The sequence below is a fragment of the Streptomyces sp. Z26 genome, assembly GCF_003665095.1.
Classification (GTDB): Bacteria; Actinomycetota; Actinomycetes; order Streptomycetales; family Streptomycetaceae; genus Streptomyces; species Streptomyces phytohabitans.
Map to the genome: position 1 here is coordinate 2,850,001 of NZ_RCHV01000002.1, position 57,671 is coordinate 2,907,671.

The 57,671-nt window shown below is 75.0% G+C and carries 46 protein-coding genes, 1 pseudogene and 1 riboswitch (2 of these 48 only partly in view); of the genes and pseudogenes, 25 read left to right on the forward strand and 22 right to left on the reverse strand.

The genetic code is table 11. The features are described from left to right. A protein-coding gene (locus tag D7M15_RS12620; RefSeq protein WP_121517605.1) for a MarR family transcriptional regulator crosses the window boundary here: on the reverse strand, positions 1–326 show its 5' portion. 211 nt of this gene lie to the left of the window's left edge; 326 of the gene's 537 nt are visible here — the first part of the coding sequence; the start codon lies at positions 324–326; the stop codon falls past the left edge of the window. A gap of 156 nt (positions 327–482) precedes the next feature. On the opposite strand from D7M15_RS12620, the gene D7M15_RS12625 reads away from it, so the two are divergent. Then, positions 483–1,799, forward strand: coding sequence for an MFS transporter (locus D7M15_RS12625; RefSeq protein WP_121517606.1), 1,317 nt, complete (start codon positions 483–485; stop codon positions 1,797–1,799). Between the two features lie 98 nt (positions 1,800–1,897). On the opposite strand, the gene D7M15_RS12630 is transcribed toward D7M15_RS12625, so the two are convergent. Further along, positions 1,898–3,751, reverse strand: coding sequence for an ATP-binding SpoIIE family protein phosphatase (locus tag D7M15_RS12630; RefSeq protein WP_206337358.1), 1,854 nt, complete (start codon positions 3,749–3,751; stop codon positions 1,898–1,900). Positions 3,752–4,012: 261 nt separating this feature from the next. After that, positions 4,013–5,329, reverse strand: a complete 1,317-nt coding sequence (locus tag D7M15_RS12635) for an NAD(P)/FAD-dependent oxidoreductase (RefSeq protein ID WP_240649631.1) — start codon at positions 5,327–5,329, stop codon at positions 4,013–4,015. Positions 5,330–5,717: 388 nt separating this feature from the next. Between D7M15_RS12635 and D7M15_RS12640 the strand changes: the two genes are divergently transcribed. Continuing rightward, positions 5,718–6,650: a helix-turn-helix domain-containing protein gene (locus D7M15_RS12640; protein ID WP_121517608.1), complete on the forward strand. Its 933-nt coding sequence runs from the start codon at positions 5,718–5,720 to the stop codon at positions 6,648–6,650. Between the two features lie 159 nt (positions 6,651–6,809). Further along, positions 6,810–8,903, forward strand: a complete 2,094-nt coding sequence (locus tag D7M15_RS12645; RefSeq protein ID WP_240649284.1) for a sigma-70 family RNA polymerase sigma factor — start codon at positions 6,810–6,812, stop codon at positions 8,901–8,903. On the opposite strand, the gene D7M15_RS12650 is transcribed toward D7M15_RS12645, so the two are convergent. Then, the gene (locus tag D7M15_RS12650; protein ID WP_121517609.1) at positions 8,890–9,762 is read right to left on the reverse strand and encodes a methyltransferase domain-containing protein; all 873 of its coding nucleotides are present in this window, start codon (positions 9,760–9,762) and stop codon (positions 8,890–8,892) included. The genes D7M15_RS12645 and D7M15_RS12650 overlap by 14 nt on opposite strands. A gap of 170 nt (positions 9,763–9,932) precedes the next feature. On the opposite strand from D7M15_RS12650, the gene D7M15_RS12655 reads away from it, so the two are divergent. Beyond that, the gene (locus D7M15_RS12655; RefSeq protein ID WP_121517610.1) at positions 9,933–10,529 is read left to right on the forward strand and encodes a GNAT family N-acetyltransferase; all 597 of its coding nucleotides are present in this window, start codon (positions 9,933–9,935) and stop codon (positions 10,527–10,529) included. Between the two features lie 291 nt (positions 10,530–10,820). On the opposite strand, the pseudogene D7M15_RS12660 reads toward D7M15_RS12655, so the two are convergent. Next, positions 10,821–13,201 (reverse strand): annotated as a pseudogene (locus D7M15_RS12660) (asparagine synthase-related protein). Positions 13,202–13,875: 674 nt separating this feature from the next. Between D7M15_RS12660 and D7M15_RS12665 the strand changes: the two are divergent. The 4 genes from D7M15_RS12665 (at position 13,876) to D7M15_RS12680 (ending at position 19,186) form a co-directional block, all read left to right on the forward strand. Continuing rightward, on the forward strand, positions 13,876–15,351 hold the full coding sequence (locus tag D7M15_RS12665) for an MFS transporter (protein ID WP_121520686.1): 1,476 nt from the start codon (positions 13,876–13,878) through the stop codon (positions 15,349–15,351). A gap of 115 nt (positions 15,352–15,466) precedes the next feature. After that, positions 15,467–16,738, forward strand: coding sequence for an L-2-hydroxyglutarate oxidase (gene lhgO / locus D7M15_RS12670; protein ID WP_240649285.1), 1,272 nt, complete (start codon positions 15,467–15,469; stop codon positions 16,736–16,738). A 19-nt stretch (positions 16,739–16,757) separates the two neighbouring features. Next, positions 16,758–17,594: a tRNA (guanosine(46)-N7)-methyltransferase TrmB gene (gene trmB / locus D7M15_RS12675; protein WP_206337359.1), complete on the forward strand. Its 837-nt coding sequence runs from the start codon at positions 16,758–16,760 to the stop codon at positions 17,592–17,594. Between the two features lie 86 nt (positions 17,595–17,680). Then, entirely contained in the window at positions 17,681–19,186 is a 1,506-nt protein-coding gene (locus tag D7M15_RS12680; RefSeq protein ID WP_346428799.1) for a PrsW family intramembrane metalloprotease, read from the forward strand. A gap of 37 nt (positions 19,187–19,223) precedes the next feature. On the opposite strand, the gene D7M15_RS12685 is transcribed toward D7M15_RS12680, so the two are convergent. From D7M15_RS12685 to D7M15_RS12730, 9 genes are all read right to left on the reverse strand, one after another. Beyond that, positions 19,224–20,168 carry a zinc-binding dehydrogenase gene (locus D7M15_RS12685; RefSeq protein ID WP_121520692.1) on the reverse strand — a complete coding sequence of 315 codons (945 nt, stop codon included), beginning with the start codon at positions 20,166–20,168 and terminating at the stop codon, positions 19,224–19,226. 112 nt (positions 20,169–20,280) lie between these two features. Further along, a complete protein-coding gene (locus tag D7M15_RS12690) occupies positions 20,281–20,829 on the reverse strand; it encodes a flavoprotein (protein WP_121517612.1) in 549 nt (182 codons plus the stop codon). A gap of 92 nt (positions 20,830–20,921) precedes the next feature. Then, positions 20,922–21,617 carry an alpha/beta fold hydrolase gene (locus D7M15_RS12695; protein WP_121517613.1) on the reverse strand — a complete coding sequence of 232 codons (696 nt, stop codon included), beginning with the start codon at positions 21,615–21,617 and terminating at the stop codon, positions 20,922–20,924. Continuing rightward, positions 21,614–22,891, reverse strand: coding sequence for a hypothetical protein (locus D7M15_RS28225; protein ID WP_127201743.1), 1,278 nt, complete (start codon positions 22,889–22,891; stop codon positions 21,614–21,616). The genes D7M15_RS12695 and D7M15_RS28225 overlap by 4 nt, the downstream gene beginning before the upstream one ends. After that, positions 22,888–23,235, reverse strand: a complete 348-nt coding sequence (locus D7M15_RS12710) for a PadR family transcriptional regulator (RefSeq protein WP_121517616.1) — start codon at positions 23,233–23,235, stop codon at positions 22,888–22,890. The genes D7M15_RS28225 and D7M15_RS12710 overlap by 4 nt, the downstream gene beginning before the upstream one ends. A gap of 264 nt (positions 23,236–23,499) precedes the next feature. Then, positions 23,500–26,841 carry a GH92 family glycosyl hydrolase gene (locus D7M15_RS12715; protein WP_240649632.1) on the reverse strand — a complete coding sequence of 1,114 codons (3,342 nt, stop codon included), beginning with the start codon at positions 26,839–26,841 and terminating at the stop codon, positions 23,500–23,502. A 383-nt stretch (positions 26,842–27,224) separates the two neighbouring features. Next, positions 27,225–27,611 (reverse strand): (deoxy)nucleoside triphosphate pyrophosphohydrolase, encoded by a 387-nt coding sequence (locus tag D7M15_RS12720; RefSeq protein WP_121520696.1) that lies wholly within the window; start codon positions 27,609–27,611, stop codon positions 27,225–27,227. 78 nt (positions 27,612–27,689) lie between these two features. Next, complete coding sequence (locus tag D7M15_RS12725; RefSeq protein ID WP_165906245.1) at positions 27,690–28,193, reverse strand: ATP-binding protein; 504 nt, start codon at positions 28,191–28,193, stop codon at positions 27,690–27,692. 181 nt (positions 28,194–28,374) lie between these two features. Then, positions 28,375–28,755, reverse strand: a complete 381-nt coding sequence (locus D7M15_RS12730) for a VOC family protein (RefSeq protein ID WP_121517618.1) — start codon at positions 28,753–28,755, stop codon at positions 28,375–28,377. 260 nt (positions 28,756–29,015) lie between these two features. On the opposite strand from D7M15_RS12730, the gene D7M15_RS12735 reads away from it, so the two are divergent. From D7M15_RS12735 to D7M15_RS12745, 3 genes are all read left to right on the forward strand, one after another. Then, a complete protein-coding gene (locus D7M15_RS12735; RefSeq protein WP_127201744.1) occupies positions 29,016–29,987 on the forward strand; it encodes a hypothetical protein in 972 nt (323 codons plus the stop codon). A gap of 4 nt (positions 29,988–29,991) precedes the next feature. Then, a complete protein-coding gene (locus D7M15_RS12740) occupies positions 29,992–30,822 on the forward strand; it encodes an MOSC N-terminal beta barrel domain-containing protein (RefSeq protein ID WP_121517620.1) in 831 nt (276 codons plus the stop codon). 148 nt (positions 30,823–30,970) lie between these two features. Further along, positions 30,971–31,438, forward strand: coding sequence for a PPOX class F420-dependent oxidoreductase (locus D7M15_RS12745; RefSeq protein ID WP_121520698.1), 468 nt, complete (start codon positions 30,971–30,973; stop codon positions 31,436–31,438). Positions 31,439–31,959: 521 nt separating this feature from the next. Here the strand turns inward: D7M15_RS12745 and D7M15_RS12750 are convergent. The 3 genes from D7M15_RS12750 to D7M15_RS12760 form a co-directional block, all read right to left on the reverse strand. Further along, entirely contained in the window at positions 31,960–33,204 is a 1,245-nt protein-coding gene (locus tag D7M15_RS12750) for a M23 family metallopeptidase (RefSeq protein ID WP_240649286.1), read from the reverse strand. A 12-nt stretch (positions 33,205–33,216) separates the two neighbouring features. Further along, a riboswitch (cyclic di-AMP (ydaO/yuaA leader) is annotated at positions 33,217–33,407 on the reverse strand. Between the two features lie 189 nt (positions 33,408–33,596). Continuing rightward, on the reverse strand, positions 33,597–34,790 hold the full coding sequence (locus D7M15_RS12755) for a PP2C family protein-serine/threonine phosphatase (protein ID WP_240649633.1): 1,194 nt from the start codon (positions 34,788–34,790) through the stop codon (positions 33,597–33,599). A 166-nt stretch (positions 34,791–34,956) separates the two neighbouring features. Continuing rightward, positions 34,957–35,622 carry a hypothetical protein gene (locus tag D7M15_RS12760; protein WP_165906169.1) on the reverse strand — a complete coding sequence of 222 codons (666 nt, stop codon included), beginning with the start codon at positions 35,620–35,622 and terminating at the stop codon, positions 34,957–34,959. Between the two features lie 413 nt (positions 35,623–36,035). Here D7M15_RS12760 and D7M15_RS12765 point away from each other — a divergent pair, with 413 nt between their 5' ends. Then, positions 36,036–36,851 (forward strand): glycoside hydrolase family 16 protein, encoded by an 816-nt coding sequence (locus D7M15_RS12765; RefSeq protein WP_121520702.1) that lies wholly within the window; start codon positions 36,036–36,038, stop codon positions 36,849–36,851. Positions 36,852–37,107: 256 nt separating this feature from the next. Here the strand turns inward: D7M15_RS12765 and D7M15_RS12770 are convergent, their stop codons facing one another. The 3 genes from D7M15_RS12770 to D7M15_RS12780 all read right to left on the reverse strand — a co-directional run bounded on the left by D7M15_RS12770 (position 37,108) and on the right by D7M15_RS12780 (position 40,554). Then, positions 37,108–38,511, reverse strand: coding sequence for an FAD-binding oxidoreductase (locus D7M15_RS12770; RefSeq protein ID WP_121517623.1), 1,404 nt, complete (start codon positions 38,509–38,511; stop codon positions 37,108–37,110). Between the two features lie 112 nt (positions 38,512–38,623). Next, the gene (locus D7M15_RS12775) at positions 38,624–39,325 is read right to left on the reverse strand and encodes a response regulator transcription factor (protein WP_121517624.1); all 702 of its coding nucleotides are present in this window, start codon (positions 39,323–39,325) and stop codon (positions 38,624–38,626) included. Positions 39,326–39,522: 197 nt separating this feature from the next. Continuing rightward, positions 39,523–40,554, reverse strand: coding sequence for a medium chain dehydrogenase/reductase family protein (locus tag D7M15_RS12780; RefSeq protein WP_121517625.1), 1,032 nt, complete (start codon positions 40,552–40,554; stop codon positions 39,523–39,525). Between the two features lie 256 nt (positions 40,555–40,810). Between D7M15_RS12780 and D7M15_RS12785 the strand changes: the two genes are divergently transcribed. The 9 genes from D7M15_RS12785 (at position 40,811) to D7M15_RS12825 (ending at position 50,649) form a co-directional block, all read left to right on the forward strand. Then, positions 40,811–41,416 carry a TetR/AcrR family transcriptional regulator gene (locus D7M15_RS12785; RefSeq protein ID WP_240649287.1) on the forward strand — a complete coding sequence of 202 codons (606 nt, stop codon included), beginning with the start codon at positions 40,811–40,813 and terminating at the stop codon, positions 41,414–41,416. A 126-nt stretch (positions 41,417–41,542) separates the two neighbouring features. Next, on the forward strand, positions 41,543–42,658 hold the full coding sequence (locus D7M15_RS12790) for a hypothetical protein (protein ID WP_121517626.1): 1,116 nt from the start codon (positions 41,543–41,545) through the stop codon (positions 42,656–42,658). Beyond that, positions 42,655–43,482 (forward strand): response regulator transcription factor, encoded by an 828-nt coding sequence (locus D7M15_RS12795; RefSeq protein WP_121517627.1) that lies wholly within the window; start codon positions 42,655–42,657, stop codon positions 43,480–43,482. The genes D7M15_RS12790 and D7M15_RS12795 overlap by 4 nt, the downstream gene beginning before the upstream one ends. 3 nt (positions 43,483–43,485) lie before the next feature. Continuing rightward, positions 43,486–44,865 carry a HAMP domain-containing sensor histidine kinase gene (locus D7M15_RS12800; RefSeq protein ID WP_121517628.1) on the forward strand — a complete coding sequence of 460 codons (1,380 nt, stop codon included), beginning with the start codon at positions 43,486–43,488 and terminating at the stop codon, positions 44,863–44,865. A gap of 192 nt (positions 44,866–45,057) precedes the next feature. After that, positions 45,058–46,959 (forward strand): transglycosylase domain-containing protein, encoded by a 1,902-nt coding sequence (locus tag D7M15_RS12805; RefSeq protein ID WP_240649288.1) that lies wholly within the window; start codon positions 45,058–45,060, stop codon positions 46,957–46,959. A gap of 136 nt (positions 46,960–47,095) precedes the next feature. Then, positions 47,096–48,085 carry a TetR/AcrR family transcriptional regulator gene (locus D7M15_RS12810; protein ID WP_121517629.1) on the forward strand — a complete coding sequence of 330 codons (990 nt, stop codon included), beginning with the start codon at positions 47,096–47,098 and terminating at the stop codon, positions 48,083–48,085. Positions 48,086–48,200: 115 nt separating this feature from the next. Next, complete coding sequence (locus tag D7M15_RS12815; RefSeq protein ID WP_206337360.1) at positions 48,201–49,091, forward strand: 3-keto-5-aminohexanoate cleavage protein; 891 nt, start codon at positions 48,201–48,203, stop codon at positions 49,089–49,091. 74 nt (positions 49,092–49,165) lie between these two features. Beyond that, positions 49,166–50,134: a 3-hydroxyacyl-CoA dehydrogenase NAD-binding domain-containing protein gene (locus D7M15_RS12820; RefSeq protein ID WP_121517630.1), complete on the forward strand. Its 969-nt coding sequence runs from the start codon at positions 49,166–49,168 to the stop codon at positions 50,132–50,134. Continuing rightward, positions 50,131–50,649, forward strand: a complete 519-nt coding sequence (locus tag D7M15_RS12825; RefSeq protein ID WP_121517631.1) for a thioesterase family protein — start codon at positions 50,131–50,133, stop codon at positions 50,647–50,649. The genes D7M15_RS12820 and D7M15_RS12825 overlap by 4 nt, the downstream gene beginning before the upstream one ends. Before the next feature lie 100 nt (positions 50,650–50,749). On the opposite strand, the gene D7M15_RS12830 is transcribed toward D7M15_RS12825, so the two are convergent. Beyond that, a complete protein-coding gene (locus D7M15_RS12830; RefSeq protein WP_121517632.1) occupies positions 50,750–51,670 on the reverse strand; it encodes an oxidoreductase in 921 nt (306 codons plus the stop codon). A 54-nt stretch (positions 51,671–51,724) separates the two neighbouring features. Beyond that, positions 51,725–52,645, reverse strand: a complete 921-nt coding sequence (locus D7M15_RS12835) for an oxidoreductase (RefSeq protein WP_121517633.1) — start codon at positions 52,643–52,645, stop codon at positions 51,725–51,727. Positions 52,646–52,783: 138 nt separating this feature from the next. Between D7M15_RS12835 and D7M15_RS12840 the strand changes: the two genes are divergently transcribed. From D7M15_RS12840 to tyrS, 4 genes are all read left to right on the forward strand, one after another. Further along, complete coding sequence (locus D7M15_RS12840; RefSeq protein WP_121517634.1) at positions 52,784–53,698, forward strand: helix-turn-helix transcriptional regulator; 915 nt, start codon at positions 52,784–52,786, stop codon at positions 53,696–53,698. A gap of 170 nt (positions 53,699–53,868) precedes the next feature. Then, positions 53,869–55,395: an SDR family oxidoreductase gene (locus D7M15_RS12845; RefSeq protein WP_121517635.1), complete on the forward strand. Its 1,527-nt coding sequence runs from the start codon at positions 53,869–53,871 to the stop codon at positions 55,393–55,395. A 186-nt stretch (positions 55,396–55,581) separates the two neighbouring features. Further along, positions 55,582–56,955, forward strand: coding sequence for a deoxyribodipyrimidine photo-lyase (locus D7M15_RS12850; RefSeq protein WP_121517636.1), 1,374 nt, complete (start codon positions 55,582–55,584; stop codon positions 56,953–56,955). Between the two features lie 230 nt (positions 56,956–57,185). After that, on the forward strand, positions 57,186–57,671 hold the beginning of the coding sequence (gene tyrS / locus D7M15_RS12855) for a tyrosine--tRNA ligase (RefSeq protein WP_121517637.1). Its footprint extends 783 nt past the window's final position; only the first 486 of its 1,269 coding nucleotides appear in the window; the start codon lies at positions 57,186–57,188; the stop codon falls past the right edge of the window.

Consider the following 57,671-nt stretch of genomic DNA (forward strand, 5'->3'; position numbering starts at 1 on the left):
TCGGGGTCACGCTCCCGGGTGACCAGCCCCTCCGCGAGCATCCGGTCGATGCGGTGCGTCATGGCCGCCGGGGTGAGGCCGAGGCGGCGGGCGAGGGTGCCCGGCCAGAGCTGGTACGGCTCGCCCGCCATGACGAGTTCGCGCAGCACCTCCCACTCCGAGCTGTTCAGTTCGAGCGTGGCGAGCTGGCGCCGGTACGCGACGGCCAGGCGGCGGTCGAGGCGGCTGATCGCGTTGACGACCTTCTCCACCTGGGGGTCCAGGTCGCGGAACTCGCGCTGGTAGATCGCGATCTGCTCGTCGATGGACGGGGGGAGGTCCGGCATGGCCGGAGTATGCCACGGAACCGATTAGCCTCTAAGGCTTGCCGTATGTACTCTTTAGCTTCGAACTTTAGGTTCGAACTCTCGTGACGACCTCAGGGTCCCCGGGGCGGCCGACGCGACCGCCCCGGGGCCCCTCGACGACCTGGGAAGGTGAGTGTGACCACCGCGATGGGCGCGACCCTGCGCCGGATTCAGCTCGGGAACGCACTGGCGGCGTTCGGCAGCGGCTTCACCGTTCCGTACCTCTTCCTCTACGTGGCGGAGGTACGGCATCTGGGCGCGGGCACGGCGGGTGTCGTGCTCGCCGTGTTCGCCGCCGCCGCGTTGTTCGTACTGCCGCTCGTCGGCCGCGTCATCGACCGACGCGGGCCGATGCCCGTCGCGATGGGCGGCGTGGTCGCGGCGTCCGGCGGCGCCCTGGGGCTGGGGCTGGCGAGCAGCGGGCCGTCCGTACTGGCGAGTGCCGCGCTGATGGGCGCGGGCGTGGCCGTGCTCCAGCCGGCGCTGGCCACGATGATCGTGTGGTGCTCGACGACGGCGACGCGGTCGCGCGCGTTCGCCACGCAGTTCTTCCTCAACAACCTGGGGATGGGCGTCGGCGGGCTGCTCGGCGGTCAGATCGTGGACGAGCACCGGCCGGGCACGTTCACGACGCTGTTCTGCGTCGAGGCCGTGATGTTCCTCGTGCTGGCGGCGGTGCTGCTGACCGTGCGGTTGCCGGAGGCCGTGAGCATGGACGCGTCCGTGCCCGGTGACGACGGTGCCGCGGGGGGCGGCTGGCGGCAGTTGGTCGCGCACCGGGCGATGCTGCTGCTGTGCGTCATGGGGTTCGTGCTGTTCTTCACCTGCTACGGGCAGTTCGAGTCCGGGCTGCCCGCGTACGGCGTCGAGGTCACCGGGATCTCCACGGCCACGCTGGGTGTCGCGCTGTTCGCCAACACCGCGGTGATCGCGCTCGCGCAGTTCGTGGTGCTGCGGCTGGTCGAGGGCAGGCGGCGCAGCCGGGTCGTGGCGCTCGTCGGGCTGGTCTGGACGGTGGCGTGGCTGGCGGCCGGGTTCTCCGGGCTGGTGCCGCACGTGCAGGGGGTGGCGACGGCGCTGCTGATCTCCACGTACATGCTGTTCGGGCTCGGTGAGTCGATGCTGTCGCCGACGGTCGCGCCGCTCGTCGCGGACCTGGCGCCGCGTCGGATGGTCGGGCAGTACAACTCGGCGTTCGCCCTGGTGAAGCAGTTGGGTGTGGCGGTCGGTCCGGCCGTGGGCGGTCTGTTGGCGGCGCACGGCGCGTACACCGTGTACATCGGGCTGCTGGTCCTCTGCTCGCTCGGCGTCACCGTGCTCGCGCTGCGGCTGGGGCGCCACCTCACGCTGGAGCAGGACGACCCGTCGCGCGCGGTGCGTACGGACGTACGCGCCGGGGCGCCCACGGGCGCGGGCGCGGTGGAGCCGCGCGTCGCCGCGTCCGTCGGCTGACGGAGGGTCCGGACCGGGCACCGGGGAAGGGCGGTCGCGTCACACGACGTGGCCGCCCTTCCCGTACGTCCACGGCCCGTACGTCCACGGCGCGCGCCTCACTCCTCCGGCAGCGCGAACTCGCACCACACCGCCTTGCCCCCGCCGGGCGTACGGCGCGTGCCCCACGTCGAGGCGATCGTGGCGACGATGGAGATGCCGCGCCCCGCCTCGTCCGCCGGCTCCGCGCGGCGGCGGCGCGGCAAGTGGTCGTCGCCGTCGGTGACCTCGACGGTCAGCCGCCGGTCCGTACGGCGCAGCCGCAGGCGCATGGGCGGGGTGCCGTGCTGGAGGGAGTTGGCGACCAGTTCGCTGGCCGCGAGGACACCGAGGTCGTGCAGCTCGGTCGGGAACCGCCACGACGCGAGGACACCGGACGCGAACGCCCGCGCGCGCGGCGCCGCCTCGGTGCCGCCGAGCAGGTCCAGCGAGGCGCCGCGGAACAGCTCCGCCTCGTGCCCCGTACGGGCCGGGTGCTGGAGGACGAGGACGGCCACGTCGTCGTCGTGCTCGGCGGTGATGCGCATCGCGCGGAGCATCCGGTCGCAGATGACCTGCGGGCTGCCGGACGCGCCCGCGAACGCCCGTTCCAGCGCGGCGATCCCGTCGTCGATGTCGGCGTCGCGGCGCTCGACGAGCCCGTCGGTGTAGAGGACGGCGGTGGCGCCCTCCTCCAGCGGGACGGAGCCGGAGCTGTGCATCCAGCCGCCGGTGCCCAGGGGTGGGCCGGTGGGCTCGGCGGTGGCGTGGACGGTGCCGTCGGCGTCCCGTACGAGGATCGGGAGGTGGCCCGCGGAGGCGTAGTTGAGGCGTCCCTCGTGCGGGTCGTGGACGGCGTAGACGCAGGTCGCGATCTGGCTGGCGTCGATCTCGGCGGCGAGCCCGTCGAGGAGTTGGAGCACCTCGTGCGGCGGGAGGTCGAGGCGGGCGTACGCGCGGACCGCTGTACGCAGCTGGCCCATGACGGCGGCGGCGCGCACGCCGCGGCCCATGACGTCGCCGATGACCAGGGCCGTACGCCCGGCGCCGAGGGTGATCACGTCGTACCAGTCGCCGCCGACGGCCGCGTCGGTGCCGCCCGGTTGGTACGTGGCGGCGACGCGCAGCTCGTCGGGCTGCTCCAACTCCTGCGGGAGCAGGCTGCGTTGCAGGGTGACGGCGGCCTCGCGCTGGCGGCGTTCGCTGGACCGCAGCCGCTCGGCGGACTCCACCTGGTCGGTGACGTCCGCGGCGAAGATGAGGACGCCCGCGGCCTCGCTGGTGGTGATGGGGGTGCAGGTGAACGTGTAGTACCCGGTGCGGTCGCGGCCCTGCACGCGGCGGGACTTGACGGTGCGCGGGCGGCCGCTGCGCAGCACCTGGTCCATGAGGGGCAGCAGGCCCAGCTCCTCCAGCTCGGGGAGCGCGGTGCGGGCCGGGCCGCCGGGGGTGCGGGGGCCGAACACCTGGGCGTACGCGTCGTTGACGTACGCGATGCGGTGGTCGGCGCCGTACACGACGGCGGCGAGGGCGGGCACCTCACCGAGGAGGTCGTGGACGGAGAGGGCGTCGAGGCTGCGGGCGACGCCCTCGGGCGCGCGGTCCGTGCCCTCCGGCGGGGGCGGCGCGTCCGCCGCCGGACCGGGCGCGCGGGTGCCGTCGTCGGTGCCGCGGGCGGCGGGGACGGTGCCGGTGAGTCCACCGGCGTCGGCGTCGGCGGGCTCCGGGTCGGGGTCGGACGCGGGGCCGGGGGCGGCCGGCTGCCGCGTCTTCTCCGGCTTCACCGACTTCGCCGTCCTGGCTCCCCGCACCAGCTTGGCCGATCTCGTCGGCTTCGCCGCCTTCGCCGCCTTCGCCGCCTTGGTCGCCGCCTGGTCGGCGGCGCCGCGCCGCTGTGTGCCGGGCAGCCGGGGGCTCCAGCGCGTGAAGTTCACGTCGTCCGATTCCTCGCGTTCGTCCTGTGCGTCGCGTCGTGCGCGGGCGCCGCGATGTCCGCGTCGCCCGCTCCGGTCCTGTCCGGGGGGCCGGTCCCGTGCGGGGGCCGGTCCCGTACGGACCACCGGCCCGTGCGGGGGTGCCTGCGTCGCCGTTCGCGGCTATCACTCTTCGCAGGTACGGCCCCACCCATGGTCACATGCCCAGTGTGGCCCACGGCACTGACACCCGTCAGACGCCGCCGTACCGCCGGGAGTTCGTCAGCTCGCCTCGGGGTGCCTGCCGGTGCCCGCGGCCAGCTCGAACTCGGCACGCGGATGCTCCAGCGACCCCAGCGAGACGATCTCCCGCTTGAAGAGACCCGCCAACGTCCACTCGGCCAGCACCCGCGCCTTGCGGTTGAACGTGGGCACGCGGCTCAGGTGGTACGCCCGGTGCATGAACCAGGCCGGATAGCCCTTGAGTTTACGCCCGTACACGTGCGCCACGCCCTTGTGCAGCCCGAGTGAGGCGACGGAACCGGCGTACGAGTGGCGGTAGTCGGCCGGTTCGCCGCCCTTGAGCACGGCCGCGATGTTGTCCGCGAGGCGGCGCGCCTGCCGTACGGCGTGCTGGGCGTTGGGCGCACAGTACGCGTCCGGGTCGCCCTTCGCGCGCGCGGCCACGTCCGGGACGGCCGCGCAGTCGCCCGCGGACCAGGCGTGCTCGGTGCCCTCGACGCGCAGCCGCGCCGTACAGCGCAGCCTGCCGCGCTCGTTGAGCGGGAGACCGGTCGCGGCGAGGATCGGGTGCGGCTTGACGCCAGCGGTCCACACGAGGGTGCGGGTGGGGTGCCGGGAGCCGTCACTGAGGACGGCGACGCGGCCCTCGCAGGAGTCGAGGCGGGTGTCGAGGCGTACGTCGATGTTCCGGCCGCGCAGCTCGCGCAGGGCGTACGCCCCCATCTCCGCGCCGACTTCGGGGAGGATGCGGTCGCTCGCCTCGACGAGCAGGAAGCGTACGTCGTCGGGCTGGAGGTTGTGGTAGTAGCGGCAGGCGTACCGGGCCATGTCCTCCAGCTCGGCGAGTGCCTCGACGCCCGCGTAGCCGCCGCCGACGAAGACGAAGGTGAGGGCGGCGTCGCGGACCTCGGGGTTGCGGGTGGAGGACGCGATGTCGAGCTGTTCGAGGACGTGGTTGCGCAGCCCGATGGCCTCCTCGACGGTCTTGAAGCCGATGCCGTGCTCCGCGAGACCGGGGACGGGGAGGGTGCGCGAGACGGAGCCCGGGGCGAGGACCAGCTCGTCGTAGCGCAGCTCGACGGGGTCCGCGCCCTCCTCGGCGGCGGCCAGCGTCTCGATGCCGGCGACCCGTCGGGCGTGGTCGACGGTTCTCACCTCTCCGGTGACCACCTTGCAGGCGGACAGCGTGCGCCGCAGCGGCACGACGACGTGACGTGGGGAGATCGAGCCCGCGGCGGCCTCGGGCAGGAACGGCTGATACGTCATGTACGGGTCGGGATTGACCACGACGATCTCTGTCTCGCCACGGGCGAGCTGCTGCTTGAGCGAACGCTGGAGGCTGAGCGCGGTATACATGCCCACGTAGCCGCCGCCGGCCACCAGAATGCGTACGGGTTCCTTCGTCACCTGTCCATGACGCACCCGACGCCCGGTGTTTGTCCACAGGTCCGGCGAATTGCGTGCCGAGCGGAGCCACATGGTCCGTTTCGCCCCGGTTCCCGGACGGGACGGAGTTCACGCAGGTCAGGCGAGGTGGCCGGAGGGGGTGTACGGGCCCCGCGGAGCCCCTGTGCGGACGTACGCCAAACGGGGTCGGGGACGCGCGGAAGTGGCCCCCTTCTCTCTTCAGGCGGGCTCAACTATGTTCGTAACCTGACGGGGGCGTCTTGCGACTGACCGCGCCACCGATCGTAAACGGGCGGGGGTCTCCGGGGGGAGACGGATCATTACCGGGGGAACGACTATGCACATTCAGGGGATTCAGGACTCTTCACGTTCGACGCCGCTGCGCGTCGACGCGCAGCGCAATCTCGAACATGTTCTACGCGCGGCACGCGAGGTCTTCGGCGAGCTGGGATACGGCGCGCCGATGGAGGACGTGGCGCGCCGGGCGCGGGTCGGGGTCGGCACGGTCTACCGCAGGTTCCCGAGCAAGGACGTGCTCGTCCGCCGCATCGCGGAGGAGGAGACGGCCCGGCTGACCGAGCAGGCGCAGGCCGCGCTCGGCCACGAACAGCAGCCCTGGGCGGCGCTGTCCAGGTTCCTGCGCACGTCCGTCGCCTCGGGCGCCGGGCGGCTGCTGCCGCCGCGGATACTGCGCACGGACGGGCCCGGCGACGAGCCGGGGACGGGTGTGGGCGCGGGCAAGGGCACCGGGGTCGGCGGGGCGGTGGCGGCGGAGACCGCCGTGGCCTCGGGAGCGGGCGGTGAGGCCGGGAGGTTCGCCACCGGGACCCGGGTGCCGATACAGCGTCAGAGCTGGGCGGATGGGGAATCCACGCTGCGGCTCGTGGACGGGCGCGCGGACGGCCGGATCGAGACGCTGGGGGACGGGCACATGCCCTCGCCCCCGGGCGAACGCGCCTCGTCCGACGGCGAGTTGCGCGCGGCCCCGCACGGGACCCCGGGTGCGAACGGACGGGGTGCCCTGACGGCGGACGGCTTCGAGCTGGCGGACGACGACTCCGGCGCGGCCGAACTGCTCGACGTGGTCGGGCAGTTGGTCGAGCGGGCGCGTTCGGCGGGTGAGCTGCGCACCGATGTGACGGTCGGGGACGTGCTGTTGGTGATAGCGACGGCCGCGCCGATGCTGCCCGACGCCAACCAGCAGGCGGCGGCGTCGAATCGGCTGCTCGACATCCTGCTGGAGGGCCTGCGTTCGCGCCCGATGGTGTGACGCCGACGGCCGGGGCACACGTACGGGTGACCCCGGCGGGGAACGGGGGGCGATTCACCCTGGACGGTTGGATGCTGTGCGTGCCGGCCTCCGGGTGTGCCCCCTGTGGCACGCTTGCCCGGAGTTCGGCGGCGACAGCAGCTTCGGGGGGTGCCGGTAGTGGGCGTTGAGGGGCGTGGGGACCAGCGCACGGACGGCGACGGGGCCGGGGACGGGACGACTCCGCCGCGCTCCGCCACCGTGCCCGGTCAGGGCGGCCCCAGCGACCCGGCGGGACACGCCGGGGCGGCGGACCCCGCCGTCCCGGAGGAGTCCGGGGACGCGGCGGGTACGGACGCGGCTGACGCGGGGACGGGCGACGCGGGGACGGACGCGGATACGGCTGGCGCGGATACGGACACGGCTGACGCGGGCGCGGAGCGGACCGAGGACGAACCGGCCGCCGAGGGCGACGGGTCGGCACCGTCCGTACCGCAGCAGCGCGCGGGCGGGCGTGCCCTCGGTGACGCCGGGCCCGACGCGGCCCTCCTCGCGCGGATGCGCGGCGGTGACACGGACGCCTACGACGAGCTGTACCGCCGTCACGCGGACGCCGTCCGCCGCTACGCCCGCACCTGCTGCCGCGACTCGCACACCGCCGAGGACCTGACGAACGAGGTCTTCGCCCGCACCCTCCAGGCCGTACGGGGCGGTTCCGGGCCGGAGACGGCCGTGCGGGCGTACCTGCTGACCTCCGTGCGCCGCGTCGCCGCCGCCTGGACCACGACCGCCAAGCGGGAGCAACTGGTCGAGGACTTCGCGGTGTTCGCGGAGTCGGCGGCCCGGGGCTCGGCCGCCTCGGACGTGGACACGCAGGATCTGGGCGCGGACGTACGGGCGATGCGCGAGGCGGACCGTTCGTTGGCGGTGGAGGCGTTCCGCAGCCTGCCCGAGAAGTACCAGACGGTGCTGTGGCACACGACGGTCGAGGACGAGTCGCCCAAGGACGTCGCCCCGCTGCTCGGCCTCTCGGACAACGCCACGGCCGTGCTCGCGCACCGGGCGCGCGAGAAGCTCAAACAGGCGTACCTCCAGGCGCACGTGAGCCACAGCCTCACCGCGGGCGGCGACTGCGCGCGCTACGCCGACCGGCTCGGCGCGTACGCGCGCGGCGGCCTCCGGATGCGGGCCGAGCGCGGGCTGCGCAAGCACCTGGAGGAGTGCGCGAAGTGCCGTACGGCGGCGCTGGAGGTCAAAGACCTCAACAGCCAGATCCGCGTGCTCGTGCCGGTCGCGTTCATCGGTTGGTTCGGAGTGGCGGGCGGCGGCAAGGCGTTCGGGATGCTGTTCGCCGGTGGCGGCGGCGCGGCCGCGGCGGCCGGAGCGGGTGCCGCCGCGGCGAGCGGCGGCGCCGGAGCGGGCGGCGGCGCGGCGGGTGGCGCGGCCGCGGAGGGGCTGGGCACGCCCGCAAAAGCCGGTATCGCGGCGGGTGTGGTGACGGCCGCGGCGGTGGCCGCCGCGCTGGCGCTGGCGGGCAACGACGCGGAGCCGGAGAAGCCGGAGGCCAAGCCGCCGGCCGCCTCGGCCCAGCCGCCCGAGAGGCCCGCGCCCGGGGCGCCGCAGCCGGGCAACCCGCCCGCGCAGCCGCCGCCTCCGGCGGACCCGGCGCCCGAGCCGGAGCCGGAGCCGAAGCCCGAGAAGGAGCCCGCGCCGGAACCGGAACCCGAACCGGAGCCGACGCCCGAACCGGAGCCGAGCGATCCGCCCGCGCCCGAGCCGACACCGTCGCCCACTCCCACGCCGACCCCGACGCCGACGCCCACTCCGGAGCCGCCCGCGGACTACCAGCTCAACCGGCTGGAGTACGACGTCTTCGACCGCGACGGCACGGACGAGCCGACCGTACGGATCGGGCAGAGTAGTTGGATCTGGCAGCGCGAGGAGCTGCGGATCGGGGACCGTACGTACGGGCACGGCATCAGCGTGCACGCGCCGTCGTCGGTGACGATCGACCTCAACCGCGCCTGCACCTCGTACGACGCGCTCGCCGGGATCGACTCGCTGACGCTGGGGAATCGTTCAGTCCGGTTCTCGGTGCTGGGTGACGGCAGGCAGCTGTGGCAGTCCCCCGTGGTCCGCCGGAACCAGCCGCCGGTCCCCGTCCACGTGCCGCTGAACGGCGTGGAGACGCTGCGGCTCGTCGTCCAGCCGCGTGGCCTGCTGAGCATGTCGGCCCTCGCGGACTGGGCGCAGTCCGAGATCACCTGCCGCTGACGCCACCGGAAGGGTCGGGCTGACCGGGGCGGCACGGGCCGCCGGAACGGTCCGGGCCGCCGGGGCGGCGCGCCTCGATCAGGAAGCGCTGCGCGTACGCGACGAAGGGGCCGAAGCGCTCGATGAAGCGGTGCAGTGCCGCCAGCCGTTCCGCGTACGCCTCGACAGTGAAGTCCGGCACCGTCCAGACGACCTTCCGGAGGAAGTGCACGACGGCGGCGATGTCGTGGAACTCCATGCGGAGCGCCTCCTGCCGTACGTCCAGCACCTCCAGGCCCGCCGCCTCCGCCGCCTCCACGGCGGACGTCGCGCTCGCGCCGGAGGTGGTGACCGGCGGGTCGGCGGGCGTGGCGGCGGGGGGCGGCGTGGTGGGCGGCGCGGGACACGGGCCGCGCAGGTAGGCGGCGAGTTCGCGTACGGTGCCCGCGCCCACGTGCTGGGCGAGGTACGTGCCGCCGGGGCGCAGCACGCGGTGCACCTCGTCCCAGCGGATCAGTACGGGGTGCCTGCTGACGACCAGGTCGAACGTGTCGGCGGGGAAGGGGAGTTCGGCCGCCTCGGCGGCCTCGACGACGGTGGCGCCGAGCGGGGCGAGGTGGCGCCGGGCGACGGGGACGTTCGGCGGCCAGGACTCCGTCGCGGCCAGCAGCGGCGGCGCGACCGGGACGGTGGCCAACACCTCGCCGCCGCCCGTCTGGACGTCGAGCGCGGAACCGGCCCGCGCCATGCGCGCGGCGAGCAGCTTCGCGTACCCCCAGGAGGGGCGTTCCTCGGTGGCGCGGCCCTCGAACCAGGAGAAGTCCCAGCCGGTGGTCGGTACGGCCGCGCCCTCGGCGACCAGTTCCTCGAACGTCGGCATGGCGCCGAGGATGGCACCCGCCCGCAGCCGCGCGCACCCGCTTATCGGCACGGGCCGGGGCGGTACGGGTCGAGGCGGGCCGGTACGGGTCGGGGCGGGGTGTGTCGGTACGGACGCGGCGCCACGGGGCGCCCTGTCGGCGCGGCGCCGTACGACCGCATGATGCTGCCATGTCGTTCTCGCTCCCCCCGGCGATCCCGCCCGGCAGCCTCGCCGCGTCCCCGCAGCCGACCCTCACCAGCCGGGACGGCACGCTGCGGCTGCGGCCCTGGGAGCCCGCGGACGCGGAGGTGCTGCACGGCGCGTTCCGGGACCCGGCGATCCGGCGCTGGCACGTGCGGCACGTCGCGTCGCTGCCGGAGGCGCGGGAGTGGATCACCGCGTACGGGGTGAGCTGGCGGGAGGAGCGGGCGGCGCAGTACGCCGTCGCGCGCGCGGACGACGGCGCGGTCGTCGGCCGGGTGGCGCTGCGGGGGATGGACCTGCGGGACGGCGTGGCGGAGTGCGGCTACTGGGTGCTGCCCGCCGCGCGCGGCACCGGCGTCGCTCCGCGCGCGCTGGGGGCGCTCACGCGGTGGGCGCTGGGCACCGCCGGTTTCCACCGCCTCGAACTCGCCCACTCGGTCGCCAACACGGCGTCCTGTCGCGTCGCCGCCAAGTCCGGCTTCCCGTACGAGGGGACGCGGCGCGGTGCGCACGTGCACGCGGACGGGCGGCACGACATGCACCTGCACGCGCGCGTGGTGGGCGATCCGCCGCCCGCCTGACGGCACCTCACCGGCGGGGTACGGCCGTACGGCGGCGGGGTACGGCGGCACCGCCCCGTCGCGCGCTCCGCGCACCGGGGCGCACGCGACCCGGCCCGTACCGGCCCCCGTGCTCCCGTGCTCCCGTGTCCTCGCGCGCCGTCCGGCGGAGAACGCCGTCCGCGCGCGCGGTGGCGTCGAGATCCGCGGAGGGGACGGCCCGAATGCCCGGAGGGACGCCGAAAACCGACGCGGAGGGACGCCGGAAACCGGACGGGCACCGGACCACGGGCCGCGCGGAACCGCCGCGCGTCAGAGCGCCGGGCGCTGCTGCGCGGGCGTCACGCCACCCGCCGCCGCACGCTGCCGCGGCGCGTCGGCCCCCGTCCAGCAGGTGCCCCGCCGGGCGAGCAGACGGCGCAACCAGACCTCGGTGGACACCAGGTCCGCGAGGCCGTCCAGGGGCAGCGGTTCGCCGTCCGCCGCCGCGCGCAGCGCCTTCCGTACGACGCGGGCCTCGATCAGTCCGGCGTCGGCGAGGAGGGGCGCCTCGAAGAGGTCCAGCAGCGGTTCCACGGCGACGCGCAGCCCGGCGCGCGCGGACGCCGTCTGCGAGGCGTGCGAGGGCGCGCCCCAGCCCTGCGGCAGGTCGTGCACGCCCGCGCCCGCGAGGACGGCGCGCAGCACCGACGCGCGGTGCCCGGGTTTCACGCGGGCCGCCTCGGGAAGCGCGCGGCAGGCCCGTACGACCTGGTTGTCGTAGAACGGGGCGTGCAGCCGCTGGTTGCGGATCTCCGCGGCCTGTTCGAGCACCCGCTGGTCGGCCGCCTGGCGGGCGAGGGCGGCACGCGCGCGCCGTTCGCCGGGCCGGGTGGCGTCCACGGGCCGGGCCACGGCGGCGGCCTCCAGCCGGAGCGAGACCTCCGCCAGCGCCTCCCCGGTCATCCAGCGTGCCGCCGGTCCGGGGCGGCACCAGGTGAGCGCGGCGAGCGACGCCTCCAGCGCGGTGGGCCCGTCCCCGCCGCCGGTGCCGTCGTACGGGTCTCCGAACGCCTCCGTGAAGCGCCGTTCGCGCAGCCGTGCCGCCGTCTCCTCGACGCCCTCGCGGTACGACGTGCGGGCGAGCCGCCGCGCCGCGCGGTAGACGGTGAGCGGGGCGAGCAGGGAGGTGGTGGCGGAGTAGCCGCGTTCGGCGCCCTCCGCGCGCGCCAACGCGCCCGTGGGGCGCAGCAGATGGCGCCGCTGCCGGTCGAGCAGGAGGTCCGCGAGGCGCGCCGGGTGCGCGTCGAGCACCTGCCGGGCGCCGAGTCCGACGAGGTGGTCGGCGCTGCCCGCGGAGAGGCGCAGCCGGTGCCGTTCGGCGGCGACGAGGGAGGGTCCGGGTTCGTCGGTGAGCGGGCCGCTCTCCAGGTCGGCGTACGGGAGGGCCTCGTCGGCGCCGGTGACGACGACGTGGTGGAGGCGTGGGTTCTCGGCGAGGGCGCGGGCGCGTTCCAGCTCGGCGGCGTAGCCGCCCGCCGCCGCGCCGTCAGCCGGTGCGGTGCCCGAAGTGGCCGCGGCGGTCAGGTCGTTGAAGGTGACGGCGAGGAGCCGTACACCCGCCTCGGTGTCGCCGGTGCCCATCACGGTGCCCGGCATGCCGGGCAGGCCCGCGGCGAGGAGGGCGAGCGTCGCGGAGGCGGGGCCGCCGGACAGGTCGGCGCCGATGCCGGGGGCGGGTCCGGGCCGCCCCCGCGCGCCGCGCGTCTCTCGGCCGGGCCCATGCCGGGCACCGGGCCGGGGTCGAGCCGGTCGAAGTCCGCCTCGTACGCGTGCCGGGGCGCGGACAGCCGGGCCCGTACGGCCTCCACGAGGGCGTCCCGTACGCCCGCGACGGCGGTGTCCGAGTCGACGGGGGCGGGGGCGGACAGCACGAGGGACGCGGCCTGCTCGTACCCGGCGATCTCGCGGTTGCCGCCGTCGCGCAGGATGAGCGCGTGCCCCGGGGGTACGCGGCGCACGCCCTGGTAGGGCGTGCCGTCGCCGAGCGCCTCGGGTGCGTCGGGGCAGGCGAGCAGGGCTGCCAGGTGGGAGATGTCGAGCTGGGCCTCGACGAGGTCCGCGAGGGGGAGCGCGGCGGTGGCGTAGGCGTTGCCACCGGCCCAGGGGGTGTGGAAGACGGGCCGCACCCCGGCGAGGTCGGCGGGTACGACGACGCGCCGGCCGACGCTGGCGACCGCCGTGTAGCTGCCGGGCCAGGCGGTCAGGTGCCGGAACGCGCCGCCGCGCGTGGCGAAGAGGCCGAGGCGCAACTCCTCGTCGGAGGCGCCGCAGTGGCCGAGGACCGCCAGCTTGGTGTCCGCGTCGGCCCGCACGACGCGTACCTCGTCCGGGCGCCAGTCCCCGACGGCCCACAGCGGGTCGGGGCCGTCCCAGAGGAGCTGCGCGCCGACGGGCCGTACGGACTCGCCGGGTCCGTGGGCGCGGCCGGTGCCGCCGTACCCCGCGCCGCCGTTCGGTCCGCCGCCGTGCCCGCCGTACGCACCGCCGCCGTCGCCGGCGTACGCGTGCCCGTTGCCGTGCCCGTTCCCGGCGTACGCGTGCCCGTCGTCGCCCGCGCCGTCACCGTACGCGCCCGCGCCGTACGCGCCTCGGCCGTACGAACTCCCGGGCGCTCCCGCGGCGCTGATGCTCCATCCCACCAGCCATCGCATCGCCGCACGCCTCCGCCCGTCACGTCCGTTGGGACTCGGCAGGGGACCGCAGGACCCCGAAGACTCGTCGGGTCCAGGGGCTCGCGAAGCCCGAAAGGTGCCGTTGCCAGCCGCCGTTGCGACCATGCTGCCACGAATAGGGCATGCCGGAGGCGCTCGGAGGGCGCGCGACTTTGTGAAGTGCGCCGCGTGTGCGCACCCGTTGGGGGCGTGCCCGCCGCCGTACCGGGCCGGGTGCGGAATATGCCGGGTGAGTCAACCGGTGTCATTCGGCCAAATGTCGGCCCGGGGAACGAAGGCGTCCCCCGGGCCGAACCGCCGCCCGCGGGGAGCGTGAACGGCGGTGTCCCCCAGCCCACTGGTCCAGTTCAGTGGGCCGACCCACGCGACTCACATGGAAGCGCTTCCCTCCGACCCGGCACAGAGCGCACGGCCGGGCGCATGGCCACACGCCGGGAGCACATGCCGTGGGCCGCCACCGCGGGGCCCGGAGCACGGACACAGATCTCGCCATCCGGGACGGCGCCTCTTAACGGTCGGGATGCGGCGAACTACGCTGGGTCGCGAAACTTTTCCCGTCCAAGGCGAACGGGGAAGCCCCTGGCCGGAGTTCGCGGTCGGGGGTGCCGCCGCGCGCGCCGCGGGGCGGCCGTCGGTGTGTGTCAGGGGTGCGCATGTCCAGGGAGCCACGCGGGCCGAATGAGAAGCTCGGCACCGTTCTCGCCCTCGCAGGAATCAGCAACGCCGGACTCGCCCGCAGGGTCAACGACCTGGGTGCGCAGCGGGGTCTGACGCTCCGGTACGACAAGACGTCCGTGGCCCGGTGGGTCTCGAAGGGCATGGTGCCGCAGGGCGCCGCGCCCCATCTGATCGCCGCCGCCATAGGCAGCAAGCTGGGCCGTCCCGTACCGCTGCACGAGATCGGGCTCGCGGACGCCGATCCCGCGCCGGAGGTGGGTCTCGCGTTCCCGCGCGACGTCGCGGCGGCGGTGAAGTCGGCCACCGACCTCTACCGGCTCGACCTCGGCGGCCGTCGCGGCGGCGGGATATGGCAGACGCTGGCCGGCTCGTTCGCCGTCAGCGCGTACGCCACGCCCACCTCCCGCTGGCTGATCACACCCGCCGACAGCTCCGTCGCGCGGGACCCGGACGCGGCCCGCGCCGCCGCCGCGGCGGCCGCCGCGAGCGCCACCGGGAACGGCGAGGACGGCCGCGCCGCCGGACCCGCGCTGATCCGGGTGGGCCACACGGACGTCTCCAAGCTGCGCGAGGCGGCGGACGAGGCGCGGCGCTGGGACTCCAAGTACGGCGGCGGGGACTGGCGTTCGTCCATGGTGCCCGAGTGCCTGCGGGTCGACGCGGCGCCGCTGCTGCTGGGGTCGTACACGGACGAGGTGGGCCGCGCCCTCTTCGGCGCCGCCTCCGAACTCACCCGGCTCGCCGGGTGGATGGCCTTCGACACCGGCCAACAGGAGGCCGCGCAGCGGTACTACATACAGGCGCTGCGGCTCGCGCGCGCGGCGGCGGACGTGCCCCTCGGCGGGTACGTGCTGGCGTCGATGTCGCTCCAGGCGACGTACCGCGGCTTCGCCGACGAGGGCGTCGACCTGGCGCAGGCCGCCCTCGAACGCAACCGCGGCCTGGCCACCGCCCGCACCATGAGCTTCTTCCGGCTGGTGGAGGCCCGCGCGCAGGCCAAGGCGGGCGACGCGCACGCGAGCGGCGCGGCGCTGTCCTCGGCCGAGGGCTGGCTGGAACGGGCGCGCGAGGGCGACCCGGACCCCTCCTGGCTGGACTTCTACTCCTACGACCGGCTCGCCGCCGACGCCGCCGAGTGCTATCGCGACCTCAACGCGCCCCGCCAGGTACGGCGGTTCACGGAGAAGGCGCTGTCCCGGCCGACGGAGGAGTTCGTGCGCTCGCACGGGCTGCGGCTCGTGGTGTCGGCCGTCGCGGAGCTGGAGTCGGGGAACCTGGACGCGGCCTGCGCGGCGGGCACGCGCGCGGTCGAGGTCGCCGGGCGGATCTCCTCGGCCCGCACCACGGAGTACGTACGGGACCTGCTGCACCGCCTGGAGCCGTACGGCGACGAGCCGCGCGTGGTGGAGCTGCGGGAGCGGGCGCGCCCGCTCCTGGTGGCACCGGCGTGACACGGGGCGTGCCGTACGGGCCGTACGCGGTGGGCACGTCGTACGCGCCCCGCCCGGTGCGCGCGCTCCGGCGGCCGTGACGCCGTTGTCGGTGCGGGAGTCCATGATGGAGGGCGTGACCACGGAGGAGAACACGGCGGCGGGCCGTCGGGCGCGCCCCGTCCCGTACGACTGCGACGTGCTGGTGGTCGGCGGCGGCATCGTCGGCCTGTCGACGGCGTACGCGCTGACGCGTGCCGCGCCCGGCACCCGCGTCACCGTGCTGGAGAAGGAGCCCGGCACGGCCCGGCACCAGACGGGGCGGAACAGCGGCGTGATCCACAGCGGGATCTACTACCGCCCGGGTTCGCTGAAGGCGCGCTTCGCGGTGGAGGGCGCGGCGGAGATGGTCGCGTTCTGCGCCGAGCACGGCGTCCCGCACGAGCTGACGGGCAAGCTGATCGTCGCCACCGAGCGGGCGGAGCTGCCGCGTCTGCACGCGCTCGCGCAGCGCGGCCGGGAGCACGGCATCCCGGTGCGGGAGCTGGGCCCGGCGCAGATCGGCGCGTACGAGCCGCACGTGCGCGGGCTCGCCGCCCTGCACGTCGGCACCACCGGCGTCTGCGACTTCGGCGCCGTCGCGGACACCCTGTCCCGGCTGGCGCGGGACGCGGGCGCCGTCGTCCGCTGCGGCGCGGAGGTCACCGCGATCGACCGGCGGCCGGGGCGCGGCGTGGCCGTGCGGACCGCCGACGGCACGGTGCTGCGCGCCCGCGCGCTGGTCAACTGCGCGGGCCTGCACTGCGATCGGATCGCGCGGCTGGCGGGCGACGACCCGGGGATGCGGATCGTCCCGTTCCGTGGGGAGTACCACGAGCTGGCGCCGGACCGCGCGTTCCTCGTGCGCGGGCTGGTCTACCCGGTGCCGGACCCGGCGTTCCCGTTCCTCGGCGTGCACCTCACGCGCGGCGTCGACGGCACCGTGCACCTCGGTCCGAACGCGGTCCCGGCGCTCGCCCGCGAGGGGTACGGCTGGGGCACCGTGCGGCCACGGGAGCTGGCGGGCACCGTCGGGTACGCGGGGAGCCTGCGCATGGCGCGGCGCCACTGGCGGTACGGGGCGGGCGAGCTGCGGCGGTCGCTGTCGCGGCGCGCGTTCACGGCGGCCGTGCGGCGGCTGCTGCCGGAGGTGGAGCCGGGCGACCTGCGGCCCGCGGCGGCGGGCGTACGGGCGCAGGCGGTGCTGCCGGACGGCTCGCTGGCGGACGACTTCCTGCTCCGTGAGGCGCCGCACACCGTGCACGTGCTGAACGCGCCGTCCCCGGCGGCGACGGCGTCCCTGCCGATCGGGCGGGAGATCGCGGGCCGGGTGCTGGCGATGGTGGGCGGGAGCGCGCCGCGGCACTGACCGTAGAATCGGCCGCACTGTGTCCGAGAACGAAACCACCAGCACCGAGCAGCCCGTACGGGCGCACGAGCCCGCCGCCGTACGCGATTCCGCCGCCGCGCGCGCGTCCGCCGGGGAGCCCGCGGACGCCGGGGAGCCCGCGGACGCCGGGGAGCCCGCGGGCGGCCCGCACGCCGAGCGCCACATCCGCAGCTTCACACCCCGCCGCGGCCGGATCACCGACGCCCAGCGCAAGGCGTTGGAGCGGCTGTGGCCGCGGTGGGGGGTGGCGGTCGACGAGGGGACGCGGCTGGACCTGCCCGCCCTCTTCGACACCCTCGCGCCGGACGCCCCGACCGTGCTGGAGATCGGCTTCGGCATGGGCGAGGCGACGCTGCGGATGGCGGCCGACGACCCCGGTACGGGCATCCTCGCCGTGGACGTGCACACGCCCGGCCTGGGCAACGTGCTGCGGCTCATGGAGGTGCGGGGCCTCGACAACATCCGCGTCGCGGAGGGCGACGCGATCATCCTGCTGCGCCACATGCTCGCCCCCGCGTCCCTCGCCGGGCTGCGCCTCTACTTCCCGGACCCGTGGCCGAAGCAGCGGCACCACAAGCGCCGCATCGTGCAGCCGGAGTTCCTCGACCTGGCCGCCGTACCGCTCGCGCCGGGCGCGGTGGTGCACTTCGCGACGGACTGGGAGCCGTACGCGGCGCACATGCTGCGCACGTTGGAGGCGCATCCCGCGTACGAGAACACGCAGCCGGACGGCGGTTACGCGCCGCGCCCCGACGCCCGTCCCCTGACCCGGTTCGAGGGCAAGGGGCTGGACAAGGAGCACCGCGTGCACGACCTGCTGTTCCGCCGCCGCTGACCGAGGGCGCCGGTCCACGGCCGGGAACGGCCGCCCCGCGCGGACGGCGAGTGCCCGTACCCCGTGGGGCCGTTACTGTCGACAGAGTGCACCAGGGATTCCAGCGGGGCGACGCGTACCCGACGGGCGCCGCGCGCGCGGTTCCCTCCTACGAGGAGGACCCGCGGTTCCCGGCGATGCCCGCCTCCCCGGCCGACTGGCGCTACCGTCCGCCGCCCGCCCCCTCCTGGTGGCACCGGCACAGCGGCACGCTCCGCCCGCTGGCGGTCGTCGGGCTGCTGACGCTGTGCGGCCTGATGATCCTCGCCCTCGTCCGCGAACAGACGGGCACGCAGGGGCTGTTCGTCGGGCTGGCGCTGGCGCTGCTGCCGGTGCCGCTGCTGCTCGGCGCGTTCCGCTGGGTCGACGGGGTGGAGCCGGCGCCGTGGCGGAACCTGGCGTTCGCGTTCGCCTGGGGTGCCTGCGCGGCCACCCTCGTCGCGCTGCTCGCCAACAGTCTGACCACCGCCTGGTTGGCCACCTCCATGAACGGCGACGGTTCCCGCGCCGACACCGTGGGCTCCACCGTCGTCGCACCGGTCGTGGAGGAGGTCGCCAAGGCGGGCGCGATCCTGCTGCTCTACCTCTTCCGGCGGCGCGACTTCACCGGCGTCGTCTCCGGCCTCGTCGTCGCGGGCGTCACGGCGACCGGGTTCGCCTTCACCGAGAACGTCCTCTACCTCGGCAGCGCCTACGGCCAGGACACCGCCTTCGGCGGCCCGTCCGCGCTCGCCGAGTCGGCGACGGCCACGACGTTCTTCGTACGGGTGGTGCTGTCGCCGTTCGCCCACCCGCTGTTCACGGCGCTGACGGGCCTCGCGTTCGGCGTCGCGGCGGGCCTGCCGCCGCAGCGGCGCACCGCACGCGTGCTGCTGCCGCTCGGCGGGCTGCTGGCGGCGACGGTGCTGCACTCCGTGTGGAACGGCGCGGCATCGGGCGCGGGCGCGACCTTCATGAGCGTGTACGCGCTGTGCATGCTGCCCGCCTGCGCGGCCCTGGCCTGGCTGGCCGTCCGGTCGCGGCAGCACACGGTGCGCACCCTGCGCCGCACGCTGCCCGCGTACGCCGCCGCCGGGTGGCTGTCCGTACCGGAGGCGTGGGCGCTCGCGTCGATGCGCGCGCGGGGGCTCGCGCGCGAGTACGCACGGCGTACGCACGGGGCGGAGGGCGCTCGTACGGTGCTGGAGTACCAGCACTTCGCCACCTCCCTCGCGCTGCTGCGCGCCCGCGCCGAACGGGGCGCGGGCGCGCCGGACTTCGTCGCGCGCGAGCAGGAGCTGCTGCACCACCTGTGGACGCGCCGCGCGCTGGCGACACCGCCGACGGAACACGCGGCCCTCGTCCTGGCGGGCCCGGCGTACCCGGCCCCCGCGTGGGGCCCGGTGCCGGGGCCGTACGGGCCGCCGCCCCCGGGAGGGGCACCGTACGCGGGGCCGCCGTACGCGGGGCCGCCGTACGGCAGCGCGCCGTACGGAGGGGCGCCGTACGCGCGCGGGGCGAGCATGCCGTACGGGCCGCCGGGGAGCGGGACCGGGCCACCGCCGTACGGCTGAGCGGGGCGGGGCGGCGGCCGTGCGTACCGGGGGCGCGTCAGGAGAAGTCGAGCACCAGGCGGCCCCGCAGACCACCCGCCTCCAGCATCCGGTGCGCCCGCGCGGCCTCCTCGGCGGGCAGCACCTCCGCCACGCGCAGGCTCAGCACGCCGTCCCCGGCCTGGCGGCTCAGCCGGGCCAGTGCCGCCGTGTCCGCCATGCGGTCCGCGACGATCACCGGCCGGACCGCGATGCCGCGTTCGGCCGGACCGGCCCAGCCGCGCAGCTCGACCAGGGTGCCGCCGTCCGCGAGCGCGGGCAGCACCTCGGCGGTCTGCACGGAACCGTCCACGAGGCCCGCGACACCGCCGGGCGCCAGGCTCCGGATGCGGTCCGCCACCCCCGCGCCGCGCTCCACGACATGGTCCGCGCCGAAGCCCCGTACCAGCGCGGCGTCCCGCGCGGCCGCGTCCGCGATGACGGTCAGCCCGTCGGCGCGGGCCAGTTCGACCGCGTACGCGCCGACCGCGCCCGCCGCGCCGGTCACCGCGACGGTGCCGCCGGGCGGCACGGCCATGGAGTCCAGGGCGTAGCGCGCGGTCAGGGCGTTCATCAGCAGGGTCGACGCCGCGTGCGCGCCGACGCCCTCCGGCGCCGGGACCACGGAGGCGGCGGGCACCACCACCCGGTCCGCGTACGCGCCGCCGTGCGGCCCGGTGAACAGCACCATCGCGACCACCCGCTGGCCGACCGCCAACCGACCGTCCGCCCCCGGGCCGAGCTGGTCGACCACCCCGGCGGCGTCCATGCCGGGGACGAACGGCGGGCGGCGGCCGGGCATGCGGACGGCGTGGCCACCCGTGCGCAGCAGCACGTCGGTGGGGCTGACGGCCGCCGCGTGCACGCGGACACGGACCTCGCCGGGGCCCGCCTGCGGCTCGGGCAGGTCCAGCACCCGCAACGCCTCGGGGCCGCCGTACTCGTGGACACCTATCGCTCTCATGCCGACCCGCAACCCGCCCCGCCGGAACGGTATTCCGCCTCCGCGCGCGCGGAGGGCGAAAACGGACGCGGGACGGCGCCCGTGGGACGACGCCCGTGGGGCGCGTCCCGGCTCAGCCCGGCCGCACCGCCTCCTCGGCGGCCGCCAGCGCCAGATGCCACGGGTACTCCTCGGCCGGGCCACCGCCCGGCGCGTGCGGCTCGTAGCTGCCCGCGCCGTACAGCACCCGTACGCCCGCCTCCCGCAACGTGGCGATGCTGCGGCCGAACTGCGGGTGCGTCGCGTACGCGCTGTTGACGCACGGCATCACCACCAGCGGGAGCCGCCGTCCGATCGCCTCCACCGCGTGCCCGGACAGCCAGTCGGGGGTCAGGCCGAGCGCGACCTTGTCCACGGTGTGCAGCGTCGCGGGCGCGACGACCGACACCGACGGCTCCGGCCACGGCGACACCTCGCCCGGCCGCCGCTTCACCCGGCGTACGGGACGCCCGGTCGTCTCCTCCAGCGCCGCGACACCGTCGTCCCCCAGCCACTCCGCCGCCGTCGGCGTCAGCCCGACGCACACCGTCCAGCCCGCGGCCCGCGCCGCGCGGACGGGGCGGTCGAGGAGCAGGACCGGCGGGGCGGCGCAGCCGAGGAGGTACAGGACCCGATTCGTCATACGGCGAGTCCACCACAGCCGGCACAGGCGTCGGGCGGGGTCCGGCGTCAGGCGGGGCGAGCGGGTCGGCGTCGGCCCGGCGGGTGTCCGGCTCAGGCGCGGCCGGTGGCGGCGGCCGTCAGCAGGACGCGGGCCAGCTCGCGGGGGCGGGAGAACATCGGCCAGTGGCCCGTGTCCATCTCCACCAGCCGCCAGCGGTCCCCGGCCAGCAGCCGCGCCACGGACTCCGTGGGCGCGGGGCCGTCCAGCAGGCACTTGACGTACGTCGTCGGCAGGCCGCCGAGCGCGCCGGTGAGCACGGCCGGTTCGGTCAGGGAGGCGCCGGGGTGCGGGGTGCAGCGGGCGAGGACTCGGGCGACCCGTTCGTCGTCGAGGTCCTGGCCCGCGAGGTCGGCCGCCGCCGGGGGCGGCCAGGAGCCGCCGTGTGCCGCGACCGCCTCCGCCACGTGCGGCAGCTCCGACACGAACGACCCGCCGTCGACCGGGACGTCGGAGTCCAGGAGGACGAGGTGGGCCAGCCGGTCACCGACGCGCTCGGCGGCCTGGCCGACGGGGATGCCCGAGTAGCTGTGGCCGACGAGGACGACGTCGCGCAGGTCGTGCTGTTCGACCACGGCGACGACGTCCTCGACGTGCGTCCGCTGCCCGGCCGCCACGTCCCGTCTCTCCGCCACCCCGGACAGGGTCACCGGGTGCGCGCCGTGGCCCGCCGCGCGCAGCTCCGGCACCACGTCGTCCCACGCCCACGCGCCGAGCCAGGCGCCCGCCACCAGCACGAATTCGGTCATGGGGGCAACGTAGCCGACGGGTCGGACATCGCCCCCGCCCGGCGGCGCGGGCGCCCGGGGCCCCGGCGCGGGCGCGCGCCGCTCAACGCGCGCCGCGCGCGCGGGACGCCACCAGCAGCGCCGCGCTCGCGAGCGTGCCCAGCGCGGCCACCGCCGTCAGCCACAGCGGGGCGTCGGTACGGAGGTTGTGCGCGAGGTACGTGCCGAGGAACGCGAGGGCCGCCGCGTACCGCACGTCCTCCCGCCGGGTCCAGCGCCACACCCGCCACCAGCGGCGCCGGGTGGCGTGCGGCTCCGTACCGGCGAGGGTCCGCGCGTACGCGGTCACCGGGCCGAACTCGTCCTCCGCCTGCCGCCCGGACTCCGCCACGTGCCGGGCCGCGTCCGCCGTCAGTTCGCGCGCGTGCGGCCGAGAACGCGTAGCGCCCTTCGAGGAGCCGGGGCAGCCGCCGCAGCCACTCCTCGGACGGCAGTGCCCCGGGCGGCAGTTCACCGTCCGCGGCCCCGGGGGAACGTCCCCCCGCCCCGCCGTCGCGCCCGTCCCCGTCGTCGTTCCCGCCGTGCAGCAGCGCCCACGCCAGCAGCAGGACGCCCAGCACGCACAGGCCCGCGGCGGGCGCCCGTACGAGCGTCCCGTCCGGCAGCGCCGTGAACGCCGCCGCCGACGCGCACACCGCCGCCAGCGCCGCCACGGCGCAGCCGACGGCCCGGCCCCGGCGGCCCGCGCGCAGCGCGAGGGGCACGCCGTGCACGGCGGCCACCGCCGCGGCGACCCCGGCGGAACCGGCGAGGCCGCCCGCGGTGACGTCGGTCAGGAGGCCGTCGGCCACCGTGAGGTACGCACCGGCCGTGAACGCCAGCAGACCCGTCTGCCCGGCCACGGCGGTGCCGTGGTCACCGGCGGTCCACCCGTCGGGGTCGCGCGGGGCGGCCCCCTCCGCGGGCAGCCGTTCCTCCGCCACGGAGCGCGCGAACTCCTCCGGCCCGCCGAACGCCTCCTGCGGGTGCTCGCCGCTCTCCGCGCAGTGCGCGGCGACCTCCGCCAGCACGGTGCCGCTGACGGGCTCCCCCACGGAGTGCCCCGCGAGCGCCAGTCGGGCACGCGCCTCCCACCGCTCCACGTCCGCGCGCGCGGGCCCGTCGTCCCGGACCTCCGTACGGTCGGTGCCCGCGCCTCCGGTGTCCGGTCCGACGGTGCCCGGTCCGCTGCTGTTCCGTCTGCCGGTGTTCCGTCCGCCGGTGTTCCGTCCCGTGGTGTTCCGTCCGTCCGTCACGACAACTCCCTGTCCGCCTGTCCCACGAGCCCGTCCATGGCGTGGGAGAACTCCTGCCAGCGCGCGATCTCTTCGCGCAGCCGCTCACGTCCGGTGTCGGTGAGCCGGTAGACCTTGCGTCCCGGACCTCCGTCGCCCGCCTCCCAGCGGGACTCGACGGCGCCGTCGGACTCCATGCGTGCGAGTACGGGGTAGAGCGCGCCACCCCGTACGGTGCCCAGCCCCTGGTCGGCGAGCCGCCGTACCAGCGCGTATCCGTGCCGGTCGCCCTCCGCGAGCGCGGCGGCCACGCACAGCGGGAGGGCACCGCGCAGCCAGCCGGCTGACGCGTCCGCAGGTGCCATCTCCGTTTTCCCCCTCCCTCCGCGTCGTCCCACGCTCCGCGCGCGCGGAGCGTGGGACAGCGCGGGACGGTCGACACGGGAAGTCCCGCAGCCGACTACTCGTCGATTCCGACTAGTTCTTTTTCAGACTAGACCCCCATGCGAACTCCCGTCCACCCCCACCCCACGGCACGCTCCCCGCGACACCCCCGGGAACGCCGAAGCCCCGCCCCCGCCGCGTAAGGGCGGCGGGGGCGGGGCGGTCGGGCGCGGTCGGGCCGCGCGTCAGCCGAGCAGTTCCACCTCCGCCAACGTGCCGCCGCCACCGGCCGGTACGAGCCGGTAGCGCGCGTACTCCGCCGCCTCCGGCAGCTGGAACACGCGGGTCTGCTTCGCCCAGCGGAAGCTCTCCCCGTCCCGCCGGTCGACCTCGGTCCAGCCCTCGTCACCGTCCGAGCCGTCCGAGCCCTCCAGGACCCAGCCGTCCGGTGCCGCGTCCGCGGCGTCCGACGTGAGGGTGTACGACGTGACGCGCGCGCCGTCGCGTACGGCCAGCGGCGCGTCGCTCACGTCGGCCGCCGTGTCGGAGGTGTCGTCCAGCAGCTCCGCCGGCACGTCCTTCGACGCGTCCGCGTCGCTCACGTCACGCACGGGCGACGGCACCTCGTCGTCCTTCGTGAGGGACGACGGCGCGTCGTCCGCGCCCGTGCCCCAGTCGGACGGCTCGGGGCCCATCTCGAACTCCAGCTTGCCGCCCTTGGCCAGCACGTCGTGCGGGAGCGCGGTGGAGGACCAGTCCTCGCCGTTCACCTTGAGGCCCTGCACGTAGACGTTCTCCGCGCTGTTGTCCGGCGCCTCGACGACGAGGTCCTCGCCGTTCTCCAGGTGGACGGTCGCCTTGGTGAACAGCGGGGAGCCGACGGCGTACTCGGGCTCGCCCATCACCAGCGGGTAGAAGCCGAGGGAGCTGAAGACGTACCAGGCGGACATCTCGCCGTTGTCCTCGTCGCCCGCGTAGCCCTGGCCCAGCTCGCTGCCCAGGTACAGCCGCGACAGCGCCTCGCGCACCTTCTCCTGCGTCTTGTGCGGCTGACCGGCCGCGTCGTAGAGGTACGGGATGTGGTGGGACGGCTGGTTGCTGTGCCCGTACATGCCCATGCGGACGTCGCGCGCCTCCGTCATCTCGTGGATGACGCCGCCGTAGCTGCCGGCGAACTTCTCCTCGGCCGTCTCCGGCGTCGAGAAGTACGCGTCGAGCTTGTCGGCCAGGCCCTCGCGCCCGCCGTACAGGTTCGCCAGGCCGCGCGTGTCCTGCGGCGCGGTGAAGGCGAAGTTCCAGCCGTTCGTCTCGGTGTAGTCGTGGCCCCACACGCGCGGGTCGAACTCGTCCTTCGGCAGGCGCCAGTCGCCACCGGGCTTGCGGCCCTGGAAGAAGTCGACGTCCTCGTCGAAGAGCTGGACGTAGTTCTGCGCGCGGGAGAGGAAGTAGTCCGACTCCTCCTTGTAGCGCTTCTCACCGGTCTTCTCGTGCAGCGCCTGACCCATGCGCGCGATGCCGAAGTCGTTGAGGTAGCCCTCCAACGCCCAGGACAGACCCTCCTTGGTGTCGGTGTTCGTGTAGCCGAGGAAGGGCGAGGTGTCCATGCCCTTGCGGCCCACGCCCGGGTCGGGCGGCGCCACCGTCGCGTTCTTCACGGCGGCGTCGTACGCGGCCTCCGCGTCGAAGTCGGTGCCCTTGCGGTACGCGTCGGCGAACGCCACGTCGGACGACGTGCCGGTCATCAGGTCCGCGTAGCCCGGCGAGGACCAGCGGGACATCCACCCGCCGTCCTTGTACTGCTGCACGAAGCCGTCGACCATCCGGCCCGCCCGCTTCGGCGTCAGGAAGGAGTACGCGGGCCAGGTCGTCCGGTACGTGTCCCAGAAGCCGTTGTTGACGTAGACCTCGCCGTCGACGATCTTCGACCCGGTCTCCGTCGGGGTGTCCGGCTTCTCGGCGGGCGAGAACGGGCTGGCGTAGCGATCGCGCCGGTCCGGACCGACCTGCTCGAAGCCGGAGTTGGGGTAGAGGTAGAGGCGGTAGAGGTTGGAGTAGAGCGTGGTCAGCTGGTCCTCGCTGGCGCCCTCCACCTCGATGGTGTCGAGGATGTCGTCCCACTGCGCCCGCGCGTCGTCGCGCACACGCTCGAAGGTCGCGCCCTCGGGCAGCTCCTGCGCCAGGTTGGCCTTCGCCTGCTCGACGCTGATCAGCGAGGTGGCGATGCGCATGTGGACCGTACGGTCGGCGCCCGCGTCGAAGCGCAGGTAGCCGGTGACGTCCGCGCCGCCGCCACCCTCCAACTCGCCGCCGCCGGTGGCCTTCCGGTCGAACTCGGCGTACACGAACATCCGCGTCGCGCCGATCGACAGGCCGCTCTTGACGTCGGAGAAGCCGGTGACGGTGCCGTTCTCCTCGTCGAGGGTGAGGCCGCCGCTGTTGTCGACGTTGTCGAAGATCAGGCTGGCGTCGTCGGACGGGAAGCGGAACTTCATCAGCGCCGCGTGGTCGGTCGGCGCGATATCGGTGCGCAGACCGTTCTCGAAGGTCACGCCGTAGTGGTGCGGCTTCGCGGTCTCGTTGGCGTGCCGGAAGGGGAGCGCGCGTGCGGTGCGCGAGGCGTCCGGGGTGCCCGCCGCGGTGGACGGCATGACCTGGAACGTCTGCCGGTCGCCCATCCACGGGCTCGGCTCGTGGCTGGCGCTGAACGCCTGGAGCGTCGGCAGGTTGTCGGCGTTGTTCTTGCGCGCGTACTCGTAGAGCCAGCTCGTGGAGCCCGCGTTGGTCACCGGGGTCCAGAAGTTGAACCCGTTCGGGACGGCGGTGGCGGGGAAGTTGTTGCCGCGCGAGAAGTCACCGCTGGACTGGGTGCCGCGGGTGGTGAGCGCGTAGTCCGACAGGTGCTTCTTCGGCTTCTCCGGCTTCTTCTCCGCGAGGGACACGTCGTCGATCCAGCCGCGGAACGGTCCGCCGCCCTTCTCCGCGTCGTACGCCACCAGCACCCGGTCCACCGTCTTGCCCGCGGCGACCCGGCCGATGCGGGCCTCCTTGTGGTTCCACTGGTTGACGAGCAGCGTCTTCGACGCGCCCTGTCCGCCGGGGCTCAGGCGGGCGCCGTGCTGGTCGCGCGCGGGGAGGTCGCTGAGGTAGGTGCCGTCGGTGAAGGCGAGGTCGACGGAGGCGTTCGTCGCGGAGTACGAGCGGTCGCCGTCCTTCATCTCCGGGAAGAGGCGGTACGAGAGGACGGTGTCCTTCGCCACGGCGACGTCCGTGTCGAACACCTTGTTGTACGCGTAACCCCGGCCGTCCGCGGGGTGGTTGCCCGCATAGCGCAGCGCGTGCTCGCCGGTGAACCCGGCGTCCTCCTTGGCGGTCGGGGAGTCCGTGGGGCCGGTGTCGGGGTGCGTGCTCATGCCCTGGCCGCCGGGTGCGCCCTCGGGTTCGACGCCGTCCGTACGGGGCTTGCCGTCGGCGTCCGTCTCCACCGTGTCGCGCCAGGCGGGGGCGGGTTCACCCGGCTCGAACGACGAGGTGAACCCGTCGCTGCGCACCGGGTCGGGGGCCGCGCTCGCGGTGCCGGCGGGCGCCAGCGACGCGAGGAGCGCGGCGGAGACGAGGACCGCGGGGGCGCGCAGGCGCCGGACGAGTCCGGTGCGCCTGGTGGGTCTGGCACGTCTGGCACGTCTGTGGCCGGTTGGGATTCCGCCGCGCACGTGAGCCTCCCAAAAGGTGTGACAACGTTGTCAGTTGTAGTCTCAAGTCTCCTTATGATGAAGGTGCGCCGCAGGGTGTCAAGGGTGTCGGACAGGAACGGGCACACCGGCGGTACGCGCGATGCGCCCGGGTTCGTCCGCGCGGCGGCGACACCGTACGGCAACGGGCCCCGGAGCAGCGGTTGTTGGCCGCGCGCGGGGCGGAGCGCGGGTCGCGACGGGTGCCAGGAGCGTGCGGCGGCGTGCGGCGGGACCGCGGATCAGTGCGGCGGTACGGGCATGTCCGCCAGGACGGCCACCGCCGCGCGGTCGTGGTCGAGCCAGTCCACGTCGAACAGTTCGGCGGGCGCGAGCCGGCGCAGCGCGTCGTGGTCCTGGAGCGGGCGCGGCGTGCCACCGAGCAGCCGGGCCCGCCACACGCGCAGCAGCAGCCCGCCGCCGACGGGCCACTCGCCGTCGATCCGGTCCAGCGGCTCGACCGCCACCCCCAGCTCCTCGCGCAACTCCCGTACGAGCGCCTGCCGCTCCGTCTCCCCCGGCTCCACCTTGCCGCCGGGCAGCTCCCAGCGTCCGGCGAGCGCGGGCGGCTCCGTCCGCCGCGCGGCGAGCAGACGGCCCGCGTCGTACACCGCCCCCGCGACCACCACCCTCCGCGCGCGCGGAGGCGCGGTTGCGGGGGTGGGCGCGGCGGATCCGTCGTGCGGGGGCTCGGTCACGGCAGCAGCCTACGGCCGCCGCCCGACGCCGCCGTGCCGGTCCGGAACGGCCTCGGGGACGGCCTCGCCAGGCGGTTCCGGGGCGGTGCGCAGTTCGCACCAGGTGGTCTTGTCCACCGTCCGCTCGACGACGCCCCAGCTGTCCGCGAACACGTCCAGCAGCGCCAACCCGCGGCCCGACTCCTGCTCGTCCCCCGCGCGCACGAGGGTGGGCAGCAGATGCGGTGCGGGGTCGGTCAGTTCGATGCGGAGCCGGTCGCGGGAGAGGGTCACGCGGAGGGTGACGGGCACGCCCTCACCGACGTGGTTGATGACGTTCGACACCAGTTCGCTGACGCACAGTTGCGCGGTGTCGGAGTGCCGGGCCTGCCCCCTGTGCACGAGGTGGCAGCGGACCGTGCGGCGCAGATCGCCCACGGCGCGCGGTTCCGCCAGCAGCGCGATGGTCAGCGCGGCCTCCCCACCACCGCCCGCCCCGTACGTCCGCCGCCCGTGCGCCCTCGACACGTTCACTGCCGCCACCTCGTCGCGCTCACCCTGCCGGAACCGTTCACAGAGTGGTTATCGGCGGAGGGGGCCCGAGGGTGACCACTTTCCGTCCACGTACCGTCCGCACACCCGCCGTGGGGGCGTACGGGCGCACGGGCGTTCTACGTTCCGGAGTCGCGGGGGCCGCCTTTCGGCGCGACGGGGGTCAGGCGGGGACGAGGCGGCGGACCAGGTCCGGTACCCACTCCACGTACTCCGCCTCCGCGCCGTCCGCGTGCCGCGCGTACAGGAAACGGCCCGTGGGACCGGCCGTGAGGGGTGTCGTGATCGTCGCACCGGCGGCGCGCAGTACGGCCTCCGTACGGTCGAGGTCGCGGACGACGACGGTGGCGGAAGCGTGCGCGTACGCGGCGCGCGCCTCCGGGGTGCCCGCGATGACGAGGAAGTCCCCGATCGCGGCCAGTTCGACGTCCTCGAAGGGGAGCCGCAGGTCGGGTTCCGTACGGCCGGTCAGCTCCTGGAGGAGGGGCAGGGCGCGGTCGAGGTCGTCGGTCCACAGGCGGGCGTAGGTCTTGAGGACGGTCATGGACGGCACGCTCCGTACGGTCGATCGGTCGGGGGGTGGGGTGGGACGGGGTGGAGGGGCACCGGTTCAGCCGGTCACCCCGTCACCGTAGGGAGGCCCCGTTCCGCGCGGAAGGACGCACTTTTTCGCGCGCCAGGCACCCGTGGGTGACCGCACAGGTCACGCGCGCGGGCGTCGTCATCCGGCACCGTCACCTGGCAGGGTGGCGCGCGGCGGCGGTACCTCCGTACGCGGACCTACGGGACGGGGAGCGGGCGCGCATGGCGGGTACGCGGGCGGAGGCGGCGGGTGACGGACGGGGGTCCGCCGTACGGGGGCGGAGCCTGGAGGCGCTGGGGTTCACCGACGTGCCCGCGCTGCGCCCGCTGACGTACCCGGGGCGGCCCGTCGACGGCCCGTCGCTGCTCGACGGCGACGACCTGCTGGAGCTGCGTCCGACCGGCGGCCCCCTCGGGGAGTGGCCCGTGCAGCTGCCCGGCGCGCCCCGACGGACCACCGTCGACGGCCTGTTGGCGCGGCGCGGGCTCGACCCGGTCGCCGCGCGCTTCCCGGTGCTCGCCGTGGGCTCCAACGCGGCGCCGGGGCAGGTCCGGCACAAGCTCGCGCGGCTCGGCCGCTCCCACGCGCTGCCGATGGTGCCCGTACGGGTGCGGGGCCTCGCGGTGGGCCTGTCCGCGCACGTCAGCCCGGCGGGGTACGTGGCGGCGGCGCCGTACGTGGTGCCGGGGGCGACCTCCGCGCTCGTCCTCACCTGGCTGGACGCGGCACAGCTGGCGGCGGTGGACCGCACCGAACTGCCCAACTACGCGCGGGCGTTCCTCCCCGGCGACGGCGACGGCGACGGCGAATCGGACGACGGAGGCGAACCGGAGGACACGGGTGACGCGGATGCCACCGGCGACGTGCCCTTCGCCGTGACACTGCCCGGCGGGCGGCGGCTGCCGGGCGCGTACGTGTACCACAGCGCGCGCGGCGTGCTCGCCCGTCCCGCGCCCGACAGGACGGCCCTGCGCTGCGGCCCGCAGCCCGCCGTACTGGCCGGGCTGCTGGCCGGATCGGCCCGCCTGCGCGAGCTGTTCGGGCCCACCCCGGAGACCTGGGTGACACGGGCGGCGGCCGACCCGGCGCTGCGGGCGCTGGGGACGGCGGCGTTCGTGACGGAGGGGCTGCTGCGGCGGGAGGAGGGCTTCGCCCCGTACGCGGCGGGGCCGGACACCCGGCCGCTAGGCTGACCGCATGGCCGGAATCACGGGGCTGATCAGCTACCCCATCAAGGGCTGCGCGGGGGTCACCGCGCACGACGTCCTCGTGACACCCGCGGGCCTCGCGCACGACCGCAGCTTCCTCGTCACCGACGAGGACGGCGTCTTCCGCAGTCAGCGCCGAAGCCCCCGACTCGCCCTCGTACGCCCCGAGATCGAGCCCGACGGCGGCTGGTTGACGCTGCACGGGCCGGGCGTCGACCCGTTGCGGATCGCCGTGGACACGGCGGCGCCGCGGCGGGACGTCGAGCTGTTCGGCGTGGCGTACCAGGGCGTCGACCAGGGCGAGGAGGTCGCCGGTTGGCTGTCCGAGACGCTGGGCGAGGCGAGTCGGCTCGTACGGGTGCCGCCCGAGCACACGCGCGTCACGGACGGGCTCACCCCGGGCACGACCGCGTACGCCGACAGCTCCCCGCTGCACCTGCTGTCGCTGCCCACCCTGGACGCGCTCAACGAGCGGCTCACCGCGCGCGGCGCCGCGCCCCTGCCGCCGAGCCGCTTCCGCGCGAACGTCCTGGTGGACGGCTGGGACGGCGTGCCGCACGCCGAGGACGGACTGCGCCGACTGCGGGCGGGCGACGCGGAGTTCGGCTACGCGAAGCCCGCGATCCGGTGCGTGGTCACCACCGTCGACCAGGAGACGGGCGTGAAGTGCGGCCCCGAGCCGCTGCGCACGCTCGCGGACTACCGGCGTACGGACGCGGGCGGCGTCGCGTTCGGCGTGAAGCTCGCGGTGGTGCGGCCGGGGAAGCTCTCGGTGGGGGACGTGCTGACGGTCGACGAGTGGGCGACCACCGCCCCGTAGGCGGCTGTCGGGGCACGCGGGGGCGCGTTGTCGGTGGTGTCGCGTATCTTCGGGTTCACCGTGGCGCGTGACGTGGGACACAGTCCCACGCGCGGGCGGGCGGAGACCCAGCAGACCCGTGGCACGACCCGTGGAGAGGGAGACCACCGTGGCCGAGGCGGCACCGAGCGATGAAGCGCGGGACGAGGCGAGGGACGAGGCGCTGCTGGCGCTGTTCACCGCGTACGACCGGGGCGTGCTCGTCACGCTCAAACGGGACGGCCGACCGCAGCTGTCCAACGTCAACCACGCCTACGATCCCGGCACCCGCCTCCTCCGCGTCTCCGTCACCGCGGACCGGGCCAAGACCCGGAACCTGGCGCGCGATCCCCGCGCCAGCTACCACGTGACGAGCGACGACGGCTGGTCGTGGACGGTGGCCGAGGGCACCGCCGAGCTGTCCGCGGTCGCGGCCGATCCCGGCGACGCGGCGGTGGAGGAGCTGATCGAGGTGTACCGCGCGATCCGCGGCGAGCACGCGGACTGGGACGAGTACCGCGCGGCGATGGTCGCCGACCGGCGGCAGGTCGTACGGCTCCGGGTGGAGCGGGCGTACGGGCAGCCTCGGCGGGGCTGAGCGGCGGGGCCGAGCCGAGCGGCCGTTCCCGGCGGGGCGGAGGCGCCGACGGCCCTGGTGTCGGGGGTGTTCACCAGGACCGCCGGCGGTCCGGACCGCGCACGCGTGCGCACCGGGGCCTCCCGGGGGAAGAGGCGCGGGGCACGGTGACGGTCGGTGCGGTGGTGCGTGGGTCCGGGGTGCGGGCGGGGCACGGGGGTGTCCGCCCGGACCGTACGGACCGCGGGCCCCGGCGACCGCCGTCCCGTTCCCCTCGGTGCGCCGGGGCCGAGGTGGGGGTCACGGCTCCGGGCGGGTCACGGGGCGGCGGTCACGGTCCCTGGACGGGACGTGGGGGGCCGCTGGTCGGTGTTCTGTTCTCCGGGCGCCTCCGGCGGCGGTGCCCGCCCGTGCCGGTGGCGCCCGGTGCGGTCCCGGGCCGGGCGGGGCGTCAACCGCCGTGCGGCGGCGCCCCGTTCGGGCCCGCGTACGGGCGGCCCGTCGGGCTCGCTCCCGTACGCCCGGTCCCGTACGTCCCGGGGTCAGACGTTCAGGCCCTTGCCGCGCAGCCAGCTCAGCGGGTCGACCGGGTCACCGCCACCGGGCCGTACCTCGACGTGCAGGTGCGGGCCGGTGGAGTTGCCGGTGGAGCCGACGTTGCCGATGACGTCCTTGGTGCTGACGTCGGCACCGGCGGACACCTGCATCGACGACAGGTGGCAGTACCAGACCTCGGTGCCGTCGTCGAGCTGGAGCACGATGCGGTAGCCGTACGAACCGGCCCAGCCCGCCTCCTTGACGGTGCCGGAGTGGACCGCCTTGACGGGCGTGCCGGTGGGCGCGGCGAAGTCCTGGCCGGTGTGGTCGTTCTGCCACATGCCGCCCGCCTGGCCGAAGCCGGAGGTGAGCTGGAAGTTGGAGGTCGGCAGGGTGTAGCTCGCGGCGAGCTTGGCGAGCCGTTCGGCCTCGGCCTTCTTCGCCGCTTCCTCGGCGGCCTTCCGCTTGGCCTCGGCCTTCTTCTCGGCCTCGGCCTCCGCCTTGTCGGCGGCGGCCTCGGCGGCGGCCTTCGCGGCGGCGGCCGACGCGTCCTCACGTGCCGTACGGTCCGCCTCGGACTGCTGGAGCGCGGCCTGCGCGAGGATGCGTTCGCGCAGCGCCTCGCCGGGGTCGCCCTGGCCGTCCTCGGAGTCGCCGCCGTTCAACGCGGCCTGGCTGAGCGGGGCTTCGGCGGCGGTGGCGTCCGCGTCGTCGGCGAGCAGGGTGCTGACACCCGGCAGCTCCTTCGCCGCGGGGAACTCCTCGGTGACGGTGCCCGCGACCGTGGCGAGGTCCGGCACCGAGACGGGCGGCGGCTGCTTCTCCTTGGCGGAGGCCATGCCGCCCGCGCCGACGGCGGCGATCACGCCGACGCCCAACACGGCGCTGCTGCGGGCCATTCCGCCGCGCTGCTTGGCCACGCGGTGCTTGCCGCGTACGGGCCGGAGGGTGTCCTCGGTCGGGTTCCACTCGTCCCAGCCCGCGGCGTCGGGCTCGGGGCCGTACGCCTGGAGGCGCGCGGTCGGGAGGGAGGGTGCCTGGAGGGACGGGGCCTGCGCGAACGCCTGTGTCACGGCCGGTTCACCGAGTGCGGCACCGACGGGCGGACCCGTGTGCTCGGCAAGCCCGGTGGTGGAGAACGCCTGTGTCTCGTACGCTCCGTGGCCGTCACCGAAGTGGTGGCCGGTGCCGCCCGCCTCGTACTGGTACGGGCCGTACGACGCCTCGGGGGCATGCCTGTTCGACGCCACTGGGGGCGCTCTCCTTTCCTTCCCTCTCGCCTACCGGGTTAGCTGACGGGTTCGGAGCAGGAAGGTCTCCTACGGGCGCGTCCATGGGCGGGACGAGTCCGATTCACCCCAAGTGGTGGTTCCCCGGCTCCCTCCGCGCAGTGTCACGTGGGTCCTCGTGCTGCTCGTGATGCTGCGCTTGCGGGATTAGGCGACGGCGCACGGTGCCGTCTCTCGTGACGGCAGTGACGACCGCGCTGCGTTATCGAACGTTAATAGACTTGCGGCCGAGATTCCAAGCGGTTCCCACGATTTTGCGAACGCTTTGGCCCGGACTTTGGTTTCACAGAAGGGCAATTGGGGCACGGCACGTGGTGGATCACACTCCGGATCACGGCCAGGTCGCCGGATGATCACGACTCCGGGCAGTGCCGGAGGAATCGACGGCGCGCGGCCACGCGGGCCAACCGTCCCCGGTGGGGCGCCCGTTGAGCCGCCGCCTCACTCCCCCGGACCGGTGCCCCGCCCGTACCCGCGTCCGTACCCGCGTCGGGCCCCGGTTCCGCTTCCGCCGCCCGACGCCGCAGCGCCAACAGCGCCATGTCGTCGGCGTTCCCGCCGCCCGCGTGCCGCCGTACGTCCGCGACGAGCATGTCCAGCAGCGCCTCCGGACCGTCGAACCGCTCCCCCGACAGCCGCCGCACCGGGTCGTAGAACACGCCCCGTTCGTCCCGCGACTCGGACAACCCGTCGGTGTAGAGCAGGAGTTGGGCGCCCGGTGGCAGTTGCTCCGCGTCCGCGCGGTCCGGCCAGCAGCCCAGTTCGTGCATGCCGAGCGGCAGTGCGGGCACGGACGGCTCCAGGTAGCGGAGGGTGCCTCCCACGAGCAGGAGCGGCGCGGGATGCCCGCGGTTGACGATCCGCAGCCGTCCCGGATCGGCCGCCGGGACCTCGACCAGCACGGCCGTGGTGAAGCCCTCGAACTGGTCCAGCCCGCGGCGCCTGCCGCCCTCCCGCTGGAGGGCGCGCTCCAGCCGCAGCGCGACCCCCTCCAACGTCGCCTCCTCCTCGGCCGCCTCCCGGAACGCCCCGATGACCACGGCGACGGCGTCCACCGAACCGAGCCCCTTGCCGCGCACGTCCCCGACGATCAGCCGCACCCCGTACGGCGTGTCCTGCACCGCGTACAGGTCGCCGCCGATCCGGGCGTCGGACTGCGCGGCCTCGTACCGCGCGGCGACGTCGAGTCCGCCGATCCGGGCCGGGGGCACGGGCAGTACGGCGAGCTGCGCGGCCTCGGCGATGCCGCGGGCGGAGACCAGTTGCTGGTTGACGCGGCGGACGAGACGGTTGATGCCGAGGGCGAGCACGGCGACGACGCCCATCGTCGCCACCGTCATGACCGCGTCACCCCAGGAGGGGCCGCCGAAGAAGTACAACGTGCCGAGCAGCGCGATCAGCGCGGCGGCCCCGCACACGGCGGTCCCCAGCGCGGACAGCAGCGGCGCCGCGACGAGTGGCGCGGCGGCGAACAGCGCCGCCGGGGTGTAGTCGCGCGGCAGCGAGAAGTCCACGACCACACCCGAGACGATCAGCGCCGGTGGCACCCAGCGCGCGTAAGGGTGCGGAACGGTGCCGTCGAACCCGTCGGCGCCGTCCCGGACGGGGGGAGCCGCGTCGTCGCTGCCCGGATACTCCTTCACCGTCCCAATCTGACCGCTTCCGCCCACCTCTGCGACCCGAGCGGGCGGCACCCCGCGTGGAGGGTGTCGCTCAGAGCGTGCCGACGCGCTGCCAGCCGGAGCCGCCGCCGGAGGGCGACGCGGGGGACGCGGGGGACGCCGACGACGCGGGGGTGGGCGCGGCGCGGGCGGCGAGCGGCAGCGGCGGGTCCGTCTCGTGCGGGTGCGGGGGCTCGTACGGGTCCGGGGGCTGGTGCTGGTGCGGGGGTTGGTGCTGGTGCGCGGGCTGGTGCTGGTGCGCGGGCTGGTGGTGCGGCGGGGGCGTGGCGCCCCGGGGCTGCTGCCCGTACCCGCCGGAGCCGTACGGGCCCGGGGCCCCCGACGCGGCGGACGGCTCGTGCGCGTCGTACCGCCCGGCGCCGTACGCGCCCGTGCCGTAGGACCCGGAGCCGTACGTACCGGAGCCGTAGGAGCCGGAGCCGTACGACCCCGCACCGTACGTCCCGGGGAGCGGCAGCGGGGCCGGCTGCCGCGTGGGCGGCGGCGGGTCGTACGAGCGGTCGTACGCACGGGAGCGCGGGCGCTCGTACGTGTACGGGTGCGCGGAGTCGTCCTCCCTCGGCACGGTCCGGCCCGCGCGCGACCACTCGTGCAGCAGGGCTGCGTAGATGGGGGTTCCCAGGGAGCTGTCCGGCGGACACGGAAGTGTTGCGCCCCGGCCGTCGGCAGTCGTCCAGTGCGTCACCATTACTGCCATGACCTGACCAACGATCCGCGCCGCCCCGGGGTCACCCAGGAGGATCAGCGGCGGGTCGGCGGGTCGGCGGGGGGCCGGTGGACGCCGGTCACCCCTTGAGAGCGCTCTTTCTTCAAGACTTGACGTGAGCACGGCTCTCTTGACGGGACCTCATCAAGAGAGTTAACTCACCGACCGAGCAAAAGTATGGACCTGCGGCGAGCCCGTCGTGGGCCCGGCACGGAGCCCCCACCCGTGCCTGGCGCGAGGGCCTCACCCTTGTCACTCACAGAAGCGTGTCCCCCCACTGCGCAGACGAGGTGAGTTCCATCTTCAACAAGCAGCTGACCCACATGAGAAGGCGCCCGCGCACGACCGCGGCCCTCGCCGTCGGCATGGCCGCCGTCCTGAGCTGGACGACCGTCAACACGGGCATGGCCGCCGACGACCCCGGCGCCGCGCCCAAGTCCGCCTCGGCGAAGGCCGACACGAAGGCCGGTGCCGGTACCAAGGCCATCGCCTTCGAGGACAACTTCGACGGCGCCGCGGGCTCCGGTGTCGACGGCAGCAAGTGGCAGACCGAGACCGGCGACAACGTGAACAACCACGAGCGCCAGTGGTACACGCCGGGCACCGACAACGCCAAGCTCGACGGCAACGGCAACCTGGTCATCACCGCCCGCAAGGAGAACCCGGGCAACTACCAGTGCTGGTACGGCACGTGTGAGTACACCTCCGCGCGCCTCAACACCTCCGGCAAGTTCACCCAGAAGTTCGGGCACGTCGAGGCCCGGATGAAGATCCCGCGGGGTCAGGGCATCTGGCCCGCCTTCTGGATGCTGGGCAGCGACATGGGCGACGTCGGCTGGCCCGCCTCGGGCGAGATCGACATCATGGAGAACGTCGGCAAGGAGCCCGGCACCGTGCACGGCACGCTGCACGGCCCCGGCTACTCGGGCGAGGGCGGCGTCGGCGCCGCGTACACCCTGCCCAACGGCGAAGCCTTCGCGGACGACTTCCACACCTTCGCCATCGACTGGGCGCCGGACAAGGTGACCTGGTCGGTCGACGGGAACGTCTTCCAGGAGCGCGGTCCCGGCGACGTGAACGGCGACTGGGTGTTCAACAAGGACTTCTTCCTCATCCTCAACCTCGCGGTCGGCGGCTACTGGCCCGGCGACCCCGACGGCAGCACGCAGTTCCCGCAGGAACTCGTCGTGGACTACGTCCGTGTGAGCACCGCCGACTGACGGACGACGCGTGTCCGGCGCGTGCCTGACGCGTACCGCCGACACGTACCGCCCGCCACGTACACCGCACCGACCAGCACGACCGTCCGGCTCCGGCCGGACGGAGCACCCCCTCAGGACTGGGCGGGCAGCGCGCCTCACGGCGTACTGCCCGCCCAGCGGTTTTTCGCGGCTGCGGTGCGCGGGCGTGCGGTGTCCCGCTGTCGTCCGGGTGAGGCGATCGTTCCGGCGTTACGTCCTCGCCCCCGTTACACCCTCACGCGCGCGCGGAGCCCGTCGCCGCCTCCGTACGGAACAGCCCCTCCGGGTCGTACGCCTGCCGCAGTCCCTCCAACCGCCGCCACGTTCCCGGCTCGTACGCCGCGCGCACGTCGTCCGCAGTGGTCACGCCGAACAGGAAGTTCAGGAACCGGCCGACCGCCCACGGCGCCAACGGCTCCTCCGACCGCCGCTGGAACTCCCGCGCCTCGGCCTCCCGTTCCGCGTCCGCCACGGACAGGACGCTCAGCGAGTACCGCGCGTCCCGGTGCCCGACCGCGTTCCCCCCGCGCGGCGGGCGGGACAGCGCCCCGCCGAGGTGGTGCAGCTGCACCACGCTGAAGAACTCCGCGCCGGGCCCGCCGCGCCGGGCGAACTCCGCGACCGCCGCCGGGTCGAGAGCGGAGAGCAGCGTGTTGCTGCCCGTGTACGGGTGCGGGTCCGTCGGGTCGCGGTGGATCGTCGGGCTCTCGGCGTACGGCATGTCGCGGAGCCCGTCGGCTAGCCGCGGGCCGACCGCGCGCAGCGGGGCCACGAGCCGTTCGCCGTCGGCCGCCGCGCCCGTGTACGCGAGGCGCACCTGGACCACGTGGCGCCCGCGCAGGGCCTCCGGCACCTGCGGGACGTCCGGGTACACCATCGCCACCAGGGAGGACGTCGCCTCCTCGGGCAGGTCCTCCGTCCAGTCCCGGTACGCCTCCAGCACCTCCGGCAGCGACTGCCCGTCGAAGGCCAGCGAACCGCCGTACAGCCGCGGCACCGGCACGAGCCCGATCTCCAGGCCCGTCACCACGCCGAAGCCCGAACGTCCGCCGCACAACGCCCGGAACAGCTCGCCGTCCGGGTCCTCGGTCGGCACCGCGTCGGCGGTGTCGGCCAGGTCCGTCGCGGTGAGGTGGCGGAGGCGGCCGTCCGCCGTCACCAGGTCGACGGCGCGCACCTGGTCCGCCGCGTAGCCGAACCGCCGTGCCAGCAGGCCCAGTCCGCCGCCGAGCGTGTAGCCGACGACGCCGCTGTGCGGGGCGCTGCCGTTCGGCGGCGCGAGCCCGTACGGGGCGGCGGCCGCGATCACCTGCTCCCAGCGGGCGCCCGCCCGCACCCGTACCGTGCGGGCGACGGGGTCGACCCGTACGGCGTCCATGCGGCGGGTGCCCAGCAGCATCCCGCCGCGCGCGGCGGCCGGGGTGCCGTGGCCGGTGGCCTGCACGCGTACGGGCATGCCGTGGTCGGCGGCGTACCGCACCGCGGCCCGTACGTCGTCCGCGTCCCGCGCGCCGACGACCAGGTCCGGGCGCTGCTCCAGGCCGGACTGGAAACCGGCGGTCTCCGCGTCGTAACCCGCGTCGCCGGGCGCCAGGACCGGGCCCCGCACCCGTTGGGACAGTGCGTGGGTGCTGTTCATCGCCGTACTCCGTTTCCCGGTGGCCGTCGCCCCGTCGAGGGTTCGCGAGGGCGGCCTCCGTTCCGGGAGTATCGGGGCACCTACCTGACAGGTGGCGTCATGTTTGCGTCCGTTAGAGGGTGTCACCCGGCTGGAGGGTGTCGCCCGCCGTGACGAAGCCGTGCTCGTACGCGGCGATCACCGCCTGCGTACGGTCGCGTACCTCCAACTTGGCCAGCACCGCCGCCACATGGCTCTTCACCGTGGCGGCGCCCACGCCCATCCGGGTCGCGATCTCCGCGTTGGTCAGGCCCCGCGTCATCAGCCGCAGCACCTCGCCCTCCCGCTCGGTGAGGCGCCCGCCGAGACCGCGCAGGCGCCGACCGGCGCCGTGGTGGGCGGCGAGCCTGCGCACGGCGGCCGGGAAGAGAAGCGAGTCGCCGCGCGCCACCAGGCGTACGGCCGCCACCACGTCCTCCGCCGCCGCCCGCTTCAACAGGAAGCCGTGGGCTCCGGCGCGGAGGGCGTCGTAGACGTACGAGTCGTTCTCGAAGGTCGTCACCACGAGGACGCGCGGCGCGTCCGCGCCCATCACGTCCAGCAGGTGCTCGGTGGCGCGGATGCCGTCGACCTCAGGCATCCGGACGTCCATGAGCACGATGTCGGGACGCAGCGCGCGGGTGACGGAGACGGCCTCGGCCCCGTTGACCGCCTCGCCCACCACGCGCAGGTCCGGCTCGGCGTCGAGGATCGCGGTGAGGGCCGTACGGACCAGGCGTTCGTCGTCGGCGAGCACGACGCGGAGGGGCGGCGCTCCCTCCGGGGGCGGTGGCATCGTGACGGCTTCCTTCCGGGCGGGGCGGCGGTGTCCGGGCAGCACCGTACGCGGGGAGCGGGGGCCGGGGTACGGGGCACGGGGCCGGAGGGGCGCGGTCCGGGGCGGCGGGGAGCGGTCCGGGCCGGGGCCCTCCGCCCGGCGCCGTGGCCGGGCGTCACGGCGTCACGGCGTCACGGCGTCACGGCGTCACGGCGTCACGGCGTCAGGACGATCTTTCCGACGACGGTGCCGGACTCCGCCAGCCGCATGGCCTCGGCGGCGCTGGTGAGCGGCAGCCGGGCGGCGATGCGGGGGACGACGTCGCCGCGCTGGAGGGCGGCGAAGACCTGCGTGAGGTCGGCGCGCGTCCGGGCCCGGAAGCGGCTCCTGGAGAGGGAGCGACCGGCCCAGGTGTTGAAGAAGGAGGCGCTGCGCCCGTTGGGCAGGGCGTTCCACAGCCAGATCCGGCCGAGCAGCTTGAGGACGGGCAGCTGCTTGGAGCCCTCGTCGTCACGCGTGGACGCGCTGCCGTACCCGACGAGGGAGCCGCCCGGGGCGAGCAGGCGCCAGGAGTCGACGATGCCGCTGCCGCCGACGTGGTCGAAGACGGCGTCCACCCCGCCGGGGGCCAGCTCGCGGACGCGGGCGGCGACGTCCTCGGTGCGGTAGTCGATCGGCGTCACCCCCTGCTCCCGCAGGGCGTCGTGGTGGCGTGCCGACGCCGTACCGATGACGCGCACGCCCGCGAGCCGGGCGAACTGGGTCAGCACGGAGCCGACGCCGCCGTTCGCGCCCAGCACCAGGACGGTCTGACCGCTGCGGACGCGTGCCTTGCGGTGCAGCATCTGCCATGCCGTGAGGCCGTTGATGACGAACGCCTCCGCGTCCGCCGCCCTGACCCCGTCGGGCACGGGCACCACGTCCGCGGCCTCCACGACCAGGTGGCTGGACCAGCCGCCGATCTTGGTCAGCGCGGCGATGCGGGTGCCGAGGAGGCCCGGCTCGACGCCGTCGCCCGCGGCGAGGACGGTGCCGACCAGGTCGTAGCCGGGGACGAAGGGGAACGGCGGCTGGTCGAAGTACTTCCCGCGGCGCATCTGCTGCTCCGCGAAGGAGACGCCGGTCGCCTCCATGCGGATGACGACCTCGCCGGGGCCGGGGGTGGGGACTGCTCCGTGGCGGATCTGGAGCCCCTCGGGCTCGACCTTGCCCGGGAGAACGACCTCGACGAGTCCTTCGGCGCTCATGACGACCTCCGTGGTGTGCGACTGATAGTGAAGTGCTTTCGCTTTCGTGAGAAGTTATAACTCAGTCTCGTCGCGAGCGTCAATAGCTTTCGTTACAGCCTCTAACACGCGGGGAGGGTGGCACGGTCGAGCCAACACCATCGCATCGCACAGTGATAACCTCTCACTCTCACGTGAGCTTGTAGCTACGGGAAGGAAGGCGGCAGACCATGGCCGGTACGGGCACGAGAACCCCCGCGAGCGCTACCGCGCCCAGGTGCGTACGGAGGTCAAGGAACGCGCGTGGGAGCAGATCGCCACCGCCGGGGCGTCCGCGCTCTCCCTCAACGCGATCGCGAAGCAGATGGGCATGAGCGGCCCCGCCCTCTACCGCTACTACGCCAACCGCGACGAGCTGATCACCGAGCTGATCCGGGACGCGTACCGCGACCTGGCCGACACCCTCCGCTCGTCCGCCGACGAGCAGGACGCGGGCCCGGCCGACCTCGCGTTCGCGCTGCGCGACTGGGCCCTCGCGGACCCCCAGCGCTACTTCCTCCTCTACGGCACCCCCGTCCCCGGCTACCACGCGCCCGACGACACCACCGCCATCGCCGCCGAGATCATGGAGATCCTGCTCGACACGGGCGCGGGACTGGCGGGCGACGACGGTGCCGGGTCCGCGTTCGCGCGCCATCTGGCGAGCCACCGGGGCTGGACGCGCGACCACCCCGCCCCGCCCGCCGTCCTCCACTGGGCGCTGAAGTTCTGGACGCGGCTGCACGGCGCGCTGTCGCTGGAGCTGGCGGGCCAGTTCACGGGCATGGGCTTCGACCCCGCCCTCCTCTTCCGGGCCGAGTTGGAGGACCTGCTGACGCTCTGAGCCGACCGCTCACCGGCACGCCGCCGCCCGCTCCCCCGTACCGCCGCCAGCCGCTCCCCGGCCCCCTGGCGGCCCCCCGGCGGCACCCGGCGGCGTCCCGCACCCCGGGCAGTACGCTGGCGGGCGATGCGCCGTGCCCCCTCACGCACCCCCCGCCCCACGGAGCGCTCCCCGCGACACCCGTCGTGGCCCTCGCGCCGCCGCGCCGACGTGCGCGCCGTACAGCCCGGGTCCGCGCGCGGGGAGGCCGGGACCGCCGAGGGCGGACGTACCGGAGCCGGGCGGGACCCGCGGGCCGAACGGGACCAGCGGGCCGAGCGGGACCAGCGGGCCGAGCGGGCCGGTCGCGGAGAGGTCGGCGCCCGGCGGCCCGTACCGGCGCGCAGCGGCACCCTGTCGCTGGCGGTGGCGCTGACGGCGATCGTCACGGCGGGCTGCGCGGTGGACGACGGCACCCGCGACGACGGCCCGGCACCCGCGCTGTCGGCGCCGCCGAGCGCCATGCCGCTGTGGCCCGACCACACGGCGCCCCCGACGGAGACGGCGGAGCCGACGTACGGCAAGACGTACTCGCCCCTCAAGGTCACCCTGCCGTCCGGCGGGCTGCGCGCGATGCCGGTCGAGGACCTGATCGCGAAGGACCCGAACGTGTCGGACTGGATGCGCACCGGCCTCCGGGACTGCCCGGGTGGCCGGTGCGGCCTGCGGGAGCCCGTCTACCGCGACCTGACCGGCGACGGCGCCGACGAGCTGCTGGTGGCGATGGACTCGGAACGCCTGGAGGCGACGCTGATCGCGGTCTACCGGGCCGAGAAGCGCACCGTACGGCCGGTGTTGATCGCCTGGGGGGATGCGGGCATGACGGGTTCGACGCTCGGCGAGGACCTGATCATCACGGGCAGGTACGTGGTGACGGGGGCCCGTACGAAGAACGACGAGACCACCCGCTACCGCTGGGACGGCAAGCTGATGTCCCCGCTCGGGCCGCGGCTCGGGGAGGACCTGTCGCCCGGTGGGGACGCCGGAGCGCAGCAGGGCGGTACGCCGCGCGGGGCCGGTGACACCCCGGAGGACGCCGTGCCGCGGGAGGCGGGTCCGCGGGAGCCCGGTCCAGGGGACGACGGCGACAGCCAGGAGGACATCGTGCGACGGGGCCCGTTCCCCGAACCGAGCGCCGCCGACGAGGGCACCGGCAGAGCCCCCTCGCCGGTACCCGAACCCCGGGCGGACGGAGCCCCATGACGCCACCGCCACCGCCGCCCCCGCCGCCGCAGCAGCAGCCCGCCGTGACCGAGGCGCACGTGCTGATCGTCGAGGACGACGAGATCATCCGCCGTACGGTCGGCATGCTCCTGGAGCGGTACGGCTTCACCGTCCGCACCGCCGCCGACGGCATCACCGGCCTGGAACACTTCCGTGCCGAGAAGCCGGACCTGCTGCTCCTGGACATCATGCTGCCGGAGTTGGACGGGATCGGGCTGTGCCGCCGTATCCGGGAGACGAGTACGACGCCGATCCTGATGATGTCCGCGCGCGGCGACTCGCTCGACATCGTGTCGGGTCTGGAGGCGGGCGCCGACGACTACGTGGTCAAGCCGGTGGAGAGCGCCGTGCTGGTGGCGCGTATCCGCTCGCTGCTGCGCCGGGCGTCGTTCGCGCCGCCCCCGTCGGACGTTTCGACCCCACCCTCCGCGCCGTACGTGTCGTCCGCGCGCGCGGTGCCCCGTACGGGTGCGGACGGAGGCGCGTACGCGGCCACCGACGCGGGGGCGGGCGCGGCGCGTACGCACGTCTTCGGTGATCTGACCGTCGACAGCCTCGCGTTGGAGGTGCGGCGCGGTGGTGAGGTGCTGGCGCTGACGCCGACGGAGCTGCGGCTGCTGCTGGAGTTCGCGCGTTCGCCGGGTGTGGTACTGGAGCGCCGTACGCTCCTGGACCGCGTCTGGGACCACGCGTGGCACGGTGACACGCGCGTCGTGGACCTGCACGTGCAGCGGCTGCGCGGGAAGATCGGGGCCGAACGGATCGAGACCGTACGCGGTTTCGGCTACAAGCTGCGGCGCTGAGAAATGGCCCTCAGGTGGCGGATCATCGCCCTGGTGGCGGCGGCGACGTGCGCGGTGGCGGCGGCGGTCGGCGTACTCGTGCACCAGGCGTCGCGCGGCCACGAGCTGTCGCAGGCGCGGCAGGCGGCCCGTACGACGCTGGACCGGGCGGCGGACGCGTACGCGCGTACCGGTGAGGTACGGGGTTCGGGCGCCGAGTTGGACTCCCCCGACGTGCCGGACGGGCTGCGGGAGCTGGTGGCGGACGGGCGGTACGGGAGCGAGTTCACGGACGGACCGGGCGGCCCCGCGATGTGGGCCGCGCGGCCCGCCGGGGGCCGGGTGCTGTCCGTACGCGTCGACATGCGCACGAGCATGCGGGACATCGGCACGCTCGACACCAACATCGTGGTCGCGGGCCTGGTCGCGACCGCCGTCGTCCTGCCGTTGGGCGCGGTGACGGCGGGGCGGATGAGCCGGAAGCTGCGTACGGCGGCGGGAACGGCGCGGCGGATCGCGGCCGGTGACCTGAACGCGCGCATCGACGCGAAGCCCCGCCGGAACGACGAGATCGCGGAGATCTCCGGCGCCGTCGACTCGATGGCCGCCGCGCTCCAGGAACGGCTGCGGCGCGAGCAGCGGTTCACCGGGGACGTGGCGCACGAGCTGCGCACCCCGCTGATGGGCCTGGTCACGGCGGCCGAACTCCTGCCGGACGACGAGGCGGTGGGCTACGTACGGGACCGCTCTCGGGTGCTCAGCACGCTCGTCGACGAACTGCTGGAGATCTCGCGGCTGGACGCGCACGCCGAGCACGCGGACCTGACGGCGTGCGCCGTCGGGCCGTTGGTGGAGGAGGCGGTGGCGCGCACCGGCGTGCGCGCGTCGCTCCGCACGGAGCCGCCGCGCGCGGGAGGGCGTACGGGAACGGGCGCGAGCGGGCGTACGGGCGCGGACCGGCGCGCGGCCGCGACGGTCGGCGGGAAGCCGGGGGACGGGGAGTCGGAGGACGGGGAACCGGGGGACGGCGTACGGACGGTGGACGACGAGCCCGTGAAGGTGTGGACGGACCCGCGCCGCCTGGCACGCGTCGTCGCGAACCTGCTGCTCAACGCCGACCGGCACGGCCACCCGCCCGTCGAGGTGACGGTCTCGGCGGACGGCCGCACGGTGACCGTGCGCGACCACGGCCCCGGCTACCCGGAGGACCTGCTGCGGGACGGGCCGCAGCGCTTCCGTACGGGCGCCGCCGAGCGGGGTCGTGGGCACGGGCTGGGGCTGACGATCGCCCGCGGGCAGGCCGAAGTCCTGGGCGCCACCCTGGAGTTCGGGAACGCGGCGGACGGCGGAGCGGTCGCCACCGTACGGCTGCCCGCGACCGAGGGGCCACCGATACACGGTTGATACACCTCTGAGCAGCCGCCGACGGGTTCCCTTGCCCGCACCAAGATCTTCGCGTCCGAGGGTGGCGGCATGCGGAACAGGTGGCACCCCACAGCCCGGCTCGCGCGGCACAGGAAGCGCCCCGAAGCGGGGGGAGGGCCGGACGCGGTACGGACGGCGCCCCCGGCACGTACGGCCGACGGAACGGCCCCGGTGGGCACGGCCGACGGAACGGCCCCCGCGCGCGGGGCGGGCACCCGCGGTCGCCTCCGGCGGCTCCTCACCTGGCGGAAGCTGCTCGCCGTGGGCCTCGCGCTGCTGCTCCTGCCGACGGCCGCGTTCGCGGTGCTGTACGTGTCCATCGACGTCCCCGAGGCCAACGAGCAGGCCCGCGCGGAGAGCAACGTCTACCTCTACAGCGACGGCACCGTCGCCGCCCGCACGGGCGAGATCAACCGCGAGACCGTACCGATCGGGCGGGTGCCCGAGGGCGTGCGGCACGCGTTCATCGCGGCGGAGAACAAGTCGTTCTACGAGGACGCCGGTCTCGACCCCGTCGGCCTCGCGCGCGGGGTGGTCAACACCGCGCTGGGCAAGGGCACTCAGGGCGGTTCGACGATCACGCAGCAGTACGTCAAGAACTACTACCTGAGCCAGGAGCAGACCCTCAGCCGCAAGGTCCGCGAGATGGTCATCTCGCTCAAGGTCGACCGGCGGAAGTCGAAGGACGACATCCTCGCCGGGTACCTCAACTCCAGCTACTTCGGCCGCGTCGCGTACGGCGTCCAGGCCGCGGCCCGCGCGTACTACGACCGGAACGTCGAGGAACTGACCGTCCCGCAGGGCGCGTACCTCGCGGCGCTCCTCCAGGCCCCCAGCCGGTACGACTGGGCCACCGCGAGCCCGGCCGGGCGGCGGCACGTCGAGGCGCGCTGGGGCTACGTGCTGGACAACATGGTGGACAAGGGCTGGCTCGACGGGAAGGAGCGGAAGGGCATGCGCTTCCCCGAGCCCACCGCGCCCGAGCCGGGGCCCGGACTGAGCGGGCAGTCCGGGTACTTCGTGGACGCCGCCCGGCAGGAGCTGCTCGAATCGGGCGTCAGCGACCAGGAGTTGGCGGCCGGTGGCTGGACGATCACCCTCACCCTCGACCGCGAGCGGCAGCAGGCGCTGGAACGGGCCGTCGCGCGCCGCCTCGACGGCGAGAGCGATGGCGAGCGGGACGGCGAGAACGGCCCCAACAAGGGCAGCGGCGGCGGGGCGAGTCGCGACGTGCAGGCGGGCGCCGTCTCGGTGGCCCCGGAGACGGGGCACGTGGTCGCGCTGTACGGCGGCCGGGACTACACCCGGCACTACCTCAACAACGCCACCCGCGCCGACTACCAGGCGGGCCCCGCCTTCCACGCGATCAGCCTGGCCGCGTCGCTGGAACGGAAGACGCGGCAGGCGGAGCCGCGCGCGGGGCGGGCGGCGGAACGGGTGCCCGAGCACGAACTGGTCCGGGACACGGCCGTGGACCTCGGCGTCCACCCCGACACCGAGAGGTACGACGCGGAACGGGCTACGGAACTGGGCCTGTTGGGGGTCAGCCCGATGGAACTGGCGGGTGTGTACGCGACGTTGGGGCGGCACGGCGACAAGGTCACGCCGTCGCTGGTGGAGTCCGCAGTACGCGGCGGGGAACGGGTCGAGCTGCGGGACGCGGTCGGCGGCAGGGCGGTCGCGCGCGAGACGGCCGACTCGATCACGAACGGCATCGGCGGCATGCCCGTACCGTCCGGCCCCGACGGACCGTACGAACCGTACGGCCCGTTTGAGGCTCCGTACGGCGAGGGCACCGGCAAGGGCCGCCCGGCGGACGGCGGTTCCTCGACGCGGCGGGCGATGGCACCCGCCGGGACGGCCGTGCCCCCGACGCCCGCCGCGCTGGTGTCGGGGCCGTCCGACGACGACAAGGCGGCGTGGTCCGTCGGCTACTCGCCCGAACTGGCCACCGTGGTCGGCGTGTTCGGCGAGGAGCACCGGTCCCGCGAGCAGGCGGCGCTCACGAAGGCGCAGGCGCGGATGGCGGTCGGCATCTGGGACGAGTACAGCCGGGCCGCGCTGGGCGGATAGCGGGCGGTGGGACGTACGGGACGGGTGTTGCGGTACTGACTGATGTGTCAGCCAGTACCGCAACACCCGCCTCTTCTGCGCGTCAGCAGCGGGACACCCGTTGCGATTATCTCAACGCGTCGCTACGGTGTCGGGCATGCGGTACGCACCGGACCCGCCCGCGCGGGCCACCGACGTCGCGGCCCGGGTGCGCGAGGTGATCGCGCGCGCCGGGTGCAGCCAGCGCGAGTTCGCGCGGCGGATCGTCATGGACCCGTCGAAGCTGTCGCGTTCGCTCGGCGGCAGCCGCCGCTTCACGGCGGCCGAGCTGGCGCGCGTCGCGGACGTCGGTGACGTGGACGCGGGCTGGCTCCTCGGCACGGACGCGGGTACGGGCACGGACGCGGGTACGGGTACGGACGCGGGTGCCGGTACGAGCGCCGGCGCCACCCCCCGTACGGGCTCCGCGCGGGCCGCCGGAGCCGCCCCCGCACCCGCCCCCGTCGCCGTCCCCACCGGCGGGCGCCCGCTCCAGATCGTCCGCGAGACCGTGCGGCTCGTCGCCGAACAGGGCTTCCACGCCGTACGCGTCGCCGACATCGCCGCCGCCTGCGGCACCAGCAGCGCGGCCGTCCACTACCACTTCCCCGGCCGCGCCGAGCTGCTCGAAGCGGCGATCCGCTGGTGCATGGACGAGGACACCGCGGCCCGCGCCGCCTGCGTCGCCGCCGAGGAGGACGCGCACAAGGAGCTGTGGCAGCTGATCGCGCTCCAGACCCCGTACACCGAACAGCGCCGCCGCCAGTGGCGCGTGTGGCTCGACCTGTGGGCGGAGGCGGCCCGTTCGACGGCCACCGGGCGGCTGCACGTCGACTACTACCGGCAGTGGCGTACGACCGTCGCGGACGTCATACGGCGCGGGGTCGCGCAGGGCGTGTTCCGCCCGGAGACCGATCCGGAGTCCGCCGCGCTGCGCCTCACCGCGCTCATCGACGGGCTCGCGTCCCAGGTGCTGGCCACCGAGGCGTACGGCGCGGACCCGGAGACGGGCACCGGCTCCGGCACGGACCCGGGCGGGACCGGGCCGGAGCAGATGGAGGCCGCGCTGCTCGCCCACGTCGAGACCGAACTGACCCCGCACGACTGACCGTTCACGCCCCCGCACCCGTACGACCGGCCCCCTGCACCCGGCCCCCGCACGCCCCGACGCCCTGCCCGCCCCGACGCCCCGCAACGACCGCCCCACGCCCCGGAGGTGCCCCATGCCCATGAACGACAGCGTCATCATCACCTGCGCCCTGACCGGCGCCGGCGACACCGTCGGACGCAGCCCGCACGTGCCCGTCACGCCCGAGCAGATCGCCGCGTCGGCCGTCGAGGCGGCGGCGGCCGGTGCGGCCGTCGTGCACATCCACGTACGGGACCCCGCGACGGGCGCGCCCTCGCGCGACCCGAAGCTGTACGGCGAGACCGTCGACCGGATCCGCCAGACCGGCACCGACGTGGTGATCAACCTGACGGCGGGCATGGGCGGCGACCTGGTGCTGGACGCCGACGAGCCGCTGGAGAAGGGCGCGTTGGAGGGTACGGACCTGGTCGGCGGCCTGGCGCGGCTGCCGCACGTGCAGGACCTGCTGCCGGACATCTGCACCCTCGACTGCGGCTCGCTGAACTTCGGCGACAACCTCTACATCTCCACGCCCGAGATGCTGCGGAAGGGCGCCCGGCTGATCCAGGAGCTGGGCGTACGACCGGAGTTGGAGATCTTCGACACCGGGCAGCTGTGGTTCGCGAAGCAGTTGCACGCGGAGGGGCTGCTGGACGAGCCGACGCTGTTCCAGCTGTGCATGGGCATCCCGTGGGGCGCCCCGGCCGAGCCCGAGGTGCTCCAGTCGATGGTCAACATGCTGCCCCCGGGCGCCCAGTGGGCCAGCTTCGCGCTGGGCCGGATGCAGATGCCGTGGGTCGCGCAGTCGGTGCTGCTGGGCGGGAACGTACGGGTCGGGCTGGAGGACAACCTCTACCTCAGCCGTGGCGTGAAGGCGACCAACGCGCAGCTGACCGAGCGCGCCGTGACCCTCGTCGAGGCGCTGGGCGCGTCCGTCGCGGGACCCGACGCGGCGCGGGAACGCTTCGGCCTCAAGCCCCGCTGAGCGCCCGCCCGTCGGGCCCGCCCGTCGACACGTCCCCGTCCCGAGTACCCGTCCCCCGCAAGGAGTCAGTCACCATGGCACGACCCGATCCCGCCGACGTCGCGCGCGTGACGTGCGTCGGCGCCGGAGTCATCGGCGGCGGCTGGGCCGCCCACTTCCTCGCCCGCGGCTACGACGTGACCGTCTGGGACCCGGCGCCCGACGCCGAGCCCCGGCTGCGGCGGCTCGTCGAGGCCGCCTGGCCCGCGCTCACCCAGCTCGGGCTCGCCCCGGGCGCCGACCCCGCCCGTCTGAAGGTCGCGCCGACGCTCGAAGAGGCGTGCGCGGAGGCGGAGTTCGTACAGGAGAGCGCCCCGGAGAAGCTGGAGCTGAAGCGCGACCTGCTGGCCCGGCTGGACGCGGCGACCCCGCCCGGCGTCGTCGTCGCCTCGTCCACCTCCGGCTACCCGATGACCGACATGCAGACCACCGCGGCCGACCCCGGCCGCCTCGTCGTCGGCCACCCCTTCAACCCGCCGTACCTGATCCCGCTCGTCGAGGTCGTCGGCGGCGAACGGACCGACCCGGACGCCGTCGCCTGGGCCGCCCGCTTCTACGAGGCCGCGGGCAAGTCCGTCCTCACCATGGACCGCGAACTGCCCGGTTTCGTCGCCAACCGCCTCCAGGAGGCACTGTGGCGCGAGGCGCTGCACATGGTGGCGAACGGTGAGGCGACCGTACGGGACATCGACGCGTCGATCACCGAAGGGCCGGGCCTGCGGTGGGCGTTCATGGGGCCGTGCCTCACGTTCGCGCTCGCGGGCGGCGAGGGCGGGATGGCGCACATGCTGGACCACTTCGGGGAGTCGCTGAAGTCGCCGTGGACGCGGCTGGAGGCTCCGGAGCTGGACCGGAAGCTGTACGACGGGATGGTCGACGGCTGTGCGGAGGCCGCCGCCGGGCGGTCGCACGCGGACCTCGTCGCGGAACGCGACCAGGGCGTGATCGACGTGCTGCGCGCCACCGGCAGGCTGCCGGAGCCGCCCCGGCGGAGCGCGGGGTGAGCGGCGTGCTCGCGGAGTTCACCGAGCGGGTCCGCCCGGAGTGGATCGACTACAACGGCCATCTCAGCGAGGCGTACTACGTGCTCGTCTTCGGCCACGCCACCGACGCGATGATGGACGCGACCGGCCTGCACGCCGCGTACCGCGACGCCACCGGCTGCTCCCTCTACACCGCCGAGGCGCACGTGCGCTATCTGCGCGAGGTGCGCGACGGCACCGAACTCCGCGTCCGTACGCGGGTGTTCGGCGTGGACGGGAAGCGGCTGCGCTTCGGGCACGAGATGTACGCCGCCGGTACGGGAGCGGCCGGTACGGACGACCCCGCCGGTACGGACGACGCCCCCGGTACGGGCGACCCCGCGCGCCCGGTGGCCGTGACGGAGCTGCTGGGCGTCCACGTGGGCGCCGCGGGCGCGACGCCGTTCCCCGCCGACGTACGCGCCCGCTTCGAGGTGCTGGCCGAGGCGGCGCCGGAGTGGGCGGGCCGCGCCATCGGCCCCGTACCGCGCGGCTGACCCCGCGCGCCCCCGCCGTACGGCGCCCCCGCCGTACCGCGCCCCGCCCACGTGGAGCCTGGCCCCGTCTCCCTTTCCCCGGAGAGACGGAGCCAGGGGTTCAGGGGTGGCGGACCCCGGTCAGCTCCTCGGCCGCCTCCCACAGCCGCCGCCCCGTCTCCGGGTCGGTGGCGGCCGGGGCCGGTTCGGTCGCGGCGACCGGGCCGCGGAACTCCCGGAAGCCGGACGGCCCGTAGAGCAGGCCGCCGCGTACGCCGGGAGCGGTGGCCGCGTGCAACTGCGGGCGCGCGCCACCCTGTACGGAGGGGAACACCCGCTGCGTCGCCCGGTCGATGGCCTGCGACACCGGGTCCTTGTCCTCGAACGCGCGCGTGCTGAGGTTCGTACGGCAGATGCCGGGGTGCGCCAGGACGCTGCGGACCGGCGAACCGGCGCGTTCCAGCCGCCGGTGCAGTTCCAGGCCCTGCACGGTGCAGGCCAGCTTGGAACGCCCGTACGCCTGGCGGGGCTTGAAGCCCCGGCGCCCCATCAGGTCGTCCAGGTCGAGGCGGGCGCCCCGGTGCGACGTCGAGCTGAGGCCGACGACGCGCCCGGCTTCCGCCCGGCCGAGGGCGCCGAGGAGCAGGCCGGTGAGGGCGAAGTGGCCCAGGACGTTGACGCCGAAGTGGGCCTCGAAGCCGTCGTCCGTCTCACGGCGCGGCCCGAGGTGCAGCACCCCGGCGTTGTTGACCAGCACGTCGACGGCCCGGAAGTCGCCGTCCACCTCCTTGGCGAAGTCCCGTACGGACCGCAGGGAGCCGAGGTCCAGGTGCCGGGCCTCGACCTTGGCGCCCGGCGTGGTCCGTCGGATGCCGTCGGCCGCCTCCTCGCCCGCCTCGACCCGGCGTACTGCGAGCACCACGCGGGCGCCGTGCCGCGCCAGTTCGGTCGCCGTGACCAGCCCGAGGCCGGAGTTGGCGCCGGTGACGACCGCGACCCGGCCGCTCAGGTCGGGGATGTCGCGTTCGGTCCATTCGGCCATGGCGGGCAGCTCCAGGAGGAAAAGGGTGAGGTGGGGTGGGGAGGGTCGTACGGGTCAGAGGTACGAGACCCCGGTGAGCCGTTCCGCCGCGCTCCACAGCTCCTTGCGGAACGCGGGGTCGGCGGCCTGCGGGTTGACGCGGGCCTCGGCGACCGGGCCGCGCAACTCCCGGAAACCGGACGGCCCGTAGTAGCGCCCGCCCTTCGCCTCGGGCGCGGTCGCGGCGTACAGCAGGGAGCGCGCGCCCCGTTCCACGGACGGGAACGTCGACTGCACCATCGCGTCCAGGTTCCGCGCGACCACGCCCGCGGTCTCGAACGCCCGGGGGCTGAAGTTGGTGCGGCAGATGCCGGGGTGCGCCAGGACGCTGGCCACCGGGCTGCCCTCCTCGCGCAGGCGGCGGTCGAGTTCGAGGGCGAGCGCGGTGTTGGCGAGCTTGGAGCGCCCGTACGCCCGCCGCGGCCCGAAGTCGTTGTCCGACATGAGGTCGTTCACGTCGAGGTGCGCCTTGTTGTGGAAGACGGAGCTGAGGTTCAGCACCCGCGGGGCCTCGGCCGTACGGAGCTGGTCGAGGAGCAGCCCGGTGAGCGCGAAGTGGCCGAGGACCGCCACGCCGAAGATCGCCTCGAAGCCGTCCTCGGTGGTCTGCCGGTCGCCCATGTGCAGCACGCCCGCGTTGTTGACGAGCAGGTCGATCACGGGCAGGTCGGCGGTGGCCTCCTTGGCGAAGTCCCGTACGGAGGCCAGCGAGGCGAGGTCCAGGCGCCGCACCTCCACCTGGGCGCCGGTCACGGCCCGCCGGATGCCGTCGGCCGCCTCCTCGCCCGCCTCCACGCGGCGTACGGCGAGCACCACGCGGGCGCCGTGCCGCGCGAGTTCGGTGGCCATGACGAGACCGAGGCCGGAGTTGGCACCCGTGATGACCGCGACCCGGCCGCTCTGGTCGGGGATGTCGCGTTCGGTCCATTCGGCCATGGCGGGCAGCTCCAGGAAGTGGTGGGGTGAGGCGGCTGGCGACCATCGTAGGAACGGCCCGCCGGTACGTGGTCGCACTCCCCTCCCTAGGAGTGCGGGACCTACCTTCGGCGGGGCCGGTACGCGCACACTGTCCCCATGGCTGCCGACCGCTCGTTCGCCCGTGAACTCGGTGACTTCCTGCGCGCGCGGCGCGGACGGCTGCGTCCGGAGGACGTCGGCCTGGAGCCCGGACCCCGGCGCAAGGTCACCGGGCTGCGGCGCGAGGAGATCGCGCTGCTCGCCGGGTTGAGCACCGACTACTACCAGCGGATGGAGCAGGGCCGCGACGTACGCCCCTCCGACACCGTCCTCGACGACCTCGCCACCGCCCTGGACCTCGACGACGCCGAGCGCCGCCACCTCTTCGCCCTCGCCCAGGCCGCGCGCCGCCCGCAGCGCGCGCGCAAGCGGCGTACGCCGGAGCGCGTGCCGGACGCCACCCGGCACCTGCTGGACGCCCTGCACGCCCCGGCGGTGGTGCTGGGGCGGCACCTCGACCTGCTCGCCTGGAACGCGCTGGCCGAGGAGCTGTTCGGTGACCCGCGGCTGGAGCCGCCGGAGCACCGCAACATGCTCACCTCCCTCTTCCACGACCCCGAGACCCGGCTGCGCTGCCCCGACTGGGAGGCGACCGCCCTCCAGTACATCGGGATGCTGCGCGCCGCCGTCGCCACCGACCCGACGCACCCGCGCGCGACGACCCTCATCGGTGAACTCAGCATCCGCAGCGCGGACTTCCGCAAGCTGTGGGCCCGGCACGACGTGCGCGAGACGGTGCAGGGGACGAAGCTGTTCCGGCACCCGCAGGTCGGTGAGATCGCCGTCGAGTGGGGCAGCTACCCGCTGCCCGGCAGCCCCGGCCCGCGCATGTTCGTCTACACCGCCGTGCCCGGCAGCCCCGCCGCCGAACGGCTCGCGCTGCTGGCGTCCCTGCGCGCCACCCGCCTGCGGCGCGAGAAACCGTCCCGCGCGCGCGAGGAGGAGGCGACGGACGGGCCGCCGCTGCCCTGACGCGCGCGCCTCCCCCGTACGTACGCCCGCGCCCGTACGTACACCCCCGTGCGCCCGCCCCGCGTGGCCCCGCCGCCGCGTCCCGCCGCGCGTGGAGACTGAAACCGGGCTTCGCGGTCACCTGGTCCGTACGGGCGGGCGAGCGACGCGGGCCCGGAGAGGAGACGGGCATGGGTACGGAGCAGGGCGGGCGCACACGGCACACGGACGAGGACACGGCGCCACGGCACTGCCTGGTCACGGGCGCCAGCGGCTACATCGGGGGCCGCCTCGTACCGGAGCTGCTGGCCGCGGGGCACCGCGTGCGCTGCCTGGCCCGTACGCCCGCCAAGCTGCGCGACCAGCCCTGGGCCGCGGACGTCGAGGTGGTCGAGGGCGACGTCACCGACCCGGACGCCGTACGGGACGCGATGCGCGGCGTGGACGTCGCCTACTACCTGGTGCACGCCCTCGGCGGCGGCGACGGCTTCGAGGCGACCGACCGGCAGGCCGCCCGCACCTTCGGCGCCGAGGCGCGCGCCACGGGCGTCGGCCGCGTCGTCTACCTCGGCGGCCTCACCCCCGAGGGCGTGCCCGAACGCGAACTCTCGCCCCACCTGCGGTCCCGCGCCGAGGTCGGCGAGATCCTGCTGGAGTCGGGGGTGCCGACGGCGGTGCTGCGGGCGGCCGTCATCATCGGCTCCGGCTCGGCCTCGTTCGAGATGCTGCGCTACCTCACGGAACGGCTGCCCGTGATGGTCACCCCCAGCTGGGTCGGCTCCCGCGTCCAGCCCGTGGCCGTACGGGACGTGCTGCGGGCCCTGGTCGGGTGCGCGCTGCTGCCCGCGGACGTCAGCCGCGCGTTCGACATCGGCGGGCCGGACGTCCTCACGTACCGCGAGATGATGCAGCGCTACGCCGCCGTCGCCGGGCTGCCCCACCGGCTGATCCTGGCCGTCCCCGTGCTCACCCCGCGCCTCTCCAGCCACTGGGTCGGCCTGGTCACGCCGGTGCCGCGATCGCTGGCCCGGCCGCTGGCGGAGTCCCTGCGGCACGAGGTCGTGTGCCGGGAGAACGACCTCGCCCGGTACGTGCCCGAGCCGCCGGAGGGCCTCGTCGGCGTCGACCGGGCCCTGGAGCTGGCCCTCCAGCGCGTACGGGACGCCGACGTCACCACCCGCTGGACGTCCGCCTCCGTCCCCGGCGCCCCCAGCGACCCGCTGCCCACCGACCCCGACTGGGCGGGCGGCAGCCTCTACACCGACCGGCGGGCGCACCGCGTCGACGCGTCGGAGGACGCGCTGTGGCGGGTGATCGAGGGCATCGGCGGCGACAACGGCTGGTACTCCTTCCCCCTCGCCTGGGCCGTACGCGGCTGGCTGGACCGGCTCGTCGGCGGCGTCGGCCTGCGGCGCGGCAGGCGGGACGCGGCCCGGCTGCGTACGGGCGACTCGCTGGACTTCTGGCGCGTCGAGGAGATCGAACGGGGGCGGCTGCTGCGGCTGCGCGCGGAGATGCGCGTACCGGGGCTGGCCTGGCTGGAGCTGCGTACGGCGCACGACCGGCAGGGCCGCACCGTCTACCTCCAGCGGGCGCTGTTCCACCCGAGGGGGCTGGCGGGGCACCTGTACTGGTGGAGCGTCGCGCCGTTCCACGGGCTGGTGTTCGGCGGGATGGCGCGCAACATCGCGAAGGCGGCGGCGCGGGACGGCGGTTGAGGGCGTACGGGCGCGGGGCCGGGCGTACGCGCGCGGGCGCGCGTACCGGCGCGGGCTTCGCGTACCGGCGGGGCGGCGCGCGGGCACGGCACATCCGCGGCGAAGTACGCTGTTCCGGCATTACCGGCACCCGCGTCCCCCACCGACCCGGTGCCCCGCCCCCACCACCCCCGGAGACGTGACGCCTTGTCCGTGTCGATCGCCCTGTTCACCGCCGACCTGCGGCTCCACGACAACCCGGTGCTGCGTGCCGCGCAGCGCGACGCCGACGAGGTGGTGCCGCTGTTCGTCCGCGACGAGGGCGTGCGCGCCGCCGGGTTCGACGCGCCCAACCGCCGCGCCTTCCTCGCCGACTGCCTCCACGACCTGGACGCGGGCCTGCGCGCACGCGGCGGCCGACTCGTCGTCCGCGAGGGCGACGCGGTCGCCGAGACCTGCCGCGTAGCGCACGCCACCGGCGCCCGCGACGTGCACGTCGCCGCCGACGTCAGCGGCTTCGCCCACCGCCGCGAACGGCGGCTGCGCGAGGCCCTGGAGGCCGACGGCAGGCGGCTGCACGTCCACGACGCGGTGACCTGCGTACTGGCGCCCGGCGCCGTCACCCCGCAGGGCAAGGACCACTTCGCGGTCTTCACCCCGTACTTCCGGCGCTGGGAGGGGGAACGCCCGCGCGACGTGCTCCCCGCGCCCCGCGCCGTATCCGTACCGGAGAGCGCCGAGTCCGGCGCGCTGCCCGCCCGTTCCGACGTGGCGGACGTGTCGCCGCGGCTGGCGCCCGGCGGCGAGGACGAGGGGCGGGAGCGGTTCCGGCGGTGGACGAGCGACGGCGTCGACGCGTACGAGGACCGCCACGACGACCTCCCCGGCGACGCCACGTCGCGGCTCTCCCCGCACCTCCACTTCGGCACGCTGTCCGCCACGGAGCTGGTGGCGCGATCCCGTTCGCGCGGCGGGGCGGGCGCGGAGGCGTTCGTACGGCAGCTCGCGTGGCGCGACTTCCACCGGCAGGTGCTGGCGGCGCGGCCCGCCGCGTCGTACGCCGACTACCGCACGCGGCACGACAGTTGGCGGCGCGACGAGCGGGCGGCGACGGCGTGGCGCGAGGGGCGTACGGGCTACCCGGTCATCGACGCCGCCATGCGGCAGCTGCGCGAGGAGGGCTGGATGCACAACCGCGCACGGCTGCTGACCGCCAGCTTCCTCACCAAGACGCTCTACGTCGACTGGCGCGTCGGCGCCCGCCACTTCCTCGACCTGCTCGTGGACGGCGACATCGCCAACAACCAGCTCAACTGGCAGTGGACGGCCGGGACCGGCACCGACACCCGCCCCAACCGCGTGCTCAACCCGCTGACCCAGGCCAAACGCTTCGACCCGGACGGCGGCTACGTGCGCCGCTACGTCCCCGAACTCGCCGCGACCGACGCCCTCCGGGGCGGCAGGGTGCACACCCCCTGGAAGCTGCCGGCCGAGGAGCGCCGCGCGCTGGACTACCCGGAGCCGATCGTCGACCTCACCGACGGCCTGAACCGCTTCCGGGTGGCGCGCGGCCTGGACTGACCCGCGGGCGTACGGGCGCGGGCGCGGGGAGCGTACGGGCGCGGGCGCGCGGGGCGTACGGCCACCCCGGCCGTTCCCGGCGCCCCGGCCACCCCCGGCCGCCCCCGGAAACGCGGAGGCCGCCGCCGGGCGCCGCACCCTAGACTGGCCGTCCGGGCGCGGCACCCGGCCCGGCCGATGCCGTGGACCCGTACACCCCACCCGTACACCCACCCAGGAGGCACAGGACCGTGACGGCCATCGTCGACGAGCTGGCATGGCGCGGGCTCATCGCCCACTCCACTGACGAGGAAGCACTGCGCAAGGCGCTCGCGGACGGCCCCGTCACCTTCTATTGCGGCTTCGACCCGACCGCGGCCAGCCTGCACGTCGGCCACCTGGTGCAGGTGCTCACCATCCGCCGCCTCCAGCAGGCCGGGCACCGGCCGCTGGCGCTCGTCGGCGGCGCGACCGGCCACATCGGGGACCCGCGCCCCACGGCGGAACGCACGCTGAACGACTCGGACACCATCGCCCGGTGGGTGCTCCGGCTGCGCGCGCAGATCGAACCGTTCCTCTCCTTCGAGGGCGACAACGCCGCGACCATGGTCAACAACCTGGACTGGGCCGCGGACATGACCGTCATCGGCTTCCTCCGCGACATCGGGAAGCACTTCCGGGTCAACAAGATGCTCACCAAGGACTCCGTCGCCCAGCGCCTCGCGTCCGACCAGGGC

Bases quoted from the DNA above. Each gene is read 5' to 3' on its own strand.
- D7M15_RS12635 (WP_240649631.1), bottom strand. From the start codon at position 5,329: ATGTATACCGCGCTCAGCCTCCAGCGTTCGCTCAAGCAGCAGCTCGCC.
- D7M15_RS12640 (WP_121517608.1), top strand. From the start codon at position 5,718: ATGCACATTCAGGGGATTCAGGACTCTTCACGTTCGACGCCGCTGCGC.
- D7M15_RS12650 (WP_121517609.1), bottom strand. From the start codon at position 9,762: ATGCCGACGTTCGAGGAACTGGTCGCCGAGGGCGCGGCCGTACCGACC.
- D7M15_RS12655 (WP_121517610.1), top strand. From the start codon at position 9,933: ATGTCGTTCTCGCTCCCCCCGGCGATCCCGCCCGGCAGCCTCGCCGCG.
- D7M15_RS12665 (WP_121520686.1), top strand. From the start codon at position 13,876: ATGTCCAGGGAGCCACGCGGGCCGAATGAGAAGCTCGGCACCGTTCTC.
- D7M15_RS12685 (WP_121520692.1), bottom strand. From the start codon at position 20,168: ATGAGAGCGATAGGTGTCCACGAGTACGGCGGCCCCGAGGCGTTGCGG.
- D7M15_RS12690 (WP_121517612.1), bottom strand. From the start codon at position 20,829: ATGACGAATCGGGTCCTGTACCTCCTCGGCTGCGCCGCCCCGCCGGTC.
- D7M15_RS12695 (WP_121517613.1), bottom strand. From the start codon at position 21,617: ATGACCGAATTCGTGCTGGTGGCGGGCGCCTGGCTCGGCGCGTGGGCG.
- D7M15_RS12710 (WP_121517616.1), bottom strand. From the start codon at position 23,235: ATGGCACCTGCGGACGCGTCAGCCGGCTGGCTGCGCGGTGCCCTCCCG.
- D7M15_RS12730 (WP_121517618.1), bottom strand. From the start codon at position 28,755: ATGACCGTCCTCAAGACCTACGCCCGCCTGTGGACCGACGACCTCGAC.
- D7M15_RS12735 (WP_127201744.1), top strand. From the start codon at position 29,016: ATGGCGGGTACGCGGGCGGAGGCGGCGGGTGACGGACGGGGGTCCGCC.
- D7M15_RS12740 (WP_121517620.1), top strand. From the start codon at position 29,992: ATGGCCGGAATCACGGGGCTGATCAGCTACCCCATCAAGGGCTGCGCG.
- D7M15_RS12760 (WP_165906169.1), bottom strand. From the start codon at position 35,622: ATGGCAGTAATGGTGACGCACTGGACGACTGCCGACGGCCGGGGCGCA.
- D7M15_RS12765 (WP_121520702.1), top strand. From the start codon at position 36,036: ATGGCCGCCGACGACCCCGGCGCCGCGCCCAAGTCCGCCTCGGCGAAG.
- D7M15_RS12770 (WP_121517623.1), bottom strand. From the start codon at position 38,511: ATGAACAGCACCCACGCACTGTCCCAACGGGTGCGGGGCCCGGTCCTG.
- D7M15_RS12775 (WP_121517624.1), bottom strand. From the start codon at position 39,325: ATGCCACCGCCCCCGGAGGGAGCGCCGCCCCTCCGCGTCGTGCTCGCC.
- D7M15_RS12780 (WP_121517625.1), bottom strand. From the start codon at position 40,554: ATGAGCGCCGAAGGACTCGTCGAGGTCGTTCTCCCGGGCAAGGTCGAG.
- D7M15_RS12790 (WP_121517626.1), top strand. From the start codon at position 41,543: ATGCGCCGTGCCCCCTCACGCACCCCCCGCCCCACGGAGCGCTCCCCG.
- D7M15_RS12795 (WP_121517627.1), top strand. From the start codon at position 42,655: ATGACGCCACCGCCACCGCCGCCCCCGCCGCCGCAGCAGCAGCCCGCC.
- D7M15_RS12800 (WP_121517628.1), top strand. From the start codon at position 43,486: ATGGCCCTCAGGTGGCGGATCATCGCCCTGGTGGCGGCGGCGACGTGC.
- D7M15_RS12810 (WP_121517629.1), top strand. From the start codon at position 47,096: ATGCGGTACGCACCGGACCCGCCCGCGCGGGCCACCGACGTCGCGGCC.
- D7M15_RS12815 (WP_206337360.1), top strand. From the start codon at position 48,201: ATGCCCATGAACGACAGCGTCATCATCACCTGCGCCCTGACCGGCGCC.
- D7M15_RS12820 (WP_121517630.1), top strand. From the start codon at position 49,166: ATGGCACGACCCGATCCCGCCGACGTCGCGCGCGTGACGTGCGTCGGC.
- D7M15_RS12830 (WP_121517632.1), bottom strand. From the start codon at position 51,670: ATGGCCGAATGGACCGAACGCGACATCCCCGACCTGAGCGGCCGGGTC.
- D7M15_RS12835 (WP_121517633.1), bottom strand. From the start codon at position 52,645: ATGGCCGAATGGACCGAACGCGACATCCCCGACCAGAGCGGCCGGGTC.
- D7M15_RS12840 (WP_121517634.1), top strand. From the start codon at position 52,784: ATGGCTGCCGACCGCTCGTTCGCCCGTGAACTCGGTGACTTCCTGCGC.
- D7M15_RS12845 (WP_121517635.1), top strand. From the start codon at position 53,869: ATGGGTACGGAGCAGGGCGGGCGCACACGGCACACGGACGAGGACACG.